Below are 49,419 nucleotides of genomic sequence, written 5' to 3' on the forward strand. Positions count from 1 at the left end.
AATCACGCATCATCTTTCCATAGTTATAAACATCGATGGGTTTATTTTCAAGTATAGCTTTAGTGAAAATAAATAATGCCATATCGGGTCTACCCCAAGGTCCATATACAGTAAAAAAGCGTAATCCGGTAGTAGGTATTTTGAATAAGTGGCTATAAGTATGGGCCATTAATTCATTGCTTTTTTTGCTTGAAGCATATAAACTTACAGGATGGTCAACATTATCTTTTGTAGAAAATGGTTGTTTTTCATTTAGTCCATATACACTGGAACTACTGGCATAAGTTAAATGTTTAATAGAGTAATTCCTACAACATTCTAAAATATTAAGAAAACCAATAATATTAGAATCTATGTAAGCTTGTGGGTTTACTAAAGAATATCTTACTCCTGCCTGAGCAGCAAGATTAATTACTTTATCAAATTTTTCCCTTTCAAATAGTTTTTCAATATTATCTTTATCTTCCAAATTTAATTTAATAAAAGAAAGATTCGGGTATTTAGAACTTTTAACTAGTTGATTATATTCTATAGCTGATTTTTCAAAGCCACAATTTTTTAATCTGCCATACTTTACACTAACGTCATAATAATCATTAATGCTATCCAAACCTATTATTTGATCTTTTCTTTGAACTAATGATTCAACTAAATGGTAACCAATAAATCCGGCGTTTCCTGTAATAAGGATTTTCATGGAATATATAATTATGTGAATGAAAATTCAAAGGTACGATTTTACAATGATTTTTTAATAAAAAAGAATATTGCTCAATTAAATATTTATTATTTTTGAGTGATAAAAAATTAGTTATATAAAGTATTTATGAAAAAAATTAATTATATATTTTTTATTAGTTTTCTATTGTTGTTGGTAATAAGTTGCAAAACAGCTGTATTAAATGAAGATTATCAGTTATATCCTAATAAAGAAATAAATGATTCTATAAAACCGGATTCTCTTTATATAAAAATTATTTCTCCTTATAAACAACAATTAGATTCTATTATGAGTCAGCCCATAAGCTATGCTAATGTAGACTTTACAAAAGAAGGATTTTCTAGTAATGAAGGAAATTTATTAGCAGATTTAGTCCTAGATTTTTCAAAAAAATATACTAAAGAAAATAAATTGCCTATGCCGGATTTTTGCTTATTAAATATTGGTGGAATTAGGACAATTATCCCCAAAGGAGTGATTACAGTAGGGAATATTTATGAAGTAGCACCTTTTGAAAATGAATTGGTTTTTATACAATTAGATGGGACTCAAATGAGTGAAATGTTTGAATATTTAAGAAAAGAAAAGTTAGGGCATCCCCTAGCAGGTATAAATGTAGTATATAAAAAAGATAAATTTTTTTCAGCAGAAATAGAAGGAGTTCCCTACAATAAAAATAAAAAATATTGGGTAGTAACCTTGGATTACTTACTAACCGGAGGAGACCGTATGTATTTTTTTACAAAATCGGATCAGGTTACACTTCCCCATATAAAATTAAGAGAAGTTTTATTGGAACAAATAAAAAAATATAAAATCCTTCCCGAAAGTAAAGATCAACGCTTAATATTTCAAGAGTAGGAAAATGAAAAGAAGAAATTTTATAAAAACAACAGGTTTAGCTGGAATAGCATTAAGTGTACCCAATATTAATTTAGCTTCTACTATTTTAGGAACGAATAAGAAGTTAACAATTTTACATACTAATGATCAACATAGTAGAATAGAACCTTTTCCTGAATCTTATGCAAAAAACCCGAACCAAGGTGGTTTTGCCAGAAGAGCAATGCTTATTAATAAAATAAGAAAAGAAGAATCTAATGTATTATTATTAGACTCGGGAGATATTTTTCAGGGAACTCCTTATTTTAATTTTTTTGGAGGAGAATTGGAGCTTAAATTAATGTCTAAAATGGAGTATGAGGCATCAACTATAGGAAATCATGAATTTGATAATGGTTTAGAAGGTTTAAAAAAACAATTACCAAAAGCTAAATTTGATTTTTTATGTTCCAATTATGATTTTTCTAATACACTATTAGAAGGTTTAACAAAAGATCATAAAATAATAGTTAAAGATGGAATAAAAATAGGTTTATTCGGTTTAGGAGTAGAACTAAAAGGGTTAGTAGAAAAAAGAAATTATTTAGAAACTAAATATTTAGACCCTATAGAAATAGCTCAGGATAAGGCTAATATGTTAAAAAAAGAAAAAAAATGTGACATAGTAATTTGTTTATCTCATATAGGGTACAAATACCCCCATGACCCTCAAAAAGTTTGTGATATTAAGTTATGTAATCAAACTTCTAATATAGATCTTATTTTAGGAGGACATACACATACATTTTTTAAAGAACCGGAAAGATATATAAACAAAGAGGGAAAAGAAGTAATTTTAAATCAGGTAGGCTGGGCCGGATTATTATTGGGAAGAATAGATTTTTTATTTACACCAGAGAATAATATAAAAGAAATAGCATATCAGACATTACCTATAAACAATCAAATATTGGTGTAATTTCGGGCTCCAAACAGTTTAGTTCCTATTCGCACCATGTTACTTCCACATTCAATGGCTATTGGATAATCATTAGACATTCCCATGGAAAGCGTATCTAAATTATGCTCCTCTTTATGTTGTAAATAAAAACTAGAAAGAGAAGAAAATTCATTTTTAATTTGTTCTTTATTATCAGAGAAAGAAGCCATTCCCATAAATCCTTTAATTTTTATATTAGGGAATTTTCCACTTTTAACTTCAGATAAAATAAAGGAAGCGTCTTCGAAAGATAATCCGTATTTAGTATCCTCCACTGCAATTTTTATTTCTAGTAATATGGAGATCGTTCGGTTGTTTTTTTCAGCTTCTTTTTGAATTACTTTTAATAAATCTAAACTATCAACAGAGTGAATCATATATATAAAAGGGACAATATATTTCACTTTATTTTTTTGTAAATGACCAATAAGGTGCCATTGAATATCTTTAGGCAAAACCTCTTGCTTTTGTAATAGCTCTTGTACTTTGTTTTCTCCAAAATTTCTTTGTCCCGCGTTATATAGCTCTAATATTTCATTAACGGATCTTGTTTTGGAAACGGCTACTAAAGTTACTCCAATTGGAAGTGTTTTTAACGTTAAATCTAAAGAATTAGTTAAAGGCATCAGATAATTTATTTTATAAGTTTTGTAAAAATACTAAATATTTATTGAAAATTCTATTGGGAGTGTTGTTTAAAAATAAGAATAACCAAAAATGAGTAGATGTATAAAATTATAAACATTTCGGATTTGTTTATAATATAAATAAGGTAGAGAAATATTATTTTCCCTACCTTATTAAAGAGATTTTCTTTATCTATTGGAACTTAAATCTTGAAAATTAAGATCATTATTCAGTACATTATTTACCTTTTCAACTACTAATTTTTCAGGAAGAGTAAATGAAGTGATTCTTTTAGCATTTATAGAAGAAGAAGATAATTCAACTTTGTATACCCCTGCATCAGCAATCCAGGCAGAAGCTAAAGGATTGAAAGAGGATAAATCTTTGGGTTGCAATTCAAAATAAACGTTTTGGCTTTCACCTGGTTTAAGTAATTTTGTTTTAACAAACCCTTTCAATTCTTTTACAGGTTTATCTACATCACCTTTAGGTGTGGAAAGATATAATTGAACTACTTCCTTACCGGCTACATTTCCTGTATTTTTAACTTTGAGTGATAAATACAATTTTTGATTGAATTCTAAAGAACTTAATACAGGTTCAGAATAATCAAATGTGGTATAAGAAAGTCCATATCCAAATTCATAGGAAGGGGAAACATTAAAGGTATTAAAATATCTGTATCCAACATAAATTCCTTCTTTATAAGAAACATTAATAGGTTTTTCTGCTGGAACTCCATCAAAATTTGGAGCAGAAGGTACATCAGAATATTTAACGGGTAAAGTTTGAGTTAATTTTCCGGACGGATTCACTTTCCCGGATAAAACATCTGTTATTGCATTTCCTCCTTCTTGTCCGGGTAAACTAGCCCATAATATGGCATCTACTTTATCTTTCCAACTAGAAGTTTCAATAGCACTTCCTGAGTTTATTACAACAATAACTCTTTTATTAATTTCATGAAAAGCTTTAGAAACTTCAGAAATTAAATTTTTTTCTTTTTCAGATAGATCAAAATCATCTTTTATTTTTCTATCTCCAGATTCACCGGCTTCTCTACCAATGGTGATAATAGCAATACTATTATTTTTAGCACTGTTTTTTATCACATTTTCCCTAACTATTGGCTGAGTTAATGTAGGCAAAATAGAAAGTAGTTTTTTCTTAAGATCTTCAATTTTTTTAAGTTCTTCTTTTACAAACGGGGAATATATTTTGTCTAGATTTTTATCTATTGAATAACCAGCATTTTCTAGCCCTTCAGATAAGGTAATTTCATAGGCTTTATTTACATTTCCGCTTCCGGTTCCACCGGAGATAATATTATATGATCCACTCCCAAATAAGGCTATTTTACTGTCATTAGCTAAAGGTAAAGCTGCTTTATCATTTTTTAACAATATCATTCCTTCTGATGCTACTTTTCTGCTTAATAAAGCATGGCTTTTCAAGTCCGGATCATTGGTGGCTATATATCCTTCTTCTCGGGGTGAATTAAATATAATTTCTAAGACTTTTTTTACAGAATTATCAACATCTTCGATTGACAATTTTTGGGTCTCAACATATTTTTTCAGCAATTCAAATTGTACTTGTGTACCCGGCATTAGTAAATTATTTCCCGCGTGAATTTGTTTAGCAAAAATATTTTCATCATATGAATCTTTACTTATTCCATTATGACTTGTATCGCTTACAGCAGATACATTAGAATACCCACCAAACCAGTCGGTAATTACAGAACCTTTAAATCCCCATTCCTTACGTAAAATTGTAGTTAACAAATCATAACTTGCAGATGTGTAAGTTCCATTTATTTTATTATATGAAGACATTATGGTGGCAGGATTAGATTCTTTAACTGCAATTTCAAAACCACGAAGATATATTTCTCTCAGAGCTCTTTGAGAAAGATGTACATTTAAATCCATACGATTATTTTCGCTATTATTGGCGGCAAAATGTTTTAAAGATACACCCACCCCATTTTTTTGTATACCCTGAGTGATAGCAGAGGCCATTTTACCGGCGATCAAAGGATCTTCTGAAAAATATTCAAAATTCCGCCCACATAATGGATTACGGATGATATTAAGAGCTGGGGCCAATTGAATGTCTGAACCATACCTCAAAGCTTCATCTCCAATTGCATTTCCTATTTCTTCCGCTAGTTCCACATCCCATGTAGTTGAAATAAGAGCACCCACTGGAAATCCTGTGGCATAATAGGTTCTCGTTTCGCCTTTTCTTTTTGCAGAAATACGTACTCCGGCAGGGCCATCAGTAAATATTACAGCAGGTATGCCCCATTTTTCAATAGGGGTTGTCGAACCTGCAGATCCTGGAATAAGATAGCTCGGAATGGTTACTCCCTTTGGGTCTATAGCTTCAAAGCCTTTAAGCATTTCGAAACCAACCATTCCCGTACCTAAAAGCAGATGAATTTTATCATCTAAAGATAATCTGGGAACTAAGTCATTAATTCTTTCATAGTTAGACAATCTTGTATCTTCATAAGGTTGAAGCTTCCCATCCTTATTTAAATCTGAAAATCTTTGATTATCAACTACAATTTGTGGCGAATTTTGTGCTTTGTAAAAATTAAACACTAAAATACCAGCAATTAAACACGAAATAACTTTTTTTCTCATAGAATTTTTCTTTTAAGGTACAATTATTTTATGACATATTAGTATATATATGCGTATTTATTTAATAAATATGATATATTGATTTTTAAATGTATCTTAGTTAGATAATTAATGAACTGTTTTTTTATCAGTGCCTGGATGTTAAATTATTTCATAAGAAAAAATCATTTGTAGAAATCCTTATTTTTGTTTAAAGAAATTATAGAAAAATGCAAAAAAAGAAAATAGAAAAATGGTTTAAAATTTCATGTTATGCAGAATGTGTAAGTTGTGTTTTACTTTTTTTAATAGCTATGCCCTTAAAATATTGTTTTCATTCCACAATATTAATGATTCCTGCCGGGTGTATGCATGGAATATTTTTTACAGGATATATTGTTTTTGCAATTTTGGCAAGAAAAATATATACATGGGATGATGAGGATTTTGTATTTGCATTAATGGCAGCATTTTTTCCTTTTGCCACTATTTGGGTTGAAAAATCCTTAGCAAAATATGATAGAGAAGAATAAATATTAAGCTATAAAAAATATGGTATGAAATATTACTAATTCATAGCATTTTGTAACTCTTCAGTAATTTCCATATTGTGAAATACATGTTGAACATCATCATCTTCTTCAAACTTCTCAATCATTTTTATAATTGTTTGGGCTTGTTCTAAAGGCAAAGCTTTAGTAGTATTAGGCAGACGTTGCAAATTAGCACTTTCAGGTTCAATGTTTAGCTCTTCAAATTTATGGTTCATAGAACCAAAATCTTCAAAGGAAGAAGTAATAATTATTTCGTCATCATCTTCTTCTATTTCTTCAGCACCTGCGTCAATCATTTCCAACTCAAAATTATCCCAATCTATGGTAATATTAGATTTTTTTAGGGTAAAAATTCCTTTTCTATCAAAAATAAATGTAAGTTCACCATTTTTCCCTAAATTGCCATCAAACTTATTAAAAATTGCTCTAACATTTGCAACGGTTCTCGTAGAGTTATTGGTTGTGCATTCTAAAAAGATCGCAATTCCTCCAGGACCATATCCTTCATAAGTTACCTCATCATATTGTTCAGCATCAGCTCCAGAAGCTTTTTTAATCGCACGTTCAACATTATCTTTAGGCATATTTACGCCTTTAGCGTTTAGTAAGCAACGACGAAGTGCTGGATTTGCTTCAGGATTAGGACCTCCGGTCTTAACTGCTATAGCTATTTCTTTTCCAATACGACTAAATTGTTTAGCCATTTTATCCCATCTGGCTAACTTTGTTGCTTTCCTATATTCAAATGCGCGTCCCATATCTCTATATTAATTTCTATCGCAAAAATAAGAATTGAGAAAATCTCACAAAAAATTTTTATAGATTTTTTAATTTATTTTTTAATAATTTTCCCGTTTTTCATTATGCTATAATTTTCAACTTTTATTTCAGGATTAGTTTCTATATAGCTTATATTTTCAACTTTAATTTTGTTCTGAGAAATAAAAGATTGTGTTCTAAACCAATTTTCTGCTGTTTCATCATAAGCAATAATTTTCCAGTCAATAACTTCGTAATTTAAAGTGTAATTTACTAATATCGTAAATAATTCGTTTTCTCCTGAATAGTAGTAAAAAATGATGGTTTTAAAATTATCAGATAAATCTAAAAGATAATTTATATATATTTTGTTATTATGTTCAAGAATATTGGAAGGTATTACATTTTTCAAATGAAGTAATTCTATTTGTTTTCTTTTTAACAAATTGTTGTTTTTTACACTATAAAAATTAGTGGAGTCAATTATTGGTGGCTTCCTTATGGGATATCGATCTATAAAATTATACTGATTTTGAGTTTTAGATGTTTTAGTAATAATATAAGTAGAGTCAATATTATTCTTTGATGTTTTCGTACAATCCGTTATATTATTAATTATTTTATTATCCTTTTTACATAATGGTTTTTCTTTTTTGCAAGAAATTAAACTAATGAAATATATAACTAATAAAAGGTGAAAATATTTTGGATTCAATATATAAAATTTTAATTACAATAATTCCTTGGGTATTTTACATACAGGAATAGGATTTATTTTATGTTGTGCTAATTTATTCAAACGGTCATAAATTTCAAAAACTTCTTTTTGTCTACTACTAAAATCAGTAGCTTTATGTGTTTTGTGTACACTCATAGCCCATTCCAATTCAGGATAAGTTGCTCCGATTTGATCTTCATCACTGCGGTCATCTACCCACAAACCATCAGTAGGTTTTGCCTGTTGAATGGATTCTGCAACTCCTAGTTCTTTAGCTATTTCAAAAACCTGACTTTTTAATAAATCTGCAATAGGACTTATGTCAACACCTCCATCGCCATATTTCGTATAAAATCCAACGCCAAAATCCTCTATTTTATTTCCTGTTCCACAAACTAATAAATTATTTATTCCTGCATAATAATAAAGAGTGGTCATTCGTAAACGTGATCTTGTATTCGCTAAGGATAGATCATTATTTTTATTCTGTTCTTCGATATGCAAGTCTAATTTTAAAGTTTCGAAAGATCGGGTAAGATTTATGGTTTTTCCTTTAACATTTGAAAATTTCTGAGTAAGATTTTTTATATGTTCTTGAGCTCTAGTTACCTGGTCAGAAGGTTGATGAATGGGCATTTCCAATAATAATACATTTTTTCCGGTTTGGGCTGCTAAAGTAGATACAACTGCTGAATCGATACCTCCTGATACACCTACTACAAAACCTTTTGTTCCAGATTGTGAAATATATTCATTGAGCCAGTTGACTATGTAAGAAATTACTTCTGTTGTCCGCATAATATTGTACTTTTGTATACTTATAGTGATTTAAATTAAATGTAAATATAATGAAGATTATTAAATATTTTCTGCTATTTTTCCTGTTTATTGGTTGTTCTAAAAAATCTGATGAACAAAATAAAAATAAAAAATGGGAGGTAGATATTAGTGGAATTGGAGCCAATGTAGAACTAATTGATATATCTCAAGATTTTTATAATTTTCAAATACCTATCTCAGAATTTCGAAAAAAATATCCTTTTTATATAGATGCAAATTTACCGGATGAAAAGGCTGAACAGCAAAGAAAAGATACTACAGAAATAAATATTTATAATCAGATAAAACATAAAATTAATAATCAGAAAATAAAACAGGAACTAACAACTATGTTCCGCTATATAAAATTTTATTATCCTGAATTTAAAGAACCTAAAGTATATTTATATTCTTCTTTTGTACAAGATTACTTAGATCCTATTACATATGTTCCCAATCAAAATTATTTGTTTATAGCTGTAGATTGCTTTTTAGGTTATGGTAATAAATATTATGACATGATGAGAATTGATAGGTATTTGCAAATAAGTATGTCTCCGGAATATCTTTCTTCAAAAGTAGCTAAAGTTATAATTAATGAAAAATCATGGATACCTAAAGAGCTTACTACACAGTCTTTTGTATCTCATATGATTTATCAGGGAAAAATATTATTATTAGAAGATGCTTTTTTGCCAAAAGTAAAAGATTTATATAAAATAGGTTATACTCAAGATCAAATAAATTGGGCTAAATCTAATGAATTTGAAATATGGAATTTTTTTATTCAAAATAACTATGTATTTAGTGATGATTTCTCTTTGTCAGATCGTTTTTTATCATTGTCTCCTTTTTCTAAATTTTATACAGAAGTCGATGCTAAAAGTCCGGGACAAATTGGTTGTTGGGTTGGATGGCAGATATGTCGAAAATATTTTGAGGAAAATCCTAAAGTTAGTTTGCAGGACTTTATAAAAAACTCTAACCATGAAGAAATTTTTGCTAAATCTAAATATAAGCCGGAGCAATTGCCTGAATAAAAAAATATTAAATAGAAAAGGGAATAAAAAAATGCAATCAAATAAATTATGAAAGAAACTGAAATCAATTTTAATATTACTTTAGATGAAAATCATATTCCGGAGAAAATAGTTTGGGCTGCCCCTGATGGAGGTGTGGTAGGAGCAGAATCTAAAGCAGTACTTTTATCAGTTTGGGATGATAAAACAAAAGAAGCTTTACGTATTGATCTTTGGACAAAAGAAATGCCCGTAGAAGAAATGAAACGTTTTTTTCATCAGGTTTTAATGTCTTTAGGGAATTCTTATCAAAGAGCTACAGATGAGGATGATGTTGCAGAGGAAATAAGAAAATTTGCAGAATATTTTGCAGATAGAAGTGGAATTAAAATGTAAAAAGAAATGAAAATAAAAATAGAAGAAATTGTAGAAGAAGACTTCGAAACTTTAATCGAGTTATTTAGGGAATTGGCTGTTTTTGAAAATTTACCAGAAAAAATGATAAATTCAGTTAAAAGAATGAAAGCTGAAAAAGATTTTTTTAGAGGCTTTACCATTAAAGATGAGAATAATATCATTTTAGGATATGTTACTTTCTTTTTTGCTTATTATACTTGGGTAGGTAAATCGTTATACATGGATGATTTATATATCCGCGAGGAACATAGAGGAAAAGGATTAGGAACACAACTAATTAAAAAAGTAATCTCTTTTGCCAAAGAAACTAATTGTCAAAAATTACGTTGGCAGGTATCTAATTGGAATAAATCTGCAATAAAATTTTATAAAAGTTTAGGAGCCCAAATAGATGAGGTAGATAAAAATTGTGATTTGATGTTTGACAATTAATTTAGCCAACATAATTTATAAAGATAAAATCAGAATAAAAAAACAAAATATAAGATCAATGATAATCTATAGTAGAAATAGAAGGTTAAGAGTAAATCAGTCTATTAGAGACCTGATGAGAGAAACTACCCTTACTACGGATGACTTTATGTTACCCATTTTTATTACAGAAGGGAAAAATATAAAAGAAGATATTCCTTCAATGCCCGGAATCTATCGTCACTCTTTAGATTTAACTATAAAAGAAATAAAGGAATTATGGTCATTAGGAATTAAAGCGGTAAACTTGTATGTTAAAGTAAATGATAAACTTAAAGATAATACAGGTAAAGAAGCATGGAATAAAAATGGATTAATGCAGGATACAATTAAAGCAATTAAAGATGCAGTTCCGGAAATGATTGTAATGCCAGATGTCGCTTTAGATCCATATTCGATATATGGACATGATGGAATTGTTGAAGATGGAAAAATTTTAAATGATGCAACAGTAGAGGCTTTAGTTAAGATGAGTGTGAGCCATGCTGAAGCTGGAGCGGATTTTATTGCCCCGAGTGATATGATGGATGGAAGGGTGGCAGCAATACGAGAAGCTTTAGAGGAAAACGGATTTCCTAATGTAGGTATTATGAGTTATGCCGCCAAATATGCAAGTTCTTTTTATGGTCCTTTTCGAGATGCTTTGGATAGCGCTCCCGGATTTGGAGATAAAAAAACATATCAAATGGATTATGGGAATAGTAGGGAAGCAATTAATGAAGCCATCAAAGATATAGATGAAGGGGCCGATATGATTATGGTTAAACCAGGACTACCCTATTTAGATATTGTTTCAAAATTAAATGAAATAGTTGACGTACCCATTTCTGTATATCAGGTAAGTGGAGAATATGCTATGATTAAGGCAGCCGTTCAAAACGGGTGGTTAGATAATGATAAAATTATTATTGAAAGTTTAACTTGTATAAAGAGAGCCGGAGCGAGTTTAATTTCTACTTATTTTGCCAAAGAAGCAGCTAAATTGTTAAATAAATAAATTATTTTTATAATACAAAAAACCCAAAGCTAGCTTTGGGTTTTTTATTCAATATTATTATATGGTTTATTTTTGTTGTTGGTTTAATAAATCCCCTCTATAATCTTTAATATCACTATCTTGATATAATGTGGTAAGAAATAAATTAGGAAGTAATTGTGAATATTGATTTATTAAATAAGTTCTTAATTGTTTTTTATCTCCTGGCTGTCCTTTCGTAATAGATTTAGTAATAATTACAAATACGCCTGATTTTCCTTCAATAGCTTTAGATTTTACTCCCGGTTTTATTCCAAAAGCAGCTCCCCCGACTTTAGGTTCAATCATGCCTGAAATTGAAGGGTTATCAAAACTTATAGTAGCAGAGCTTTTAGCTGTTTTATATTCTGTAGCAAGTTGATCTAAAGATTTATTGGATGCATTAATTTTTTCAGAAATTTCTTTGCTTAATTTTTCATTTCTTACAATAGGCTCTAAATCTTTTCTAACTAAAGATGGATGAGCTAAACCTTTTTTAAATAATGAAGATACTCTTACTACAATATAACTTTGGTCACTTGTAGAAAAAACTTCTGTATCGCCCAATTTTCTTTTAGAATCAAAAGCCCAGTTAATAATATCAGTATCTTTATCTGTACCTAAGCCTTGAAGAGTAGAACCAAAACGAACAATTCCACTTTGCTGTATAGGTTTGTATTTTGAATTTTTTGCAATATCTTGAAATTCTTTAGAAGATTTACCCATAATTGACTGAATGAATTTCTGAGATTTTTTTCTTGCAGACTCAGTAGTTTCTTCCGAAGATTTAATTTCTTTAGCTAAATCAGCAAGTTTATATACTGTAGCGAAAGGTTTTCTTTTAATAATATTTAATATAAAATATCCTTCCGGAGTTTCAATAATTCCCGTTTTTCCTTCCGGTGAAGTCTCTAAGAAATTTTGTAAAGCTTTATAAGGCGGTGGAAAGTTTTGAGAAGTAGTTAACTTCATTTCACCCCCGTTTGTAGCAACATTGGGGTCATCTGAGTTTTGTAAAGCTATTTTAGAAAAATCAGAAGGATTTGCTGAAATTTGAGCTAGTAATTTTTCAGCTTCTTGTTTAGCTTGTTCTTTTGTTCTTTGCTTTTTAGGCTGAATTTGTACATTAGATTCGGTATAAGTAATAAGAATATTTCTCGCAACAACAGAATCAGAATTTTTTCTACCTAAGAATTTAGATAGTACATAATAATTTCCTTCTTTATAAGCCGGAGAAATCTGTCCGTATGAAGCCGTTTTAACCCAATTTTGTATGGCCGGAGATAATTGATTATCTTGTCTGTATTGAGAATTAAAAGCTTTATCTACCACTTGTGCATTATTAAGCTCTGTAATATATAAAGAGTCATTTTTAACAGTTCCGAAAGCTTGTATGGTATCTCCTTCAATGATAGATTTGGAAAGTAAAGAATTAAGAGAGTTTAAAGTATGTTTTTCATCAGAAGCTGTGGGTCTTCCAGAAAAAAATACATAATCTAAAGTTCTGTTTTCATCAATTTTAAATTTTGATTTGTGCTTTTCAATATAAGCTTGTAAATCTTCATCAGTAACTTTTACAGGATGCTGTTTTTGATAAGTATTGTAATCGATTTTCACATAATCAATACTAGCTATATTCACCTGATTCTGAGCTAAAATATCTAATTCTTTATTGTTGGTTAACATCCCGATAGAATATGCTCCAAAATATTGTCTATACATAGCTTGATAACCAAAATTTCTTTTTAAGGCTAACAAAGTTTGATATATTTCCCTATTTTGTGGAGAGGCATTTTGAGTTTCTTCTGCTTTTTGAAATTCCTCTTGAATGAGTTGAGGATTAACTTTCCCATTTTTATCCTTAAATCTTGGATCAGAAGCAAAAAAAGGTGAATTTTTAGCTATATCCCAAATCATTTTATCTGTCAGAATAAAGTTAGCCTGATTAAACTTTTGTTCAATTAATTTATTTTGAACCAAAGAGCCCCAAACTTGTCCTTCAATTATATTTTCGGGATATTGTCCTTGATACTGAGTATTAAGTAAATTAAGTTGTCCGTAATATTCTTGTCTGGTAATTCCTTCGCCATTAACTTTTCCCAAGACATTAGGATCTTTATGACCGGATAAGAAGCCCGACACACTATTCCATGGAACTAAAAACGCTAATAAACCAAAGGCTGTGGCTCCTATCAATAATCCGGTTTGTTTTCTAATCTCTGTAAGAATAGCCATTTATATTTATTTTATATTTTAGTGTGCGAAATTACGATTTCAAGATGAAAAATAAAAATAATATTTTAAAGATACTCAGTTTTTTAAAACAAAAACCGTCTTAATTTTAAACTAAGACGGATCTAAATCATAAAATTGAAAAAGGTTATTTATCTATGGACCCCAATACTCTTTTCATAAAAGCATTTAATGCTTCTTTTTGAGGCTTGCCCTCTTTAATCATTTTATTGACTTCTATAGAACCATACATATTTGAAATTATTTCTCCAATTACATCTATTTCTTCATCTTTTAACCCCGGAGCTTCTGTAAGATTTTCAAGAGTTTCAATAGTCTCATTTATATAATCTTCATCGTTCTCCTCAATAAATTGGACAAGATGTTTAATTACCGGTAACTTCATTTACTAATTCTTGTAAAGGTTCTAACTTATTGGTTTGTATTTGGTTTACTAATTTTCCATCTTTAAAAGCTGCAAATGTAGGTAAATTGGTTACATTAGCTAGCTTTCTGGATTCAGGAAATTTTTCCGCATCAGCAATTACAAAAGTGGTATTTTCATTTTCTCCTGCCAATTTCTTAAATTTAGGTTTCATAATTTTGCAATTACCACACCAAGAAGCGGCATATTGTACTAATACGACTTTATTATTGTTTATAATTTGATCTAAATTGTCTTGAGTTAATTCTTGCAACATAATAAGTAAATTATTGAATTAATGTGAAGATAAATAGCTTGAAACGCCTTTTCTATCTGCTTTCATTGCATCTTTTCCTTCTTCCCAGTTTGCAGGGCAAACTTCACCATATTTTTGTACATGGGCATAAGCATCAATAAGTCTTAAATATTCTTTAACATTTCTACCCAGAGGCATATCATTAATACTTTCATGAAATACTTTTCCATCTTCATCTACTAAAAATGTAGCACGATAAGCCACATTGGAACCCTCAAGTATTACAGAATCATAATCTTCATCATATTTTGTAGATTCTATATCTAAAATACCTAAAATGTTTGAAAGATTACGTGTTGTATCTGCTAAAATAGGATAAGTAACTCCTTCTATTCCTCCATTATTTTTAGAAGTATTTAACCAAGCAAAATGTACCTCATTGGTGTCACAAGAAGCCCCAATAATAAGTGTATTCCTTTTTTCAAACTCAGGAAGAGCCTTTTGAAAAGCGTGTAATTCTGTAGGGCATACAAAGGTGAAGTCTTTAGGATACCAAAATAATAATACTTTTTTATTTTTTTTTGTTGCTTCTTCAAATATATTGATTTTTAGATTTTCACCCATATGGTCCATTGCATCTATAGAAATATTGGGAAATTTTTTACCTACTAATGACATAATTAAAAATTTTATTTTAAATTAAACTTTATTTTCTTTATGCAAATCTATTCAACTTAAATCTTTTAATAATAATTACACTATTGTTCTTTCTTATTTTAAAATAAGCATTCTCTATTTATTAAGAATTTTTATTTGTAATAACATTTTTTTCTATAAGATTTTATAATCTGCAAATGAGTATAGATTTATTTTTTTAATTTCTACTTGCTCTACAGAATTATATAAAACAATTGAGTTAGAAAATTTTTTAAAGTTAATATCTACTAAATTTAACTTATAGGTTAATTAATGTGTTTGTTAGTGCTAGAAAAATATGTATTCTATAGATGGGATTATATTTACTAACCTTAATGAAAATAAAATTTAATTAAGGAATATTTAAGTATTTATGAGTTTGTAAAGAAATATGCCATTGAGGATTTTTCATAACATAGTCAATAATTTTTGGAGTCATTTTTTCCCGGTTACTCCATTCAGGTTGTAAATATAACAAAGCATTTTTATTAATTTTCAAAGCTTGTTCTTCTGCAAATTTAAAATCATGTTGATTATAAACTATTACTTTTAATTCATGAGCGGAAGCATACACATCTTCTTTAGGTAAAGAAGTTTTTTTAGGGGACAGGCAAATCCAGTCAATTTGACCATTTATAGAATAAGCTCCTGAAGTTTCTATGTGTATATTACAACCAGATTCTTTTAACTTTTGCGTAAGTGGGACTAAATTCCACATTAAAGGTTCTCCGCCAGTTAATACTATTGTTTTTGAAAAAGAAATCGCTGTTTTAACAATATCATCAATTTTTTTTATCGGATGGATATTAGCATTCCAACTTTCTTTCACATCACACCAATGACATCCTACATCACATCCTCCAATACGTATAAAGTAGGCGGCTGTACCAGTGTACCTACCTTCGCCTTGAATGGTATAAAAATGTTCCATTATAGGGAGAGATAATCCCATTTCTAAATTAATATCATTACCTGTCATCATTATTAAATTCAAAAACAGCGTGCAAAGGTACAAAAAATGAATTATTTATAAAGATTGCTTCCGTCTATATAATTAAAGACTTCAGGTGAAAGCATGGGATACACATTTTTATTTTCTTTAATCATTTTTCTAATCATGGTAGATGAAATTTCTATAATAGGAGCAGAAACTTTTTCTATGTTAGGATGGCATAAAATTGGTTTTTGCGACTCTTTAGTTATTCTAGGATATATTAAAAGTTTGTAGTATTTAATAATCTGTTCATAGTTTTTCCATTTATGAAAGGAGAGAAGATTGTCTTGTCCCATTAATAATACAAAATTATGATCAGGATATTTTTCTTTTAAAACTACAAGAGTATCAATTGTATAAGAAGGTTTTGGAAGATTGAATTCTACATTTGAAGCCTGGAATTTCGGATATTTTTGAATGGCTAAATTCACCATTTCCAGACGATGATGATCACCTAATAAAGTTTTTTTTTCTTTAAAAGGATTTTGTGGACTTATAACAAACCAAATTTTATCCAAAGAAGAATTTTCTATAATATAATTGGCAATAATTAAATGTCCGATGTGTATGGGGTTGAATGATCCGAAAAATAAGCCTATATTCATATCGTTTTTATTTTATGCAAAAACTTGAATTTATTATTCAATAAATTTCACATCTTTTATTTGTAATTGATAAAATGTTTTTCCTTGCCAGTAATTTTCATATAACGAAAATACCATATCAAAAGGATATTTTTCAAATTTAGGAAGAAGATGTGCCATTTTGAAAGCTATAGCTTCAAAAGCATTATTAATATTATCCTGAAAAACAATCATTTTTAAATGGCTTTTATCTTTTCCCATCAGGGTGTAATTTCCGCTGAAAAATATTTTTTTAGATAAAAACAAAGGTCTCATATTTTCCGGACCAAAAGGTTCAAAATATTTAATAAGTTTAAAAAACCTTTTATTTATAATTTTTAATGATATTTCTTCATCAATTTCTATGGTAGGGATTCTTTGGTTCTGTTTAATATTTTCTTTTACAGTTAGTTCAAATTTATTTTTAAAAAAAAGAAAATTTTCTTTTTTGATAGATAATCCGGCAGCATACATATGCCCTCCAAATTGTTCTAAATATTCAGAACAATTTTCTAATGCTTTATAAATATCAAATCCGGGAACACTTCTTGCAGAAGCTACTAAATCATTATTTTTTCCTTCAGTAAAAACTAAAGTAGGACGGAAATATTCTTCTATCAATCTTGAAGCAACAATACCAATAACGCCCTTATGCCAATTTTTATTAAATACAATTGTAGCATAACTATTTGTTTGTCCGGTTTTGATTATTTCTAATAAAGCTTCAGATGTAATAGATGTATCTAATTCTCTTCTTTCGTTGTTAAGCTCATTAATCTGAGAATAAATTTTTCTGGATTCTAGCTCATTTTGTGAAATGAGCAGGTTTACAGCATTTTGAGCATGACTAATACGTCCTGCTGCATTGATCTTAGGAGCAATTCCAAAAACTATATTACTTACAGAAAATGTTTCCCGTATCTCTTTGGGTAAAAAAACTTTAAGTCCTGCGCGAGGGGTTTTTATAAGTTTTTTAAGTCCAAATGCGGTTAATAATCTATTTTCTCCGGTAAGAGGTACTATATCGGCTGCATTACTTACAGCAACTAAATCTAAGTATGAGAGAACTTTATCATCAGATATATTTAATCTTTTTGCCAATGCCTGAATTAATTTAAAACCTACACCGCAGCCACTTAAATACTTATAAGGATAAGTACAGTCATTTCTTTGAGGATCTAATACGGCATGAGCGTTTGGTATGCAATCATCAGGAAGGTGATGATCGCAAACAATGAAATCAATTCCTTTATTTTTAGCATAAGAAATTTTTTCATTTTCTTTTATTCCACAATCTAATGAGATAATAAGAGAGTAATTATAAGTTTCAGCATAATCAACTCCTACATAAGAGATACCATAACCTTCTTCGTATCGGTCAGGAATGTAAAAGTGTACATTTTTATAAATCGAATGCAAGAATAAATACATCATTGCTACAGAGGTAGTTCCATCTACATCATAATCTCCATATATTAATATATTTTCTTTGTTTTCAATAGCATGAATTATTCTTTGTACAGCCTTTTCCATATCTATCATTAGATAAGGATCATGAAGATGCGATAAAGAGGGTTTGAAAAAATTCTTGGTTTTTTCAAAAGTATCAATTCCTCTTTGTATAAGTAGGTTTGTAATTTCTACAGGGAAATCTAATTCGTTGGCAAGCTGTAAAGCCTTTTCAACATCTGCTTGAGGGAGTATTAACCAACGATTTTGCATACTTTACAAAGATACTTAATTTAAATAAGTATAACAATCCATATTTTTTATTATGTTTATATGTGGTTTTTATTTATATTTTATAACAAATAATTAATTATTTGTTATATTTGTTTTTAAAATAAATTGATATGAAAAAAATAATAGGGATTTTATCAATAGTTTTAATTTTTGTTAGTTTAATTTCTTGTAATAAACCAACTCCAAGTAAGTTTAATGATGAATTGATGTCTATTTTGAACAGTGCAGATAGTGAATATAATTCTTTTTATTCTCATATAGAGCAGTTTTCAAATAATGACAAAAAATCATCTATATCTCAAAAGATAAAAGTAGGTATAGAACAAATGGAAAAAAAGAAGGAAAAAATAAATGGATTAAAGGTGCCTAAAGGGGGTGAGGAGTTGAAAAATACATGTTTAGACTACGTAAATATTATGATAAATTCCATGAAAGAATTTATTTCAGAAAAAGAATTATCAAAAAGTCAATATGATCGAGCGGTTAAAAATATGGAAAATAATGAAGAAAAATTAAATAATGTAAATGAAAAAATAATAGATGAGCAGGAAAATTTTGCAGAAAAAAAGGGTTTTGAATTTAAAGAAATTCCTCAAAAAAAGTAGAATTTTTCTTAAAGACATATCTATAAGAGAATGAATATTAAATAAATATTATTTAGTTAAAGACTTTCTTCTCATTTTCATTGAGAAAAGTTAAAACAAGGATAGATTTTTATTTTATTACCTTTGCTCTATCTAAACTTATAGAATGATCAGTAAAGAAGAATTTTTATTAAAGGCCTATAAATTAGGCATAATTAAATTTGGAAATTTCACTTTAAAAAGTGGTATACAATCGCCTTTTTATGTTGATTTAAGACCTATTGCTTCAGACCCTGAGTTATTGAAAGAATTATCTCAACAACTTTTAAACCTTTTAAAAAAATCTTGTTATGACTTGATTTGTGGTGTGCCTTATGCCGCTTTACCTATGGCTACTGCTATGTCATTAGATTCAGGTACACCCCTAATTATAAAAAGAAAGGAAAGTAAGGGATATGGTACAAAAAAAATGCTGGAAGGTATTTTTAAATCAGGACAGACATGTGTTTTAGTAGAAGATGTAATTACCAGTGGAAAAAGCCTAATAGAAACAATTGAGGAGGTAGAAAAAGAAGGATTAAGAATTAAAGATATAGTTGTTGTTTTAGATCGTGAGCAAGGAGGGGTCTCTTTATTAAAAGAAAAAGGATATAATGTTTATAATCTATTTACAATAGAGGAAGTGGTGGATTTGCTATATAAAAATAACTTATTATCACAAGAAGAATTACAAAATATAAAAAATTTTTTAAAAAGTACCCCTATAGTTACAGCTCAAGTAAAATCTTCAAGATTGACTTATGAAGAAAAGGCTGCTTTACAATCTCATCCTGCTGCAAAAAAAATTTTAGAAATAGCAATAAAGAAAAAATCAAATCTTATAGCTTCTTTAGATGTTTCTACAACTCAGGAAGTTTTACAATTGGCAGAAACAATTGGAGATACTATTGTAGCAGTAAAACTTCATACAGATATTATCAAAGATTTTTCTGAAGAGTATGTGATAAAATTAAAATCTATAGCCAATAAAAAAAATTTCTTACTCTTTGAAGACAGAAAATTTGGTGATATAGGGAATACTCAACAAATGCAATTTGAAGGAGGATTATATAAAATATCAGATTGGGCAGATTTAATTACTTCTCACGTTATAGCAGGAGAGGATAGTTTAAAAATTTTTGACAGCAAGGTAGGTATAATTACCATTGCAGAAATGTCTTCTAGTGCTACTCTTACAGATGAAAATTATAAAAAAAGAGCAATAGAAATTTCTGAGAATATTTCTAATGTAATAGGATGTGTAGCTCAATCAAAACTTCCATCCTCTTTATTATTATTTACTCCCGGAGTTAATTTGAATTCCATTAAAGACAAAAAAGGACAGAATTTTAACACTCCTGAAAAAGTTTTTGATAAAAACCATACAGATTTTATTATTGTAGGAAGAGGTATTTATAAGTCTACTGATCCAAAAAAAGAAGCACTTAAATATCAAAAATCAGGTTGGGAAGCATATTTAAAAAATATATCAATTTAATTGAGCGAGAAAATTATTATAGGAATAGATCCGGGAACTCAAGTTATGGGGTTTGGAATTATCAGCATAGTTAATAGGAAAATAAAACTGCTATGTATTGATGAATTAATTCTGAAAAAAATTGATTCACATGCACTGAAACTCAAAAAGATTTTTGAAAAAACACTTTCACTTATAGATGAATATAAACCAGATGAGTTAGCTATAGAAGAACCATTTTATGGAAAAAACGTGCAATCAATGCTTAAATTAGGAAGAGCTCAAGGTGTAGCTATGGCAGCAGGTTTATTAAGAGAAATACCTATTACCGAATATTTGCCAAAAAAAGTTAAAATGTCAATCACAGGTAATGGTAATGCCTCAAAAGAACAGGTATCGGGAATGCTTAAAACTTTATTAAATTTAAAAGAATTTCCTACTCGTTATTTAGATGCTTCCGACGGATTAGCTTTAGCTGTTTGTCATTATTTAAATAGTAAAAATAATCTTTCTTCACAAACTGCATCAAATTCTTACTCAGGGTGGAATGCTTTTGTTAAAAATAACCCAAACAGAATAAAATAGATTTTCTTTATAAAAGGTTTTTTTGTTATAATGAAAATGTTTTTAACTAAATATTTACTTGAAACTCAGTTATGGGTTTCTGGAATGATTACTTGTTTGAGTTTATTTTTTGGTATTTTATTTAGTTCTGTTGACCATTACAGACTTGAAATAGTTTTCTTTTCCACTTTAGCAGGATATAACTATATGCATTTTCATAAGTATTGGCTAAAATATTCAAAAAAAATACTAAATCTTATAATCTTTATTTCCAGCCTATTAATTTTATTTTTTTTGATATTTTTAGAAAATGATATTTCACTTATAGTAAAATTATTATTTTTAAGCATATGGGTAGTTCTTTATAACTCATATTTTATTTTTTTAAAAATAAGAAATATCTCCCTATTTAAAATTATTCTTATTGCTACAATCTGGTCTTGCGTTATTTTTTATATAGGGAATAATATAATTCCTTCTTATTCATTATTTATAAGTGTTTTATTATATATTATTGGAATTACAATTCCTTTTGATATAGTTGATGCTAATAGAGATACAATACAAACTATTCCTAAAATGGTAGGTGTGAATTTTAGTAAATTTATTTCAATTTTGTGTTTTAATATTTCTTTTTTACTGTTTTATAATAATTTTTCACAAAAGCCAGATTATAGTATAGCATGGGGTATAACAAATTTATTTGCAGCTTTATTGGTACTATTTATACCTCAAAAAAACTCTTATTTTTATACTAGATTTTGGATAGAATTATCTTCTTCTATACCAATTATTATCTATTATTTTATATAAAAATAAGGGTAGCTTTAGCTACCCTTACACACTCATAAAGTTGTAATGAGTTCTAACGGAATCTATCTACAGATTTTATAAGTTTTTCGTCCTTATTGATGTACTTATTTGCCATGGCAAGCAGAATAATCAGCAAAACCGGAACAATTAACTCAACCCCTTTCTTAGGGGACAAATCCCCTCCAGGAGTTATTAGTAGATAATAAACCATAAAACCAATTAACAATAAGTTGATAATTATATTTAAATAATTAATATTCTTTTGTGCAGATCTATTTTTAAAACAAAAAATAGAAATAAAAGCTAGTATTGCTACTACTAATAAAAGTATCATATCAATTCTTTCATTAGGAATAAAATCGGTTATTAATCCGCAAATTATGCCAATAATACCAGTCAATGTAAGATATAAACTTTGTATTCTTTGAATCAAAACTTTTTTTTAAAAAGCAAAAGTAAAAAAAATTAGTGTTTTAATAAAATATTTTGTAATATTGCCCAATTAAATCTACTGTGATTAGGATATTATTTTATATAGTTCTACTTTTTTTAAAATCTCTATAAAAAATATTTAAAATCAAATTATTAAAATTATTTACGGACATAAATTATGCTTGAAGAACAGAAGCTTAAATCAATGAGAGTTGCTGAATTGCAAGTCATTGCTGATCAATTAAAAATTAAAAGTTCGGGGTTAAAAAAATCAGAGTTAATAGATGCCATATTATCCGGTCAAATTAAAAATAAAGATAAAAAGGAATTAGAAGAAGTTCCTGAAAAAGCAGAAACTTTAATTGTTGCAAAACAACCTAGAAAAAGAATACCTTCAAATAGTCAAAGAAACACACTGTTTTCACAAGGAAAAAAAGATTCTGAATCCATAAAAGATGAAGATAACTTTGAGATAGATATGGTTGACGATACAGCTAAAGAGGGTTTTGTATACAGAAAGCCCCAGGTGATTCTACAAAAAAGTGCAGATAGTACACATTTTCAAAAACCCCGAGAGGATAAAAAAAATAATTTTGAAGACAGTGATGAAAAAGGGAATTTTCAAAAACTAAGAGACAATAATTTTAAAAATAATTACAAACAGGGAAATGTAAATAAATACAAATCGTCTGATTATGAATTTGAAGGTATTATAATTACTGAGGGAGTGCTAGAAATAACCCAGGAAGGTTATGGATTTTTGCGATCTTCAGATTTTAATTATCTTTCTTCCCCGGATGATGTATATGTTTCTCTTTCTCAAATAAAACTTTTCGGATTAAAAACAGGAGATACTGTTACCGGAGAAGTTCGACCTCCTAAAGAAGGAGAAAAGTTTTTTCCTTTAGTTAAAATTAAAGAAATTAACGGTAGGGAGCCCTCTTTTGTTAGAGATAGAGTTTCTTTTGAACATTTAACTCCTTTATTTCCGGAAGAAAAATTTAAGTTAGCAGGAACAGGAGCAACTCTTTCAACAAGAGTAGTAGATTTATTTTCTCCAATAGGAAAAGGTCAGAGAGGAATGATCGTAGCCCAACCTAAAACAGGGAAAACACTTTTATTAAAAGACATAGCAAATGTAATTTCTATAAATCATCCGGAAGTTTATATGATTGTTTTATTAATTGATGAACGCCCGGAAGAAGTAACCGATATGCAAAGAAGTGTAAAAGGAGAAGTAATAGCTTCAACTTTTGATGAATCTGCCGAAAAACATGTGAAAGTTGCCAATATAGTATTATCAAAAGCACAGCGAATGGTAGAATGCGGACATGATGTGGTCATATTGTTAGATTCTATTACTCGATTAGCGCGAGCATACAATACTGTTTCTCCAGCATCAGGAAAAGTTCTTTCTGGAGGAGTAGATGCCAATGCACTACATAAACCGAAACGTTTTTTTGGAGCAGCAAGAAATATAGAAGGAGGAGGATCATTAACCATTATAGCAACTGCTTTAATTGATACAGGATCTAAAATGGATGAAGTGATATTTGAAGAATTTAAAGGTACAGGAAATATGGAACTACAATTAGATAGGAAAATTGCTAATAAACGTATTTATCCTGCTATTGATCTTGTTTCTTCTTCCACCCGTAGAGATGATTTACTATTAGATGCAGTAACCCAACAAAGAATGTGGATACTTAGAAACCATTTAGCTGATATGAATCCGTTGGAAGCTATGGAATTTTTGAAAGGCAGACTTGACAGGACTATTTCAAATGAAGAATTTCTTCTTACTATGAATAAATAGGGATTGAATTTAATCAACATAAATCTATTTTTTTAATAAAAAAGCTAATCGATAACAATTAGCTTTTTTTATTTTTTGATGTTGAAAAAGAAGTGGGTTATTTCATATATCTGGAACGACTTCTCATATTTGGATTAATCATATTACTTCGTGAAACATTTACTTTTTTCATTTGCTCTTTCATCATCTTTATTTGATCTCCCAACATATTAGAAGTATCTAATTTTTTTGCTTCATTTAACAATCGTTCCGCTTCATTTTTATTCCCTCTCATCATAGTACCAGAAGCTATAGTTAAGGTAGCAAGAGCACGGTCATGTTTAAAACTTAATCCGTAGTCTAATGCAGTTCTCATATAAGATTCGGCTTTAGATGGATTATCCTGTGCTTCAGTAATTCCCATAAGATAATTATAATACCCCATTTGCTTTCTTACTAATTGAGATTTAGGATTTGTAATTTTATTTAACCATTTTCGAGCCTCTGAAAGGTTTTGTTTTCTTAATTTCCAAAATGCTAACAAGATGTATTCATTTCTGAAAAATAAAAGGATAGGAATTAATGATAAAATTACAATTAAAATTCCTAAACCAATTTGACGATTAAACATGAAATAAATTCCGGCAGCAATAATTAATGCAGCAATAATAAGTTTTATATATTTATTATTCATTATATAGACAAGTTTTGGCAAAGGTAAGAAATATAGAATGAAATGAAGAACATATTATTTTTTCAAATGATACTAATATAAGCTGCCATCATATCTAAAAGCAATTTTATAAATCCTGTATTTTTAGTATAATAATAATTTTGGTTGTAAGCTAGAGTATCTTTACTATTAAATCGGATAATGGTAGTAAAATTATTATTTTTCAATTTCGAAAAACATAAATCGAACCCAAGTAAATCTTTAAAATTAGAATAGTTATAAATATTGAGTTTAGAGATAGGATAACAACTATCAGCCCCTTTATTTTTTAAAAAGTAAATAGGAGTGTTTTATATATCTCTAATCAAATTTATCTAAATGGTCTAAAAAATAATATTGATTGGTTTTTTAAATAAAGTATATTTTGTTATTTGTTGAGAATTAAAAATTTTATAAATAAAATTAGTGTCTTTATGGTAATCTATTTTTATTTTCTGGGGTTTATAAAGAAATGATGATTGGATATTAAGGTTATTTTCTAGGTATAAAGTGTTCTTTTCTTTGCTTGAATGACATGAAATTACTAAAAATAGCAAAGTATATAACAAAAAAATATTTCTAAAAAAGAACATATATTTATTTTGAATAACCAAATTTTTTTAAATCTTGCTCATTCGATCTCCAGTCTTTTTTTACTTTAACAAAAAGATTTAAATAAATTTTTTTATTGAAAAAATTTTCTAAATCTATACGTGCTTGAGTTCCTACTTTTTTAATTTTTTCTCCTTTATGACCTATAATTATTCCTTTTTGAGTGTTCCTTTCTACATAAATAATTGATTCTATACGGATTATGTTTTCTTCATCTTTAAAAGATTCTGTTACCACTTCAACAGAATAAGGGATTTCCTTTTGATAATTAAGTAATATTTTTTCTCTTATAGTTTCATTTACAAAAAAACGTTCAGAAAGTGTTGTAAATAATTCCTTATCATAATACGCAGGAGCCTCAGGTAACAATTCTTTTATCTTAGGGAGAATAAGTTCAGTATTAAGTTTGTAAAGAGCAGAAATAGGTAGTATTTCTGCTTTAGGTAAAAGGGAATGCCAAAAATCTACTCCTTTAGTAATGGAATGGGTTTCTTGGGATTTATCTATTTTATTAATCAGAACTAAAACAGGAATTTTAACTGCATTTAATTTTTTTATTAAATATTCAGACAAGTATTTTTCTTCACCAAATTCTGTAATATAAATAATGATATCTGCATCTTGAAAAGCTTCTTTAACGAAATCATTCATTTTTGAATGTAATTCATAAATTGGTTTCATAATGATACCCGGAGTATCTGAAAAAACAATTTGTGTATCTTCATCACTCCAAATTCCAAAAATTCTATGTCGAGTAGTTTGGGCTTTTGAGGTTACAATAGATAATTTTTCACCCATCAACTCATTCATTAAAGTTGATTTACCTACGTTAGGTTTTCCTACTAAATTGACGAAACCGGATTTATGAGCCATAAATTAAATAGTAATGATTAATGGTTATTTAGAACGATATTTTTTATTCAGAGCTTGTAATATTGCCCAGGTTTCAGCATCTACTATACCATCGGCTTTTTCTGGTCTGAAATGCCATTGAAAAGCACGTACAATATCTTTTGTATTTTTATCCCATTCGCCGGTGTTGTCTATTTTATAACCGTATTTTTGTAATCCTTTTTGAAATTCAAGAGCTGAATTATAAGGATAGGTATCATAAATAAATTTTTCTAAGAAAAGTTCTTTGTCGGCATCATTATACCAAGCCCCAATATTATATTGAGTATATAAAGTTTTCCACGGGAATAAAGGCCCTGGATCTTGTTTTCTTAAAGGAGCAATATCTGAATGGCCTACTACATAGGTAGGATCTATATCATAACGGCTGATAATATTTTGAGCCAAGGCTGCTATTTTTTTGATTTGGAAATCATAGTACGGTTGAAATATCAAAGAATCTCCAACTTTTACATAGCCTTTATTTACTATTTCAATGCCTATGGAAGTATCGTTCAGATTTTCTCTTCCATTCCAGGCGCTATAACCGGCATGATAGGAACGTTTATCTTCACTTACCAATAATTGTATTGTATCATTAGGAGTATCAGGAATTAAGTAATGTGCACTCACATTCTTTTTAGTTAGTATTTTTATAGAGGTAGGATAGTCAGATACTGTATAATGAAGTACTAAGAATTTAATTCTATCATCATAAGCCTGGGAAGGAAAGTATTCCTTGGAAATCACATAATTAGGTAATTTAGCTTCAGTAATTACATGGTATTTAGGGTTTATATCGGTTACATACACTGTGTCATGTATAACTTTAGTCTGAACCATAATTTTTTTAGATGATCCACAACTGGTCAAAAATATACAGATAAGAGATAAAAATAATATGTGTTTCATATACTGGAATTAACCGTACAAAGGTATAAAACGAATAAACAAAAATAAGTTAAAAAATTTATAAAAATACTTGCATAAATAAAAACTTACTGCTACTTTTGCACTCCAATTTGTCAACAATAGTAACAAATTAGGAGAGTTGCCGGAGTGGTTAACGGAGCAGTTTGCTAAACTGTCGACGGGAAACCGTCGCGTGGGTTCGAATCCCACACTCTCCGCAGCGTGAAGTTAAATCTAGATCATTAAGAAATTTACGGGGTGTAGCGCAGGTGGTAGCGCATCTGGTTTGGGACCAGAGGGTCGCAGGTTCGAGTCCTGTCACCCCGACTTAATAGAATCCGAAAGGAGGGTCGCGTAGCTCAGCTGGATAGAGCATCTGCCTTCTAAGCAGACGGTCAAAGGTTCGAATCCTTTCGCGATCACAATCTTTAAGAGTAACTCACTCGAAAAAATATTATAAAACCTCTGTAAATAATATTTATAGAGGTTTTTTTATTTATAAAGGCAAAATACAATTCGTCACTTTTAGTCAAAAATCACTAAATTTATTCCCCCTATAGCGTCCCCCTTTGTTATCTAACTATAAATTGTAGAAAACCTATTGATTAGGGTTATTTACTATTAATTATTATTTCCCTTGTTTTTTTAAAGTTTGATAATTTAGGTTAATGTTCATTTAATCAATGAATTGATTTGATGTTTGCTGTCAAAATTCGCATTTAGCTAATGATAATTATGTCTTGGAGCTATTATATAATAGATGTAACCAATAAAATGGGATTAATATGGTAAACAAATTTAATTTTTCTGTATTTGCAATTATCCGTACAGATAAGATGAAACAAAATTGAAAATGCCCAATGTAATTACAAATTACATTAAATGGAAATCGTCTAAAACTTCCTTTAAGTATTTCTGAAGGGGTTAATAATAGGGATGGAGTAAAAAAGAGATTTAAAGGGAAAGGGTATCTTAGTTTAAATAATAGGCTGGATAGAGAGGAACAAAATGTAAAGGGTTTTATTAATTAGTTTATTTTAGGAGGAAAGCCTATAATTCTGGATAAAATTAAGACTTATTTTAGGAAAGAAAACTCTAAAGATTTTTATACTTTTTTTGAGAATACATTTTGCCCTAGAAAATTTTCTGATATTACTGAAGGGACTCAGTACCATTATAGGCTTTTGGGTAAAATACTGAAAGAAATCAGACCTAATTTACATTTATATGACATTGATTTAAATTTTATTCAGAAATTTGACTGCTACCTAAAAGAGAAAAGGGAAACAGGAATCGGGGGAGTTTGGAATAAATATAAAAATCTGAAGACCGTAATTATTTTTGCAAAAAAATTAAAATTTATTGATTCTAATCCTTATGACGATTTAAAGTATGTAAATCCTAAAAATAAGACCCATTTTCTTACTCAACAGCAAGTAGAAAGAATTAAAAATCTGGAATTAAATGATAGTTTAGGATTAACAAGAGATAAATTTTTACTTGCTTGTTATACTGGTCTAAGGTTTTCTGATGTAAATAGAATAACGAGAAAAAATTGGGGTAGTAGAATGCTTTCTGTTGAAATGCAAAAAACTAAAGAAATAGTTAACATTCCCTTATCTAAAAACTCTCTTAAAATAACCTTGAAATACCAAAGATTTAAAAAGAAAGATGAACCAATTTTTAGAAATGTATCTAACCAAAATGTAAATAAAATGTTGAAAGAAATAGCTGAGATGGCAGAGGTAGACCCGAAATTATCTTTTCATTGGTCTCGTCATACCTTCGGCTCTTTATTAGGGCAGCATAATGTAAATGCTTTTCTGATTATGAAGTTAATGGGGCATAAGAATGTCAATCAATCTTTGATTTATGTAAATTCTAATAAAGCCATGATGAAGGATATTATAAAAAGTATTGTCAACAAGGGGTGATTTGTAAGGAAAGAAAAAATCTAGTCCATAAGTTGTTTTGTCATGTTTTTCTTTATGGCAATTAAACTCAATATTTCGAGGAGCTTCTCCCCATCCGATTAATTTGAGAAAATTATCTACTGTTTTTTCCCAAATTCTCCAATAATTTTGGATTTTCCCCCATTTTTTCTATAGATTAGAATTAGTTTACATTAATCAAAGATAAAAAACAAAAAATATAATTTCTTAATTTATATAAGTTTTTTATATTATGAAATGGGGAATTGACTTAATCCTATTCTAAATAATATTTTTAAGTGGTTTTATGGACTTATTTTACGTTTAAGTAGAAAAATTAATCAGGCTGATACTAGAGGTATATTAAACCGATTTTTTTAAGATTAATAAGATATATTTTTTCGGAATACCTGTAAAAATAAATGAGGCAAGTAATTTAAAATTTAAGCTAAATACTATACTAATGTGAATTATTCTTTGTTATCTTCTGGAATTTCAATTTTAGTTTGAATTATTTTTTGGAAAATATTAAAAAATTTTTTTCGTTCTATTTCTAAAAAATCTAAGAAGATGGACATAACTCCTTTTAGAGGGGGGGCGATTTGGTTAGGGCTGATAAAAATCTTATTATAGCCTAAATTCTCAAATTCTTTTGACCAATTAAAGAGATTTTTAGTATTTTCATTTTTGCTAAAAAATTCTTTTAAAATGTTTGTTGGGAATTTATCTAAAGTTTTCAAAAAGGTATTGGCAGATTTATTTCCAGATATTTGAACAACCATGGACATAATTTTATCAACACCATCTTGTCCTAAATTTCCAAATTTTAATCCATCAGATAATTTTTTTTCTCGCTCATTTATATCTAGAAATGCAATATCTTTAATAATAAAATCAATAATAATTAATGTGTGAGATAGAATTAAATAAATCATTCTTGTAGCATCTTCTCTTTTTTGAATATCAGTAATAGCTTTTTCAAAAAAATATTTTAAAAAAATTAAAGAAGAATTAAATCCTGAAAAATCTTGTTCTGATAATAATTTGGATTTAGATGATTCATAGATATATCTCCAATCTTTATTATTAAAGGTTTTGTAACTTTTATGTTTAGATAAGTTTATAGTAAGCTCTTCTTCAGTCAGTCGGTTAGGGAATTTATTTGCTCTCAGTTTAGATAAAAAAGAACCATCTAATACTATAGTATTATGTAATTGTGCAAATGAGTGTATGATGGGCCTTTGATCTGTTGTGGCAACAATGCACGCGTCAAAATTTAATAATTTCATTAATCCATTAACCCATAAAATTCTTTCAAATGCTTGAGGTGATTTTTTATTTTTAATATCTACATTGATGCGTTGTCTGCTTAGACTTGAAGAACGTCCGTATAAAAATAAATCTATATCTGTAATATCACAACCAGCATATTTATATTTTATACCACGAACAACATAATAACCAGAATTAAGAAAATAATTTCGTAATAATTCTTCCATCAATTCTCCTTTTGATATTTTTTGTTGATTTTCCATTAACTTCTAAATGTTCTTAATAGCTCAGCTACTGATTTTTTAGACTGTACATTTTGTTTTTTTCGATTAAAAATTCTTTTTTGTTCTGGCCCAACATAGTTTGTAACACTTCCAGAATGAATATTAGTCATAACTGTTTGTTCTGAAGTATCACCAAATTCTAATACCTGCATTGCTAAAGTACCAACATCTTTCTTAAGAAGACGCATATAGTACATTGAACTATTAGGTGTTGATATTAGTTGGATAACACGTTTGAGTTCAAGTAATTTATAATCTTCTCCAATTGCTGTTGCTGGCCCTACGTCATATCCATTTACTAATTTTTGTAAAAGAGATTTCAGCATAGTAATTTTTCCTCTCCCACGGGTGCTAAAATTCATTCCATAATAAAGCGAAGATACAAATGCTTTTGCTAAATCCAAAGCATCTTCTTCAAATGGATCTCCATATTTTGAAAATGCAGATGGCTTTGTGATAAATGTTTTTATTTCATGGGAATTACTAACTTCATTAAAATCATACATACCAATTGAGTGTAATTTTGAAAGTAAATTCTCTCCCAGAATTGAATTTGCTGTTTCTAATGATATACACCCTTTTGCTGTTAATGTTTGATCAAGTTCAGTTATTTTATTTATTTCTTCATTTTTTAAAGATGATAAAATAGCATTAGTTTTATTTATCCCGTCCCTACGAAATAAATTTCCATTAAAATAAAATTTTGAATCATTATCTAAAATTTCATAATCAATAAAGCCTATTTCTTCGGCTTGTGAAAATAAATCATTTGTTTCAGATTCATTTAATTTATAAATATCAGAAATATATTCATTAAGTATTTTTTCCTCTTTAGGTAAATCTGATATATTATCTGCTAATTCTACTGCGGCACACTGAAAATTGGAGGGATTATTATTGTTAAAGATGTCTGTAGTATGATTTAAAACAGATGAGGTTGTAATTCCTAATACAGAGATTGAGCCATTATTTCCACAATCTATGAGTTTAGCTTCTTCTAAAGTATTTTTAATAGTTTCAATTTCAGTTTTTTTTATATCTGAAACTTTGGCAATAGCGCTAACTTTATCTGAATTTAGCTCGCTTTGTTTATCAGAGGCAGCTAAATTAGAGAGAAAAATACCACATTTTCCGGCAAGTTCTATATCTTCAAAATCTTGAGAATTTCTTATTTCGGATAATTTTTTTGTATGATTAATAAGCCATGCACCCTCTGTTCTTTTTTCCATAGTTTATAATATAGGTTCGTATACAAATATAATTAAATATTAGTAATTAAAATAAAATTAAATTTTTTTATTTAATTGTTTTAAAAAAAGAATTTAGTTTTAAAATAATCCCCTATACGTACCCCTATCCAAATTTAAAATTTGTTATATGTTGGAATGTTAGATATTTACGGTCAAAGGTTCGAATCCTTTCGCGATCACAAGATTGAGAATATTCCAACTCAGGAAAAAATAAGAAAAACCTCTGTAATTAACTTTACAGAGGTTTTTTATGTTATATTTGTAGGGATAACAAACTTCAGTTCTTTTACCATGATCAAGAAAATCGATATACAAAAGTTTGGATTGTTTTTTGACTATAGTTGGAATTCTGAAATTGGTAGCGACCCGGACAAACATTCTTTCAAAAAAGTAAACATAATCTATGGTAGAAATTACTCTGGAAAAACTACACTGTCTAGGATATTTAGATGTGTAGAAAAAGAGGAAATTCATAAAGATTATCCAGATGCTAAATTTACGATTTCAACAGATGATGATGGGACTATTATCAATGAATCTAATCTTACTTATTCAAAAAATATCAGAGTATATAATACTGATTTTGTAAAAGATAATTTAAGCTGGCTTCACAATGAAGAGGGTGAAATTTTGCCTTTTACTTTACTCGGCGGAGATAATACTTTTATTGAAGGCAAAATCAAAGATATCGATAATCAATTAGGAGTGAATGATGAAGAAACTAACTCTTATAAGAAAGGCTCCTTGTATTCTGATAAAAATCGTAAAAAAATCGAAAAAGAGAATGATGATAAGAAAGCCAAGTCACTTGCTGATGATTTAACCCAGAGGCTTACTGAAAAGGCAAATTATGATATAAAGATAAATCCTTTATTTGCAAGACAAGTAGACTTTTACAATATAACTAAAATAAAAAAAGATATTCAGGATATTATTAATAACAACCTGACTTCTACTTTAACGGAAAAGGAAGTAGATAAACAGAAAGACATTATTAACGAGGTAAGAAAAAATCCTATTTCAATAGTTCCTTCAATTAGTTTGAATTTTCTTGACTATGTAGTAGCCTCAAAAAAATTACTTTCTAAAAAGATTACTCTTACAAATACATTGGCAGAGCTCATAGAAAATGATTTACTCCAAGACTGGGTTGATAAGGGAAGGGATTTACATAAAGATAGAGAAACTTGTGGCTTTTGTGGTAGTCCAATTACTTTACAACGACGTAAGAAAATAGATGAGCATTTTAGTAAGGAATCAGAAGAGCTGAAAGAATGTATTAAGAATACATTAAATCAATTAAATTCATTCCGCTCTGAAATTAATAATTATCTAACTGCAAATAATGTAAAAAGCGATGGATTTTACACCGTATTATTAGCTGAGTTTACTACAATTGAGAAAAAATGGAATAAAGCAATCGAAACTCAAAATAGTCAAATAGATATTTTAGAGAAAAAACTCGAAGAACGCTTGCAAAATATATTTATACCTCTGACTGAAATAGATTTTTCTGAAATAGAAGAAAAACCTGTTGATCTTAATTCCATAATAAATGAGCTAAATGTTTTAATTGGAAAAAATGAAGATAAAAGCAAATCAATAGAAGAAGATAAAAATATTGCGCGAAAATCATTACGCTATAATGCCATAATAAAATTCTTAAATGATATAAAATATACATCTTTGGTTAAAGCAATTGATGAAGCTAAAATAAAAGCGGAAGTTTCAAGTGAAAACTATGAGAAGATCAAAATAACCATCTCCAAATTAGAAGCTGAAAAGGCAAATTTGGAGAAAGAGTTAAAAGATGAGAGTAAAGCTGCTGAAAAAATAAATAAACACCTTACTGATTTCTTTGGAGTTGACGGATTAAAATTAGAACCATCCGAACAACAAATAGATGAAGAAGTGAAAACTCGTTTTGTTGTTAAACGGAGCAATCAAGAGGCAAAAAATTTAAGTGAAGGAGAGTGTAGCCTTATTGCATTTTGTTATTTTATGGCTAAAATTGAAGATGAACTAAAAGATATTAAAGCAAAAGATAATCTTATCGTATATATTGATGATCCAATATCTAGTCTTGATAATAATCATATATTCTTCATGTTCGGATTAATTGAATCTATTATAACTAAAACTAAAAATTATAATCAACTTTTTATCTCTACTCATAATCTTGAATTTTTAAGATATCTAAAAAGATTAACAGTACCATTCGATAAAATAATGAAAGGAGATGGGAAAGAGACATCCCAGAAAAGTTGGAATCATTATTTAATATATAAAAATAAGAATGATTCTATATCTCAAAGTCATATGAGATATATGCCTAAATATCTAAGTACATATACTACAGAATATAATTTTCTATTTGGACAAATATATAAAATGGCATTGCCTGATGAGAATAAAATTAATTTATATGAGAATGAATATAGCCTCCTATATAATTTACCCAATAATATGAGGAAATTTCTTGAATGTTTTTTATTTTATAAATATCCTGATACACATAATCCGTTAAATGATTATTTATCAAAATTATTTGATGGTGCAATCCATCCAAGAGTGAACAGAATAATAAATGAATATTCTCATTTAACATGGGGAGAGAGAGGTACAATACCTGAAGATATTGCTGAAGCAGAAGAAACTGCCCAATTGATTTTGAGAGCTGTAAAAAGTAAAGATTTTGAGCATTTTAAAGCTTTGTGTAAAAGTATAAAAGTTGATCATAATATAGAATTATGAAACTTCTCCACACTGCAGATTGGAATATAGACTTCTTCGGTTATGATCAAAAAGAAGAGCATATTTTCTTTTTAGATTGGTTAGAAAAGATGATCAAAGAACAACGAGTAGATATATTTGATGGTCCGAACCCTTCAGCTGAATTACAAAAGATATATTATCGTTTTTTGAGGGAAGTTACAACGGAAAATTCCAATCTACAGATTGTTATTATTGCAGGCAATCATGATTCTGCCGGACGACTAGAAGCCCCAAACCCTCTATTAGAAGAGATGAATGTCCATATAAGAGGAGTTGTGCGAAAAAATAAGGATGGAGAAATTGATAATCGCCAACTCTTTATTCCTTTGTCCAAAGATAGAAAAATAGAGGCTTGGTGTATTGCCATTCCTTATCTTCGTCAGGGAGATTATCCCAATGCCGAAAGTTATGCCAAAGGAGTTTCTGCTCTTTATGACCAACTTCACTCAGAATTACAACAGATAAAAGGAAAAGATTTGCCTATTATCGTCATGGGATATTTACAAGCCACAGGCTCGGAAGTTTATAAAAACGACCGTTCAGAACAAACTATTATCAACGGATTGGAATGTATATCGCCCGAAGTTTTCGATAAATCAGATATTGTTTACACAGCCTTGGGACATTTGTATAAAGCTCAACGAGTTTCAGGGTATGAAAATGTACGTTACGCAGGAAGTCCTCTACCCATGTCTTTCTCAGAGAAATATTATAAGCAAGGAGCCTATTTGATGAAGATAGAGCATAATCAGTTGAAAGATATAAAACGCTTAGACTTTGAAACCCTCGCTCTATTAAATAAGTCTGCATATGTAAGAAGTAATTTAAAAATAAGCAATAAATTATTAATGAAATATAAAACTAGATTGGAAACATGAATATATCTAGATTATACACTTTTGAAGAAGAATTACAAATATAAATTGGGCTTACTGTCCATAAATTTAAATTTTCACAAAAATTGAAACAACAAGATATACTAAAATTCTGGAGGAATGTTGAAATATTCGATCTCCCAGATTTAAATAAAGATGCTTATCTTCTCAAAGAAGGAGATTTCTTGCCATGGCTTAAGACAGATAAGCCTATAAATAAAAATTATAAATGGCGTTATACTCTATTTTTTGGTAAGATTGGAAAGAAAATAATTGTTGACCACCTCAATAGTTTATTGAAAAGTGATAGCCCAAATGATTGGGAAGAACTTGTTAGCGGTTTTACTTGTTTATTTGCATTGATTTTAGATGAGAAAGGTTGTCCTCAACAAAATGATTATGTTACGGCTAGTTACACATTCGGAATTGGTGCATTAGAGCAAAATATAAGTCTCTCGTCTGTTAGTGATGCTCTGAAAAAATCGCAAACAGATTTTCCAGACAGATATAACTTCAGACTCGTTGAGATTAATGGAAAACAGATTCTTCAAGGAGAAACAGTCTTATGGGAACACCTCAACAAAGAAATTGAGTATTTAAAAGATATCAACAAATGGTGGGATCAAAGTATCGGTATTTATCTTTTAGAGGAAAGTGTTCCAAAAGATAGCGAAGCTAATACTGGCTTTCTGAATAGTTTTTATTTAAATGATTTAGACTATCTTTCATCTATCAAAAAGAATGAATTAGGAACGGCTCTTCAATTATATTTAGAACAAGCACCTTCAATTGGTAAAAGAAAAGATCTAATACAAAATAAAGAGCTACTCTTTGAGAGCTTTAGTCCAGATTCTATGACTTGCGGAAGGTGGCCTTCAAATATTGAATACGGTCTTTATTCAGCACAAGTGGGAGCTGTAAATTCAATTTTTTCTAATCTAAAAGATGCTGAAGGTATACAAGGAGTGAATGGTCCCCCGGGAACAGGAAAAACAACCCTATTGAAAGATATTATTGCCGAAATTATTGTTGAGAGAGCAAAGGTTATCTCTGATTTAGGTTGTGATAATTTATTCGAGAGAGGCTTTAAGAAAATTGAAAAGGAATCAGGTTATAACTATTATACTTACAATCTAAAGCAATCTCTAAAAAATAATTTCGGTATAGTTGTAGCTAGCAATAATAATGCTGCAGTTGAAAATATAAGCAAAGAACTACCTCAAAAAGAGAATATTGACACAAAAACTTTTACTGATATTGATTATTTCTCTATCTGTTCACAATCATTGATAAAAAAAGATAGCTGGGGAGTTGTCGCAGCAGCTTTGGGAAATATGAAAAACAGAGAGATGTTTAGAAAAGCTTTCTGGCAATCGGGGAAAACAGCAGAACAAAATGGATTTAATGGATTTCAAAATTTGTTATACGATATTTATAAAGATCCTGATAGTGATGAAACATCTATATATAAGGACTCTTTTATCAAACATAATGAGTTATTTAAGAATTTACTAAAAAAGTTTGAGGATTTTAAAGAGCAAGCATCTTTATTTCATAGATTGCTTCCAGATTATATTAAGAACAGGCAAAAAGAAATACAACTTACACGTAAACTCACAATAATTGATGAAAATTTATCTAATCTATCGTATGAGCAAACAAAGCTTATAGGGAAAGAAAATCAGGTAAGACAAGATGCAGATAGAATTCAAATTCTACTGAATGCACATTTGCAAAGAAAACCAACACTCTTCTTTATTCAAAAACTATTTTCCACAAAAAGTTATAAACAGTGGAGTTCTGGAACAAAAGAGATTATTAATAGATTACGATCATTAGATGTATCATTAGATAATGCAAGGAAAGCACTCTCACTCAATAGAGATAATTCAAAAGAATTGTCAACGAAGAAAGAGATTATAAAAAAAGACTTATTTAAACTGAATGCATTTTTTGTAGATTATAAAAAATTACAAGATATTCTAAATAAAGGGTATGGAATAGATATAAATAACATATTTGATATTGATTTTTGGAAAAAAGATTTAGATAAAATACATCTTTCGAACCCGTATCATTCTCCTCAAGTAGCAAAACTAAGAAGTGATATATTTATTACAGCACTCCAATTACATCATGATGCTATTCTTGTAAATGCTAAAAATATAAAGAATAACTTGAACGCATTTTTTGAAATGCTTTCCGGCTGGGTAACAGTTGAAAAGAAGATAGCTCAAAACTTATGGGATACATTTTTTTTATGTGTCCCTGTTGTGTCTACGACATTGGCATCGGCAAGTAGATTATTCCCCAATATTGCTAAAAACCAGATTGGGTGGTTGCTGATTGATGAGGCAGGACAAGCTACACCTCAATCAGTTGCTGGATTGATGCATCGCTCAAAAAGATGTGTGATTGTTGGAGACCCATTGCAAGTGGAACCTGTTGTTTCAATGCCAGAAAAATTAGTAACTAGATTGAGAAAAGAATGTAATGTAGAATTAGTTTGGTCTCCTTGTAAAGTTTCAGTACAGCAGCTAGCAGATAGGATTTCTTTATTTGGCACCTATATGCAAATCGGAGATTCGGAAGAGAAGATATGGACCGGTTTTCCTCTTCGCACACATAGAAGATGTGATGACCCTATGTTTTCAATTGCAAATCAGATTGCATATAATAATCAAATGGTGAAAGCTATTAATAAAAACTCAGATGAAGAATTTATTGGTGCATCCACTTGGTTTCATGTTGAATGTACATCCACACCTTATAATAAACATGTTATTCTTGAAGAAATAGAATTTCTTAAAACTAGAATCAGAGAGTTGAAGAGAACTGGCTATAGAGGTAATATTTATGTTATTTCACCTTTTAAATCTGTTTCTAGTTATTGTACGAGTGAATTTAAAAATCAAAAAAACATCTCTTGCGGAACAATACATAAATTTCAAGGTAAAGAAGCTGATATTGTCTTTCTTGTGCTAGGAAGTAACCCGTCTTCTTCTGGAGCTAGAAATTGGGCTTCTCAAAAACCTAATATGTTGAATGTTGCCTTAACAAGAGCAAAGAAACGTTTTTATGTTATAGGAAATAAGAAGTTATGGGCTTCATGTAATTATTTCAATACTATGGCTAGGGTTCTTAATTAAAGGTATAGATGCAGTTTATTTTCATATTGACGAAATATGATTTTTTAAACAATTTTTATATTTGTAAATTAATGTAAAAATGTAAAACTAAATCGTTACTATTTGAATTAGCTTTTTATTAATAAACGGTTAATAATTATTAATTTATAATACAAGATTGTTTACAAATATTCAGAAACCTACTTACAAATAAACTCTTTACTAGTTTTATTTTTTAAGAGAGTTTACAATATTTTTGTTTATTAGACAATATTAAGATAAGAATAATTTTTGTATTAACCTATTAATTAGATTGCTTATTTACTAAGGGATCATTAAAGTTTAAATATTCATTATTTATAATACTATAGATAATAAAATTTCCATTTTTATCTTTTTTCAAAAGAAAATCTATGTTTTTCTCTTTTTCATTTTTTTCATCAAAAAGAAAAAAGCTAACTCTATATTCATTTTGATTTTTTAAAGGTTTCACTTTTAAAGTTTTTTTAATTATTTCACCAGAATAATCTTGACCTTGAATGAAAGGATCATAATCTAAAATATAATTATCCTCTTCACTTAAACTATCAATTCTCTTTAATAAACGTTCGGAAACAAATTTTCTTTGTAAATCTTCCATAGAAGAATTAGAAATTGTATCATTACCATAAACTTTGAAATAAAATTCTTTTAAGGTTTTAATTCCTTGTATTGTATCTCCATAAAAAATTTTTGTGTTTACATTTATATCCTTACTATAAATCTTTTTTGATTCTCCTATACAATTTATAAAAATGAAAATTGTTAAAACTAAAATGAAATAAATTTTTTTCATATGATAAAGTATATTTTTATTTTAAAAAATATAAAAAAACCTTTAAAAATTTTTAAAGGTTTTTTTATAATAAATAATACAAATTTTTAATTTACTTGTTTATTTATATTTTCTAAACTTTCATGCATATCATTTTTATCAGAATTCTCATATTGAATATCTTCCTTAAAAGCTAGCATAGGTAAAAAAACGAAAGGTAATAAGATAATTCCTAATGTAAAAAATCTGTTTCTATTAAACTTGTTACATACTTCCATCCATAAAGCAACAACAGCAAATATTCCTATACAAGGAATATAACTTAATAAGGACCACCATCCGGGTTTACCGCCAATTTCCGCTAAAACCCAAATATTGTAAAAAGGAATTATTGCCTTCCAACCCGGAACCCCAGCTTTTTCGTAAATTTTCCATGTTGAAACTAAGTTTACTAAAATAATAACTAAAAGAACCAACCAAAATATAAAATTTTTCATAGTTTATAAATTTTTTATTCGCTTGCAAAAATAATTTTTTCTATTTTATTAATATTTTTAAATTAATATTTATTAATGTTAAAAATTTATGTTTTTATTATTGAAATAATTTAAAATATATTTTTTAATTAAATTAATTAATAAATTTATATATCAATATGAAAAATAATATGAGTAAACTTTTTATAAAAATATTTTATAATTTATGTTTATGTATTAAGTTAAGAAAATATAATATGATAATATTTATAACAAATTGATTATTATATTATTTATAATGTGAATAAATATCATAAATTGAAGTTTATTTATTTTATTTTATTTCAAAGTTCAGAATTTTAAACTTATAAATTTTTTTTTTACGATAAATTCTAAATATTGCCTAAATTATCATTTGGATAAATTTATTGCTATCTATGTATAATATAACTTAAAATACGTATAATATTTATGTTAAATGATCTTTAATTATAATTATAAAAAATTATGCACATAATAAATTAAACAAAAATACTCATTGAGTTATAAGAACGTATATTATTTGTTTATGTACATATACTTTGGGTTTATATGAAGTTTATTTAATAATATTAATCTTTAGAAATAAAAGAACTGAGAAATACAATTCCAATTCCAAAAATTGAAATGATAGCATAAGCAATACGTAAAGTAAATTTTTCAGCAATAAATCCAATACAGGGAGGCCCTAAAAAGAAACCTATAAAACCAATGCTGGTTACAATAGTAAGAGCCTTTCCGGTAGCTATGGTTTTCGATTTACCAGCTAAGGTATAAACCAAAGGTACAATTGCTGAAATACCTAATCCTACAATCATAAAGGAGATAATAGTCATAATAAAATTAGGATAAAACACAGTGATGGATAGACCTAAAAAGATTAATACACCACTGATCTTTAAGGTTTTATTGGGGCCAAATCTACGAACGGTTAAATCTGAAATAAATCGTCCGACAGACATGGTGGACATATAAGCTGTTAACCCATACCCAATATATTCTTTTTGGGGCTTTACAATACTCTTCATATATTCACTGGACCAGTCGGTCATAGACCCTTCACTAATCATAGCAAATAAAGCTAAAATGCCTAATACAATTAAAGTTTTATCAGGGAACTGAAATTCATTTTTAGTTTTCTCTTCGTTTTTTTCAGGATAATAATCTATAGGGACTAAAAATTTAAACAAGGCTAAACTTATAATAATTCCGATTGAAGAATAAATAATGAAATGTGGAAGAGGAGGAGTAGAGTTACTAATCATAAAAGCTCCCAGCCAGGAAGCAATAAACCCTCCGATGCTCCAAAATCCATGAAATGATCCTGTAATTTGTCCTTTATATGCACGAGAAACATTAACAGCTTGAGTATTTATAGCAATATTAGTAAGATTCCCCATTGCTCCAAAAGCAATAAGATTGAGTTTTAGTTGCCATAAAGTATCCCAAAAACCGATTCCAATAAGAAATAATAAATATAGGATTATAAAAATAAGTGTAGATTTTTTACTTCCCAATTTATAAATAAGATTTCCCGCAAAAGGGAGCGTTATTAACGTCCCGATCGAGAGGTATAGTAAAACCAAACCCCAATCAGAATCAGAAACCTGTAGTTTTGATTTTATTGTAGGAATTCGTGAGGCCCAAGAAGCAAATCCACCACCGAAAAAAAAGAATAAAATGGTGACTGCAATTCTGGGTAAATGATTTTTTATGAAATACATAGATTGCAATTGATGAACAAAAGTATAATTATTATCTCAAAATTAATTATTGTTTTTCATTTTAATTGCTAATACATAATTATGCTATAAAAATAAACAAACATAAAAAATTGGACTAACAAATATTAGCTGTGAAATTATGATTAAGTATATCAATTGTACATACACTGATTTGAAAAGAAACGTAAATCAAAAAAAGCAGATATATTAATATTAGGGATTATAATAAGTGAAAACCATTCTTGTTTTTATATTTTATTTGCTTAAATGGCTTCTTACAAATTTTATTTCATCATAAGAAAAATCGTCTCCTAAAGCTTCCTTTATTTTTTTTAATTCAGGGTTATCAAATTTATTAATTACATTTTCAATTAATGCATACTTATCTTTATTAACAAAATCATAAACAGAAATTTTATTTTTAGATATAAGTTTAGAAATGTGATTGCTTATTGTAGATACTGCCAAATTACGTTCTTTAGCAATTTGAGCCATATTTTTTCCTTCTTGTAAAAGTTGGTAAGTAATATTTACAGTATTGTCAGTATTTATATGAGATATATTTCCTTCATCAGAAATAAAATTACTTTCTTTATATGTTAGCCTTTGATCGATAAGAAAAGTTAAAAGAATAGATTTTATTTTTAATTTTATGTTTCCTTCAAAATCATTAACTAGTTTAAGATATTGAGTAATTCGAGATTTCTTTTTATATTCCAAATAATGGGTAATAACAGGTTTCCATGTTTTTTGAAAAAGTTCTTCTGCAAAATATTCTACAGCCTTAGATGCCCGCTTTTGAATTTTATCCCAATGTTCATTTTTATCAAAAGTATTTTCATATAATTGGGCGAGTAAAGTATTTCTGAATTTTTTATTAATTAATTGAAGGGAATGTAGGCATTCATCTATAGAAGTAATTAATTCCAATACTTGTTGTTTTTCCGGAATATTTTTCTCAATAGTTTTTTTTCTCCATTCTTGTAAATCTAAAATTAGATTTTGAATATTTAAAGATTTAAAGAGAGATTCAAGTCCAAAAATATACTTTTCTTCATTCAAAATGTTTTCCAGTTCGCGAACATTCCACATTTGCTTTTGAAATTCATTGATCTTATCATCCTGAATAATATTATGATTATGAATTATAGATTTTAATATTATTCCTTCAAGAGTTCTACATCGGCTTAGAGCTACATATACTTGTCCCGAAGCAAAAGATTTTCCTGCATCAATAATAACTTTATCAAAAGTTAATCCTTGACTTTTATGGATAGTAACGGCCCATGCCAAACGGATAGGATATTGCGAAAAAGAACCTAATTCTTCTTCAGTTATTTTTCCGTTTTCTTTATTTAGAGTATATTTTATATTTTTCCAAACTTCATGTTCAAGTAATAAAAGTTCTTTTTGATTTTCAAAACGAACATAAATATCGGAATCTTCTATTTTTTCAATTAAACCAATTTTCCCATTAAAATATCTTTTATTTCCAGAACTATCATTTCTGATGAACATGATTTGGGAACCTTCTTTTAAAACTAGCTCAATTTCTGTAGGATAAGAATTCTCAGGAAAAGTTCCTTCTATTATAGCTTCAAAAAACTTAATAGGTTTATTTAGTTTTTCTAATGCTTTTTGGTTAATTGAGTCAGCAATATAATTATGTGTAGTTAAGGTAATATAGCCAGATTCTTTTGGAATAAAATCAGGATTATACCTTTCATGTAATAATTCAAAATCAATGGAATCAAAATCTTGGTATCTTACCGCATTAAGTAAATCAATAAAAATAGGGTCTTCCTGTCTGTAAACTTTTTTAAATTCAATACAAACAGGAGGATTATCTTTTAAAATTAATGCATCAAAGAAAAAAAGACTTTTATAATAATTTTTTAAAATATTCCATTGTACTTCCTTAATAACAGGGGGCAATTGATACATATCTCCTATCATAATTATTTGTACACCCCCAAAAGGAGAAGGGTTTCTTCTAGTGTGCTGTAAAGCCCAGTTAATGGCATCTAAAATATCAGCCCTTAGCATAGATACTTCATCAATAATCAAAAGATCTAATTCTAATAGCAACTTTTGTTTGTCCTTATTATACCTGAAATGTTGGTGGAGTTCACCTTTGGTTATAGCAATATTTCGGTCTATCCAATTATCATCAGAAGGAATAAAACTGGTAAGAGGAAAACCGAATAATGAATGAATGGTAACCCCTCCGGCATTAATTGCAGCTACACCTGTTGGAGCAACAACAATGGAACGTTTTTGAGTTTTTTCCTTTAATTCCTTTAAAAAAGTTGTTTTTCCAGTTCCGGCTTTTCCTGTGATAAATAAATTTTTATTAGTAAAATTAGCTAAATCAAAAGCAAGTTTTTGTTCAATATTCGTAATAGATTTCGGAATGCTTTCCATTTAACTATGAATTTTTTACAAAGGTAGAGCAATTGATTAAAAAAATCAAAAAAGTAAGAAAACCATTTTTATCGAAACTTATATTCTTAAAAAAAGTGATTCTATTAAAATAGGAAATGTATAATTCCTTAGTTTTTTATATAGATTGTAAATTTCCATAAGAATTTTTGAGAAAACTCTTATGGACACATAAATAATAAATACACAAAATATTTAATAACTTAAAGATTATAAGATATTTGCGAAAAGAATAGAAAAATAAAAGAAAATATAATTAGACAAATTGGGAAAACTAAATTCTAATTTAGAAATAGTAAAGTTTATCTACTTTTAAAAAATATATTATATAGTGTTGTAAACTACTTTTTAATACAATAGATTTAAAGGATAGTTAAATATTATTATAACTTTGTTTCAGTTTAATGTGTACATCTCTAAAAATGATAAATAAAATAGTAGAAGGATTTTCCAAACTAAATAAAGAAGAAAAAATTAACTGGTTGGTAGATAATTATACCAATAATCCCCAAACAATAAAAAAAATACTGACCCAATATTGGAATGAAGATTCTGAAATACAAAAGCTTCATGAAGAATTTTCTGAAAACACTATTTCAAATTTTTATATGCCTTTTGGGATTGCTCCCAATTTTCTTATAAATGGAAGTATATATGCCATTCCAATGGTTATAGAAGAAAGTTCTGTTGTAGCTGCAGCTTCAAAATCAGCAAAATTTTGGTTAGAACGAGGGGGATTCAAAACAAAAATATTAGGGAATTTAAAATTAGGGCATGTTCATTTTTTATATAAAGGAGATAAATCTAAATTAAATAACTGGTTCTCAAATTATTTAAAAAATATATTATTAATAGAAACAGAAGAGATCACAAAAAACATGCGTAATCGGGGAGGAGGTATTACTAATATTGAATTACTAGATAAAACCAATGACCTTAATGATTATTTTCAAATTCAGGTAACATTTGATACACAAGATAGTATGGGGGCAAACTTTATAAATTCCTGTCTGGAACAAATGTCTAGGATTATAATAGAACAAATTCAGAGATCAGAAATGTTTACCCAAATTGAGAAAGAATCTTTGCAGATAGTCATGTCGATACTTTCGAATTATACCCCAAATTGTATTGCTAGAGCAGAAGTAAGTTGTAAAATAGAAGATTTAGGAGATGAAAATGGTATATCATCTGAAGATTTTGCATGGAAATTTGAACAAGCTATTTGTATAGCGGAAGTAGATCCATTTAGAGCGGCTACACATAATAAAGGAATAATGAACGGAGTAGATTCTGTAGTAATAGCAACAGGAAATGATTTTAGAGCTGTTGAAGCATGTGTACATACCTATGCATCAAGAACTGGAAAATATAAAAGTTTAACCCATTGTTACATAGAAAATGGAAAATTTCATTATTGGATAGATCTTCCGCTTGCAATAGGTATCGTAGGAGGATTAACCCAATTACATCCTTTAGTTATTGCTTCACTACAAATACTGGGTAATCCTTCGGCAGAAAAGTTAATGCAAATTATTGCAGTTGCAGGATTAGCTCAAAACTTTGCCGCAATCCGATCTTTAATAACATCAGGAATACAAAAAGGGCACATGAAAATGCATTTACTAAATATTTTGAATCAATTAGGAGCCACAGAGCAAGAAAAACAATATTTAGTAAATTATTTTAAAGATAAAACCGTTTCCTATCACCAAGTTATTTCAGAATTTAATAAATTAAAAAAACAATAATAAAATATAAACATATGAAAAAGACTTTACTATGCCTTTGTCTTATATTTTTAACCCTTATTCCTGCTAAAGCAGATGAAGGAATGTGGTTAATGATGCTTATAAAAAGATTGAATTACATAGATATGCAAGAGGAAGGGCTCAAATTGACACCCGAAGAAATATATAGCGTTAACAATTCCAGTCTAAAAGATGCAATTGTTAGCTTTGGTGGATTCTGTACAGGAGAAATTATTTCGAATCAAGGATTAGTTCTTACCAATCACCACTGTGGATATTCAAATATAGCTGAATTATCCACACCGGAAAATGATTATTTAAAAAATGGATATTGGGCTAAAAATACACAACAGGAATTACCTGCCAAAAATTTATTTGTACGTTTTTTAGTAAAAATGGGTGATGTATCAGAAAGAATCAATAATTTATTGAAAAAAGCTAAAACAGAAAAAGAAAGAGCAGAAATAATTAAATCTGAATCAGATAAAATAGAAAAAGAAAACAATTCGGATAATAAATATACAGTTGTTGTAAAATCTTTCTTTCATGGAAATGAATTTTATTATTTCGTATATCAGGATTATAAAGATATACGTTTTGTGGGAGCGCCTCCTTCCTCTATAGGTAAGTTTGGAGGAGATACAGATAATTGGGAATGGCCCAGACACACAGGAGATTTTTCAATGTTTAGAATTTATGCAGATAAAAATGGAGATCCGGCAGAATATTCTAATGAAAATATTCCATATACGCCAAAACATTCTTTAACTTTAAACATAGGAGGTGTAAAGCCCGGAGACTTCACAATGGTTATAGGTTATCCGGGAACAACCAGCAGATATTTATCTTCTTATGGAATTCAACAATTGATATCTTATGAATATCCACCGTTTATTGAAGCTTCCAAAAAAGCTATGGATGTTCTTAAAAAACATATGGATGGAGATAAAGCTATTCAATTAAATTATGCAGGAAAATATGCAAGTTTAGCTAATTATTGGAAGAATAGAATAGGAATGATAGAAGCTATAAATAAAAATAAAGTAATTGAAGATAAAATAGAAAAAGAAAAACAATTTGCCCAATGGTCAGAAAAAACAAATTATAAAAATGTATTATCAGACCTAGAGAACTATTACAAACAAACAAACAATACAATAAGAGAAAGAATGTATTTGTTTGGTGTAATGAGATCCAGTTCATATGCAGTTATACCCTCAAAACTAGGAGATATGCTAAAGACCTATACAGAACAAAATGAAATGGGTAGAGAAGCAATGAAATCCAAGTTAATAGAATCAGTTAATTCCATGTATCAAAAAATATATCCAGAAGTAGAAAAAGATTTGTTAGAAGAATTAATTGGATTGTATATAATAAAAGTAAATATAGACAACTTGCCACAATCTATACGAAATCATATATTAAAAGAAACTGAATTTAAAACTTTGGCTAATAATTCAATATTTGAATCCAAAGAAAAAATAATAAATTACATTAATAACCCAAACAAAAAACTAATTGACGAAGATCCCTTATATATATTATCTAAAGATCTAATATCATTATATATGCAAAAAGATTCTAAAAATAAAAGATTAGAGGATAATTTTAATCAAGCACAAAGATTATATATTAAAGGATTAGAAAAAACTTTTCCAAATGTTAAATTTTATCCGGATGCCAATTCCACAATGAGATTGACTTATGGGACCGTGAAGACCTTACAAGATAATCCGCAAAAACCCAATGATGCAAAATTAAACTATTACACAACCTTAAAAGGTATGATAGCCAAATATAAAAAAGATGATGCCGAATTTGATTTGCCACAAAAACTAATTGATTTGTATAATGCCAAAGATTATGGGGAATATGCCAATGAAAATGGAGAATTACCTATAGATTTTCTTTCTAATAACGATATTACAGGAGGAAATTCAGGTTCCCCAATAATTAATGGAAAAGGAGAATTAATAGGATTGGCCTTTGATGGTAATTGGGAAGCAATGAGCGGAAACATACAGTTTGATAACGAACTTCAAAGATGTATTAATACAGACATTCGTTTTGTATTGTTTATAATAGAGAAATATTATGGGTCAACAGAAACATTAAAAGAGATAAAGACAATAAAATAAGAGGCAAAAGAACGAGAGAGATAAGACGAGCGCGCGAGAGAATAGAAAAGAATAATAACAACCGGATAAATAAAAAGAGAGAGAAAGGAGGGGTAAAATAGATAAACGAGGAAAATGAGCGAAAAAAAGTAAAAAAAAGTGTGATAAAAAAATAGAATATAAAATATTGATAAATAAAGATATAGTGATAAGGAGTTAGAGGATGAATAAAAAAATATCAAAAAAAGTTTTGTAAAAATTTGTGAGGGAATAAAAAGTATGTATCTTTGCACCCGCAACTCAGGAACAGAGGAAAAGAGAAGTAAGGAGAGGAGCGAAAACGAACAGATCATTGACATAAAAATTTTAAGATAAAAAGTAGCAAAAACGACTTGGGAAAGCTCTATTAAGAATTAGGGTGCAGGAAAAAACTTTTGTAAGATTAAAAGAATTACAATGGAGAGTTTGATCCTGGCTCAGGATGAACGCTAGCGGGAGGCCTAACACATGCAAGCCGAGGGGTATTTTGGAGCTTGCTTCAAGAGAGACCGGCGTACGGGTGCGTAACGCGTATGTAACTTACCTATATCACGGGGATAGCCCGGGGAAACTCGGATTAATACCGGATAACATATGATGTAGCCTTACATTGTATTAAAAGATTTATCGGATATAGATAGGCATGCGTAGGATTAGTTAGTTGGTAAGGTAACGGCTTACCAAGGCAATGATCCTTAGGGGGCCTGAGAGGGTGAACCCCCACACTGGAACTGAGACACGGACCAGACTCCTACGGGAGGCAGCAGTGAGGAATATTGGACAATGGGTGAGAGCCTGATCCAGCCATCCCGCGTGAAGGACGACAGCCCTATGGGTTTTAAACTTCTTTTGTATGGGAATAAACCACATTACGCGTAATGTGCTGAAGGTACCATACGAATAAGCATCGGCTAACTCCGTGCCAGCAGCCGCGGTAATACGGAGGATGCGAGCGTTATCCGGATTTATTGGGTTTAAAGGGTCCGTAGGCGGATTTGTAAGTCAGTGGTGAAATCCTACAGCTTAACTGTAGAACTGCCATAGATACTGCGAGTCTTGAATAGTATTGAAGTAGCTGGAATGTGTAGTGTAGCGGTGAAATGCATAGATATTACACAGAACACC

41 protein-coding genes, 3 tRNA genes and 1 rRNA gene (1 of these 45 cut by a window edge) are annotated in these 49,419 nt (G+C 28.8%); 22 read left to right on the forward strand and 23 right to left on the reverse strand.

From position 1 onward, the window contains the following. Positions 1-697: the 5' portion of an NAD-dependent epimerase gene (locus tag C4S77_RS06435; RefSeq protein ID WP_105246868.1), read on the reverse strand. 356 nt of this gene lie to the left of the window's left edge; only the first 697 of its 1,053 coding nucleotides appear in the window; it begins with the start codon at positions 695-697; its stop codon lies beyond the left edge, outside the window. A gap of 129 nt (positions 698-826) precedes the next feature. Between C4S77_RS06435 and C4S77_RS06440 the strand changes: the two genes are divergently transcribed. Both C4S77_RS06440 and C4S77_RS06445 read left to right on the forward strand, forming a co-directional pair. Then, positions 827-1,582: a 5'-nucleotidase C-terminal domain-containing protein gene (locus C4S77_RS06440; RefSeq protein ID WP_105246869.1), complete on the forward strand. Its 756-nt coding sequence runs from the start codon at positions 827-829 to the stop codon at positions 1,580-1,582. 4 nt (positions 1,583-1,586) lie between these two features. After that, the gene (locus tag C4S77_RS06445; protein WP_105246870.1) at positions 1,587-2,522 is read left to right on the forward strand and encodes a bifunctional metallophosphatase/5'-nucleotidase; all 936 of its coding nucleotides are present in this window, start codon (positions 1,587-1,589) and stop codon (positions 2,520-2,522) included. On the opposite strand, the gene C4S77_RS06450 is transcribed toward C4S77_RS06445, so the two are convergent. Both C4S77_RS06450 and C4S77_RS06455 read right to left on the reverse strand, forming a co-directional pair. Next, positions 2,507-3,169, reverse strand: coding sequence for a YggS family pyridoxal phosphate-dependent enzyme (locus C4S77_RS06450; RefSeq protein ID WP_105246871.1), 663 nt, complete (start codon positions 3,167-3,169; stop codon positions 2,507-2,509). The genes C4S77_RS06445 and C4S77_RS06450 overlap by 16 nt on opposite strands. 189 nt (positions 3,170-3,358) lie before the next feature. Continuing rightward, positions 3,359-5,824, reverse strand: a complete 2,466-nt coding sequence (locus C4S77_RS06455; RefSeq protein ID WP_105246872.1) for a beta-glucosidase — start codon at positions 5,822-5,824, stop codon at positions 3,359-3,361. A 209-nt stretch (positions 5,825-6,033) separates the two neighbouring features. Here C4S77_RS06455 and C4S77_RS06460 point away from each other — a divergent pair, with 209 nt between their 5' ends. Then, positions 6,034-6,336, forward strand: a complete 303-nt coding sequence (locus C4S77_RS06460; RefSeq protein WP_105194611.1) for a DUF3817 domain-containing protein — start codon at positions 6,034-6,036, stop codon at positions 6,334-6,336. Between the two features lie 35 nt (positions 6,337-6,371). On the opposite strand, the gene C4S77_RS06465 is transcribed toward C4S77_RS06460, so the two are convergent. The 3 genes from C4S77_RS06465 to nadE all read right to left on the reverse strand — a co-directional run bounded on the left by C4S77_RS06465 (position 6,372) and on the right by nadE (position 8,632). Beyond that, the gene (locus C4S77_RS06465; protein WP_105194612.1) at positions 6,372-7,115 is read right to left on the reverse strand and encodes a YebC/PmpR family DNA-binding transcriptional regulator; all 744 of its coding nucleotides are present in this window, start codon (positions 7,113-7,115) and stop codon (positions 6,372-6,374) included. A 74-nt stretch (positions 7,116-7,189) separates the two neighbouring features. After that, a complete protein-coding gene (locus C4S77_RS12810) occupies positions 7,190-7,561 on the reverse strand; it encodes a hypothetical protein (protein ID WP_146105741.1) in 372 nt (123 codons plus the stop codon). 285 nt (positions 7,562-7,846) lie between these two features. Next, the gene (gene nadE, locus C4S77_RS06475; protein ID WP_105246874.1) at positions 7,847-8,632 is read right to left on the reverse strand and encodes an NAD(+) synthase; all 786 of its coding nucleotides are present in this window, start codon (positions 8,630-8,632) and stop codon (positions 7,847-7,849) included. Positions 8,633-8,682: 50 nt separating this feature from the next. Between nadE and gldB the strand changes: the two genes are divergently transcribed. The 4 genes from gldB to hemB are packed head-to-tail and all read left to right on the forward strand — an operon-like array spanning position 8,683 to position 11,557. After that, positions 8,683-9,693: a gliding motility lipoprotein GldB gene (gene gldB / locus C4S77_RS06480; protein WP_105246875.1), complete on the forward strand. Its 1,011-nt coding sequence runs from the start codon at positions 8,683-8,685 to the stop codon at positions 9,691-9,693. A gap of 48 nt (positions 9,694-9,741) precedes the next feature. Next, a complete protein-coding gene (gldC, locus tag C4S77_RS06485) occupies positions 9,742-10,068 on the forward strand; it encodes a gliding motility protein GldC (protein WP_105194616.1) in 327 nt (108 codons plus the stop codon). A gap of 6 nt (positions 10,069-10,074) precedes the next feature. After that, the gene (locus tag C4S77_RS06490) at positions 10,075-10,521 is read left to right on the forward strand and encodes a GNAT family N-acetyltransferase (protein WP_105246876.1); all 447 of its coding nucleotides are present in this window, start codon (positions 10,075-10,077) and stop codon (positions 10,519-10,521) included. A gap of 58 nt (positions 10,522-10,579) precedes the next feature. Beyond that, positions 10,580-11,557 (forward strand): porphobilinogen synthase, encoded by a 978-nt coding sequence (gene hemB, locus C4S77_RS06495; RefSeq protein WP_105246900.1) that lies wholly within the window; start codon positions 10,580-10,582, stop codon positions 11,555-11,557. Between the two features lie 66 nt (positions 11,558-11,623). Here hemB and C4S77_RS06500 read toward each other — a convergent pair whose 3' ends face one another. From C4S77_RS06500 to recJ, 7 genes are all read right to left on the reverse strand, one after another. Beyond that, positions 11,624-13,810: a peptidylprolyl isomerase gene (locus C4S77_RS06500; protein ID WP_105246877.1), complete on the reverse strand. Its 2,187-nt coding sequence runs from the start codon at positions 13,808-13,810 to the stop codon at positions 11,624-11,626. Positions 13,811-13,955: 145 nt separating this feature from the next. Then, a complete protein-coding gene (locus C4S77_RS06505; protein WP_105194619.1) occupies positions 13,956-14,213 on the reverse strand; it encodes a DUF6952 family protein in 258 nt (85 codons plus the stop codon). Continuing rightward, positions 14,194-14,508 (reverse strand): thioredoxin family protein, encoded by a 315-nt coding sequence (locus C4S77_RS06510; protein WP_105246878.1) that lies wholly within the window; start codon positions 14,506-14,508, stop codon positions 14,194-14,196. The genes C4S77_RS06505 and C4S77_RS06510 overlap by 20 nt, the downstream gene beginning before the upstream one ends. Positions 14,509-14,526: 18 nt before the next feature. After that, positions 14,527-15,165, reverse strand: a complete 639-nt coding sequence (locus C4S77_RS06515) for a peroxiredoxin (RefSeq protein WP_105246879.1) — start codon at positions 15,163-15,165, stop codon at positions 14,527-14,529. A 370-nt stretch (positions 15,166-15,535) separates the two neighbouring features. Then, positions 15,536-16,165, reverse strand: a complete 630-nt coding sequence (locus C4S77_RS06520) for a 7-carboxy-7-deazaguanine synthase QueE (RefSeq protein WP_245915838.1) — start codon at positions 16,163-16,165, stop codon at positions 15,536-15,538. A gap of 41 nt (positions 16,166-16,206) precedes the next feature. Then, entirely contained in the window at positions 16,207-16,782 is a 576-nt protein-coding gene (nadD, locus tag C4S77_RS06525) for a nicotinate (nicotinamide) nucleotide adenylyltransferase (protein WP_105246880.1), read from the reverse strand. A gap of 33 nt (positions 16,783-16,815) precedes the next feature. Next, positions 16,816-18,522, reverse strand: coding sequence for a single-stranded-DNA-specific exonuclease RecJ (gene recJ / locus C4S77_RS06530; RefSeq protein ID WP_105246881.1), 1,707 nt, complete (start codon positions 18,520-18,522; stop codon positions 16,816-16,818). Positions 18,523-18,653: 131 nt separating this feature from the next. Between recJ and C4S77_RS06535 the strand changes: the two genes are divergently transcribed. The 4 genes from C4S77_RS06535 to C4S77_RS06550 all read left to right on the forward strand — a co-directional run bounded on the left by C4S77_RS06535 (position 18,654) and on the right by C4S77_RS06550 (position 22,020). Beyond that, entirely contained in the window at positions 18,654-19,148 is a 495-nt protein-coding gene (locus C4S77_RS06535) for a hypothetical protein (protein ID WP_105194625.1), read from the forward strand. Positions 19,149-19,293: 145 nt separating this feature from the next. Further along, the gene (pyrF, locus tag C4S77_RS06540) at positions 19,294-20,664 is read left to right on the forward strand and encodes an orotidine-5'-phosphate decarboxylase (protein WP_105246882.1); all 1,371 of its coding nucleotides are present in this window, start codon (positions 19,294-19,296) and stop codon (positions 20,662-20,664) included. Beyond that, positions 20,665-21,228 carry a crossover junction endodeoxyribonuclease RuvC gene (gene ruvC / locus C4S77_RS06545; protein ID WP_260209538.1) on the forward strand — a complete coding sequence of 188 codons (564 nt, stop codon included), beginning with the start codon at positions 20,665-20,667 and terminating at the stop codon, positions 21,226-21,228. A gap of 30 nt (positions 21,229-21,258) precedes the next feature. Continuing rightward, positions 21,259-22,020, forward strand: coding sequence for a hypothetical protein (locus C4S77_RS06550; RefSeq protein WP_105246883.1), 762 nt, complete (start codon positions 21,259-21,261; stop codon positions 22,018-22,020). A gap of 52 nt (positions 22,021-22,072) precedes the next feature. Here C4S77_RS06550 and C4S77_RS06555 read toward each other — a convergent pair whose 3' ends face one another. Beyond that, positions 22,073-22,453: a DUF4293 family protein gene (locus C4S77_RS06555; RefSeq protein ID WP_105194628.1), complete on the reverse strand. Its 381-nt coding sequence runs from the start codon at positions 22,451-22,453 to the stop codon at positions 22,073-22,075. A 177-nt stretch (positions 22,454-22,630) separates the two neighbouring features. Here C4S77_RS06555 and rho point away from each other — a divergent pair, with 177 nt between their 5' ends. Further along, a complete protein-coding gene (gene rho, locus C4S77_RS06560; RefSeq protein ID WP_105246884.1) occupies positions 22,631-24,268 on the forward strand; it encodes a transcription termination factor Rho in 1,638 nt (545 codons plus the stop codon). A 97-nt stretch (positions 24,269-24,365) separates the two neighbouring features. Here rho and C4S77_RS06565 read toward each other — a convergent pair whose 3' ends face one another. The 3 genes from C4S77_RS06565 to C4S77_RS06580 form a co-directional block, all read right to left on the reverse strand. Continuing rightward, positions 24,366-24,941, reverse strand: coding sequence for a hypothetical protein (locus tag C4S77_RS06565; protein ID WP_105246885.1), 576 nt, complete (start codon positions 24,939-24,941; stop codon positions 24,366-24,368). Positions 24,942-25,556: 615 nt separating this feature from the next. Then, a complete protein-coding gene (era, locus tag C4S77_RS06575) occupies positions 25,557-26,444 on the reverse strand; it encodes a GTPase Era (RefSeq protein WP_105246887.1) in 888 nt (295 codons plus the stop codon). 24 nt (positions 26,445-26,468) lie between these two features. Continuing rightward, complete coding sequence (locus C4S77_RS06580; RefSeq protein WP_221405020.1) at positions 26,469-27,305, reverse strand: N-acetylmuramoyl-L-alanine amidase; 837 nt, start codon at positions 27,303-27,305, stop codon at positions 26,469-26,471. A 202-nt stretch (positions 27,306-27,507) separates the two neighbouring features. Between C4S77_RS06580 and C4S77_RS06585 the strand changes: the two genes are divergently transcribed. The 4 genes from C4S77_RS06585 to C4S77_RS06600 all read left to right on the forward strand — a co-directional run bounded on the left by C4S77_RS06585 (position 27,508) and on the right by C4S77_RS06600 (position 29,308). After that, a tRNA-Ser gene (locus tag C4S77_RS06585) sits at positions 27,508-27,592 on the forward strand. 36 nt (positions 27,593-27,628) lie between these two features. Next, positions 27,629-27,701: transfer RNA gene (locus C4S77_RS06590), tRNA-Pro, on the forward strand. Positions 27,702-27,722: 21 nt separating this feature from the next. Next, positions 27,723-27,796, forward strand: a tRNA-Arg gene (locus C4S77_RS06595). Positions 27,797-28,441: 645 nt separating this feature from the next. Continuing rightward, positions 28,442-29,308 (forward strand): tyrosine-type recombinase/integrase, encoded by an 867-nt coding sequence (locus C4S77_RS06600; RefSeq protein ID WP_260209549.1) that lies wholly within the window; start codon positions 28,442-28,444, stop codon positions 29,306-29,308. Positions 29,309-29,775: 467 nt separating this feature from the next. On the opposite strand, the gene C4S77_RS06605 is transcribed toward C4S77_RS06600, so the two are convergent. After that, entirely contained in the window at positions 29,776-30,840 is a 1,065-nt protein-coding gene (locus C4S77_RS06605; protein ID WP_105246889.1) for a hypothetical protein, read from the reverse strand. After that, positions 30,840-32,090 (reverse strand): hypothetical protein, encoded by a 1,251-nt coding sequence (locus C4S77_RS06610; protein WP_105246890.1) that lies wholly within the window; start codon positions 32,088-32,090, stop codon positions 30,840-30,842. The genes C4S77_RS06605 and C4S77_RS06610 overlap by 1 nt, the downstream gene beginning before the upstream one ends. 156 nt (positions 32,091-32,246) lie before the next feature. Between C4S77_RS06610 and C4S77_RS06615 the strand changes: the two genes are divergently transcribed. The 3 genes from C4S77_RS06615 to C4S77_RS06625 all read left to right on the forward strand — a co-directional run bounded on the left by C4S77_RS06615 (position 32,247) and on the right by C4S77_RS06625 (position 38,910). Beyond that, positions 32,247-34,865, forward strand: a complete 2,619-nt coding sequence (locus C4S77_RS06615; RefSeq protein WP_221405099.1) for an AAA family ATPase — start codon at positions 32,247-32,249, stop codon at positions 34,863-34,865. Then, the gene (locus C4S77_RS06620; protein ID WP_105246891.1) at positions 34,862-35,764 is read left to right on the forward strand and encodes a metallophosphoesterase family protein; all 903 of its coding nucleotides are present in this window, start codon (positions 34,862-34,864) and stop codon (positions 35,762-35,764) included. The genes C4S77_RS06615 and C4S77_RS06620 overlap by 4 nt, the downstream gene beginning before the upstream one ends. A 182-nt stretch (positions 35,765-35,946) precedes the next feature. Further along, positions 35,947-38,910, forward strand: a complete 2,964-nt coding sequence (locus tag C4S77_RS06625; protein WP_260209542.1) for a DEAD/DEAH box helicase — start codon at positions 35,947-35,949, stop codon at positions 38,908-38,910. 283 nt (positions 38,911-39,193) lie between these two features. On the opposite strand, the gene C4S77_RS06630 is transcribed toward C4S77_RS06625, so the two are convergent. From C4S77_RS06630 to C4S77_RS06645, 4 genes are all read right to left on the reverse strand, one after another. Further along, positions 39,194-39,724: a DUF3828 domain-containing protein gene (locus C4S77_RS06630; RefSeq protein ID WP_105246893.1), complete on the reverse strand. Its 531-nt coding sequence runs from the start codon at positions 39,722-39,724 to the stop codon at positions 39,194-39,196. A gap of 86 nt (positions 39,725-39,810) precedes the next feature. Further along, complete coding sequence (locus C4S77_RS06635; RefSeq protein ID WP_105194640.1) at positions 39,811-40,200, reverse strand: DUF5684 domain-containing protein; 390 nt, start codon at positions 40,198-40,200, stop codon at positions 39,811-39,813. Between the two features lie 590 nt (positions 40,201-40,790). Next, positions 40,791-41,942 (reverse strand): MFS transporter, encoded by a 1,152-nt coding sequence (locus C4S77_RS06640; protein WP_260209546.1) that lies wholly within the window; start codon positions 41,940-41,942, stop codon positions 40,791-40,793. 255 nt (positions 41,943-42,197) lie between these two features. Further along, positions 42,198-44,366 carry a helix-turn-helix domain-containing protein gene (locus C4S77_RS06645; protein WP_105246894.1) on the reverse strand — a complete coding sequence of 723 codons (2,169 nt, stop codon included), beginning with the start codon at positions 44,364-44,366 and terminating at the stop codon, positions 42,198-42,200. 440 nt (positions 44,367-44,806) lie between these two features. On the opposite strand from C4S77_RS06645, the gene C4S77_RS06650 reads away from it, so the two are divergent. From C4S77_RS06650 to C4S77_RS06660, 3 genes are all read left to right on the forward strand, one after another. Continuing rightward, the gene (locus tag C4S77_RS06650) at positions 44,807-46,135 is read left to right on the forward strand and encodes a hydroxymethylglutaryl-CoA reductase, degradative (protein ID WP_105246895.1); all 1,329 of its coding nucleotides are present in this window, start codon (positions 44,807-44,809) and stop codon (positions 46,133-46,135) included. 14 nt (positions 46,136-46,149) lie between these two features. Further along, complete coding sequence (locus tag C4S77_RS06655) at positions 46,150-48,276, forward strand: S46 family peptidase (RefSeq protein WP_105246896.1); 2,127 nt, start codon at positions 46,150-46,152, stop codon at positions 48,274-48,276. Between the two features lie 432 nt (positions 48,277-48,708). After that, positions 48,709-49,419 (forward strand): 16S ribosomal RNA (locus C4S77_RS06660); the annotation flags it as partial.

Source organism: Apibacter adventoris, from assembly GCF_002964975.1.
Taxonomy (GTDB): domain Bacteria; phylum Bacteroidota; class Bacteroidia; order Flavobacteriales; family Weeksellaceae; genus Apibacter; species Apibacter adventoris.

Bases quoted from the DNA above. Each gene is read 5' to 3' on its own strand.
- C4S77_RS06440 (WP_105246869.1), top strand. From the start codon at position 827: ATGAAAAAAATTAATTATATATTTTTTATTAGTTTTCTATTGTTGTTG.
- C4S77_RS06445 (WP_105246870.1), top strand. From the start codon at position 1,587: ATGAAAAGAAGAAATTTTATAAAAACAACAGGTTTAGCTGGAATAGCA.
- C4S77_RS06450 (WP_105246871.1), bottom strand. From the start codon at position 3,169: ATGCCTTTAACTAATTCTTTAGATTTAACGTTAAAAACACTTCCAATT.
- C4S77_RS06455 (WP_105246872.1), bottom strand. From the start codon at position 5,824: ATGAGAAAAAAAGTTATTTCGTGTTTAATTGCTGGTATTTTAGTGTTT.
- C4S77_RS06460 (WP_105194611.1), top strand. From the start codon at position 6,034: ATGCAAAAAAAGAAAATAGAAAAATGGTTTAAAATTTCATGTTATGCA.
- C4S77_RS06465 (WP_105194612.1), bottom strand. From the start codon at position 7,115: ATGGGACGCGCATTTGAATATAGGAAAGCAACAAAGTTAGCCAGATGG.
- nadE (WP_105246874.1), bottom strand. From the start codon at position 8,632: ATGCGGACAACAGAAGTAATTTCTTACATAGTCAACTGGCTCAATGAA.
- gldB (WP_105246875.1), top strand. From the start codon at position 8,683: ATGAAGATTATTAAATATTTTCTGCTATTTTTCCTGTTTATTGGTTGT.
- gldC (WP_105194616.1), top strand. From the start codon at position 9,742: ATGAAAGAAACTGAAATCAATTTTAATATTACTTTAGATGAAAATCAT.
- C4S77_RS06490 (WP_105246876.1), top strand. From the start codon at position 10,075: ATGAAAATAAAAATAGAAGAAATTGTAGAAGAAGACTTCGAAACTTTA.
- hemB (WP_105246900.1), top strand. From the start codon at position 10,580: ATGATAATCTATAGTAGAAATAGAAGGTTAAGAGTAAATCAGTCTATT.
- C4S77_RS06500 (WP_105246877.1), bottom strand. From the start codon at position 13,810: ATGGCTATTCTTACAGAGATTAGAAAACAAACCGGATTATTGATAGGA.
- C4S77_RS06505 (WP_105194619.1), bottom strand. From the start codon at position 14,213: ATGAAGTTACCGGTAATTAAACATCTTGTCCAATTTATTGAGGAGAAC.
- C4S77_RS06510 (WP_105246878.1), bottom strand. From the start codon at position 14,508: ATGTTGCAAGAATTAACTCAAGACAATTTAGATCAAATTATAAACAAT.
- C4S77_RS06515 (WP_105246879.1), bottom strand. From the start codon at position 15,165: ATGTCATTAGTAGGTAAAAAATTTCCCAATATTTCTATAGATGCAATG.
- C4S77_RS06520 (WP_245915838.1), bottom strand. From the start codon at position 16,165: ATGATGACAGGTAATGATATTAATTTAGAAATGGGATTATCTCTCCCT.
- nadD (WP_105246880.1), bottom strand. From the start codon at position 16,782: ATGAATATAGGCTTATTTTTCGGATCATTCAACCCCATACACATCGGA.
- recJ (WP_105246881.1), bottom strand. From the start codon at position 18,522: ATGCAAAATCGTTGGTTAATACTCCCTCAAGCAGATGTTGAAAAGGCT.
- C4S77_RS06535 (WP_105194625.1), top strand. From the start codon at position 18,654: ATGAAAAAAATAATAGGGATTTTATCAATAGTTTTAATTTTTGTTAGT.
- pyrF (WP_105246882.1), top strand. From the start codon at position 19,294: ATGATCAGTAAAGAAGAATTTTTATTAAAGGCCTATAAATTAGGCATA.
- C4S77_RS06550 (WP_105246883.1), top strand. From the start codon at position 21,259: ATGAAAATGTTTTTAACTAAATATTTACTTGAAACTCAGTTATGGGTT.
- rho (WP_105246884.1), top strand. From the start codon at position 22,631: ATGCTTGAAGAACAGAAGCTTAAATCAATGAGAGTTGCTGAATTGCAA.
- C4S77_RS06565 (WP_105246885.1), bottom strand. From the start codon at position 24,941: ATGAATAATAAATATATAAAACTTATTATTGCTGCATTAATTATTGCT.
- era (WP_105246887.1), bottom strand. From the start codon at position 26,444: ATGGCTCATAAATCCGGTTTCGTCAATTTAGTAGGAAAACCTAACGTA.
- C4S77_RS06580 (WP_221405020.1), bottom strand. From the start codon at position 27,305: ATGGTTCAGACTAAAGTTATACATGACACAGTGTATGTAACCGATATA.
- C4S77_RS06605 (WP_105246889.1), bottom strand. From the start codon at position 30,840: ATGGAAAATCAACAAAAAATATCAAAAGGAGAATTGATGGAAGAATTA.
- C4S77_RS06610 (WP_105246890.1), bottom strand. From the start codon at position 32,090: ATGGAAAAAAGAACAGAGGGTGCATGGCTTATTAATCATACAAAAAAA.
- C4S77_RS06615 (WP_221405099.1), top strand. From the start codon at position 32,247: ATGTTAGATATTTACGGTCAAAGGTTCGAATCCTTTCGCGATCACAAG.
- C4S77_RS06620 (WP_105246891.1), top strand. From the start codon at position 34,862: ATGAAACTTCTCCACACTGCAGATTGGAATATAGACTTCTTCGGTTAT.
- C4S77_RS06630 (WP_105246893.1), bottom strand. From the start codon at position 39,724: ATGAAAAAAATTTATTTCATTTTAGTTTTAACAATTTTCATTTTTATA.
- C4S77_RS06635 (WP_105194640.1), bottom strand. From the start codon at position 40,200: ATGAAAAATTTTATATTTTGGTTGGTTCTTTTAGTTATTATTTTAGTA.
- C4S77_RS06640 (WP_260209546.1), bottom strand. From the start codon at position 41,942: ATGTATTTCATAAAAAATCATTTACCCAGAATTGCAGTCACCATTTTA.
- C4S77_RS06645 (WP_105246894.1), bottom strand. From the start codon at position 44,366: ATGGAAAGCATTCCGAAATCTATTACGAATATTGAACAAAAACTTGCT.
- C4S77_RS06650 (WP_105246895.1), top strand. From the start codon at position 44,807: ATGATAAATAAAATAGTAGAAGGATTTTCCAAACTAAATAAAGAAGAA.
- C4S77_RS06655 (WP_105246896.1), top strand. From the start codon at position 46,150: ATGAAAAAGACTTTACTATGCCTTTGTCTTATATTTTTAACCCTTATT.